Genomic DNA, 57,671 nt, shown 5'->3' with positions numbered 1-57,671 from the left:
TTGATCTGCTTCTGGATCTCCTTTTGCAGCTCGGGCGACACCATCACATCCTGGCCATAGGCAGGCAATACCTGACGGGCGGGGGAGGTGAGATACCCCTCCTGCGAAGCGGCATTGAGCTGCTCGGCGCGGAACAGGGAGTACTTGTTGCTGGAGACACCGGTATAGACATCCGCATCACGCAAGATGGTCGGCCGGATAAAGACCATCAGGTTGCGCTTGGAGGTGGTGTTGGAGGTGGAGCGGAACAGATAGCCCAGCACCGGAATATCGCCAAGCAGCGGCACCTTGGAGACCTGCTCCTTGGTCTGTTCGTCCATCAAACCGCCCAGCACCACAGTTTCGCCGCTTTTGACCAGCACCGCGTTCTTGACGGTACGGGTATCGAAAGTGGGGCCAAGGTTGGCAGTACCGGTCGCCTGGGTCTGGGCGACGCTGGAGACCTCCTGCTCGATATTGAGCAGCACCGAATCCCCTTCGTTGATCTGCGGGGTCACCACCAGCTTGGTGCCCACCGTCTTGCGCTCGATGGTGTTGAACACCTGATCGCTGGTGGTGGAGCTTTGCGAACCGCTCTGGACCGGGACCTCCTGACCGACGTTGAAGGAGGCCTCCTTGTTATCCATGGTGACGATACTCGGGGTGGAGAGAATATCGTTCTTGGTATTGGAGGCCAGCGCCGTGGCCAGCATGGCCCAGTCGCCGTGATAGAAACCGGCGGCCATGCCGTTGAACTCTTTCAGCAGACCGGCAGCGGTGTCGGTCTTGCCATTCTGGTAATCCTTGCCCGCCGCAATGGCGCTGCCGAGAGGCAGACCTGAGTTGGTGAACTGGGTGCCACCGCCGTTGGCATTGCCCCACTGGACGCCAAGGCTGAGGCCATCGCCATCCTGCATCTCAACGATGATCGCCTCCACCAGCACCTGGGCGCGGCGGATATCGAGCTTGGCCACCACCTGCTCCAGTTCGGACATCACGTCCGGCTGGGCGGTGATGACCAGCGCATTGGTGGTCTCGTCAGCGGAGATGGCCAGCTTGCCACCGCCGATGCTGGCGCCACCTGTGGTTGCGCCGCCGCCCTTCTTGTCGGCCTCGATGCTGGAGCTGACCCCCTTGAGCACCTCGACCATGTCTTTGGCCTTGCCATATTTGAGGTAAAAGACCCGGGTGTTGCCCTGGCTCTGCAGGTCGCGGTCGAGCTGGCGCACCATCTGGATGATGCGGGCGCGCGCTTTCGGCTCACCACTCACCACCACAGAGTTGGTGCGCTCGTCGGCCACCACCTTGGGGGAGAGCAGCAGGGAGGCGGTGCCGCCCTGTGGGTTGCCATCCTTGTTGAGATTGGTCACTAGCCGCACCATTTCACCTGCCGAGGCGAACTTGAGCTTGATGATGTCCACATCCTGATCGCCTGCGCGGTCGACCCGGTTCACCACCTCTACCAGACGATTGACCACGGCGGCGCGGCCGGTGATCAGCAGCACGTTGGAAGGCTCGTAGTGCACCACGTTGCCACCACCGGCGTTGTCGTTGAGCTGGCGCAGCAGTGGCGCCAGTTCACGGACCGAGACGTTGCGCACCGGCACTACCCGGGTCACCATCTCGTCGCCCATGCCCGGGTTGCTGCCATCCACCACCGGAATGGCCGAGGTCTTGGCATCCCGCGAGCGCAGCACCTTGAGCACTCCGTTGTCCATCGGCACCACGGCAAAGCCGTAGACGTCGAGCACGCTCAGGAAGAACTGGTAGTACTGCTCCTCATTGAGCAGGTCGTAGCTGCGCACGTTGATCTTGCCGCGCACCGAGGGCTCTATGATGATGGTTTTATTGAGGTTCTTGCCCACCGTATTGATGAACTCTTCAATGTCGGCGTTCTTGAAACTGGCAGAGTATTCGGTGGCCCAGGCTGAGCCCGCCATCATCAGTGCCGCTGCGATAGTGGCCAGACGCCAGCTTTTCCCTTTAGTGGTCATTATTGGTACGACTCCAAATCATTATTCTGACAAGCGCACATAGATGTCGAACTGTTCGCCCTGTCGCTCGACGGTCACTGTCATTTCCGTTGCGCCAGCCATCTGCTGCATCGCCTGCATGGCTTGCATGTTGTCCCGTAAATCCAGCCCGTTGATGCTGATGGCCAGGTCATTGGCCTGCAGCCCGCTCTGGTTGAAAAACTCAGGATTGCTGCCCGGGTTGAGGCGATAGCCGGTCATGCGGCCATCCACCTGAACCGGTGAAATATTGAGGTAATCGGTGATCTTGCCCGGATCGGCCATCAGCTCGCTGCGCAGGGAGCCAAGGGGGGCGGTGTTGGTCTGCGGCAGCGGCTTGCCATACTCCTCGCCATCCAGCATCAGGGTCTCGTCGCGGCCATCCCGCTCGATGATCACCCGATCCGGATAGACCTGCCGGATCCGCGCCTGGGTGCCGTCAATCATGTCACCGACCCCATAGGAGTTCTGGATGCCGGACATGGCGATGATGGCGATGGATTTGGCGGGATCCGAGCTCGCCAACACCCCGTTGAGCTGGGCATTGAGCTGGGTACGCGGCGCATTGGCGGCCACGGCGGCTTTGGCTTGCGCCTTGGGGATCGCCTTGCCAAACAGCGCCAGTCGGCTCACCTCGCCCAGTTCAAGGCGCGGGTTGCTCTGGCCGCTGACCGCCACGGCGGAGGGTTGCCACGGTTGGCTGGTTTGCGGGCTTGCCAGGGTGAGCAGACGCCAGGTGAGGGCGGCGCTCTGCTGGGCCAGCATGATCAGCAGCGCCAGAAAGGCCACCTGGGTGACTCTGGTCATGGGAAGCCGCCGGCACTGGGCCAGCAGCATGGTCAAGATGTCATCCCTGAATCGTAGCGTCATATTAATCAACAAATTCCAGGCTCTGGGGCGGCTGCGTATTGTGTACGGCGGAGTGCTGTGACACAACGGGTCCGGGCGCGCCAAACCGTAAAAATGGATATTTCATCACACCGTAAACCTTTGAATGCTCACAAAAGTGGCACTCAGGTGAGGTGCATCCTGCTTGCCAGCGAACATCAGGGTTCGGTGCGTACTCATCCTCGCCAATCCTGCAGCGCCTTGAGGGTCACGCTCTGTCCGGCGACCTGCAGCACTATGTATTGCTGGTCGATGGTGGCGAGCACGACTCCCGGGGCGATTTCGCTCCCCTCCCGGTATTCCCGGCCATTGAGCACCACTGCGCGCTTGGCGGGGTTGGAGGAGAACACATGAGAGCCGTAGCTCAATTGCGGGACCTGCTGGCGCACCGACTGGGGTGCCGAGCCCAGCGCCATCAACTGGGCCGGTTGCACGTTGTTCTGGCCGGTGGCGTGTTGCGTCTCCTGTAATGGGGTCTCATTGAGGGCTTTCATCAGCTGCTCGGCCAGACTCAGCGTGGGGGTATTCCCCTGACTGCCCCCCTCGTTTTTGGCCACTGCTCTGGGTTGGGCCACCGGCTCCGGCAGGGGCGGGGGCAGCGGACGGGTCACCATCGCTTTGGGTTCGACCCGCACGAAGGGTGGAGTGATCACCTCTTTCACCTCCACCTTCTCCTCGATGGGGCGCAGGTGGAGCAGATGCCAGCCATAGTTGGCGCTCGCCCCCAGCAGCAAGGCCAGGGGGGCCAGCAGCCAGCCGATGCGGCGTGGGCTGCGCTCCTCTTCCCGGGGCATGGGCAAGCCCATGGCCGGAATATGGGCGGAGAGTTGTGGTTGCTGCGCACGGCGCAGCGCCTTGAGCAGGGTAGACATCAGGAGGCCTCCTCCAGTCTGGGCATGGGTTCACCGGAGAGGGCGTTGAGACGCAGCAGGGTGTTGCTGCCGGCGATGCCATCAGGGGTGAGCCCCTGATCTCGCTGGAACTGCTGCAGCTTGTTCTTGAGCTCGCTATCGAAACGGCGCACCTTGCGCTCGGGTTGCTGTAGCGCACGGCTCAGGGCGTTGTCGAGCCACTGGATCTGGGTCTGACCCGCATTGCTGGCGATCAGGCTGACGCCCCCTTTCGGCATACGCCAGAGCAGGGTGTAGCTGCCGCCCCAGTTGTCGCTGAGCCACTGGCGATCCACCTGCCAGCTCTGGTCACCTATCATCAGGCTGGCCTTGTTCGGCCCCAGATTGACCAGGGTCGCGTAGTAGAGGCCGCCAGTCTGGTCAGTGAGCGTGATCATGGCGGGATACTGCAGGGCGCGCAGCTCGTCAAGGCTCGCCTCGCCCTCCTGACAGCGCAGACCGGCACGGGGGGCGTTATCGCAGGTTGCGTCGAACGGTTCCGGTTCATAACCCCAGACCCGATAGAGATTCTGCATGGCGCTGTCGGGGTCGATGGCCTGATTGATCGCCTCGGTCAGCTGCTCCTGCTGCTCGGCGGTCTCGTCGATGGTGACCGGCACCTCGACCTTGACTACCGGACGGGTGGGGAACACGCCGAAAAATTGCCAGCCCCACCAGCCTGCGGCCACCAACAGGGCGCCCGCCAGCGTCACCATCAGACCGGAGGCCCAGCTTCCTTCGTCCCGAACGCCATTGACCTCGAAGGCGGCCTGGCTGATATCGCTGTGGACAATCTTGTAGCTGCCACGGGCGAAAGCGGCGATCAGGGCGCGGTCGCAGATGAGGTTGATGAAACGGGGGATGCCGCCACTCAGGCGATGAAGCGTCTTGATGGCGCGCGGGGTGAAGATGGGTTGTACGCAGCCTGCGACTTGCAGCCGGAAGCGGACGTAGGCATCCACATCGCTATGAGAGAGCGGCAGCAGGTGATAGCGGGCGGTAATGCGCTGGGCCAGCTGACGCAGCAGGGGTTGGCGCAGCATCTGTTGCAGCTCGGGCTGACCGATCAGCACCACTTGCAGCAGTTTTCGTTCGTCGGTTTCGAGGTTGGTGAGCAGACGCAGCTGCTCCAGTACGCCGGGCAGCAGGTGCTGCGCCTCATCCACCAGTACCACGCTGCGCTTGCCTGCCGCCAGGTTGGCCAGCAGGTGATCGCGAATAAGGTCGAACAGCCGCTTGATCCCGGCATCTTCGGGATAGGGGAGTTGAAACTCGTCACAGATGGCGGCCAGCAGATCCCGTTCGGTCAGAGAGGGGTTGAGGATATAGGCGATCTCGGTCTCGGCGGGGAGCTGTTGCAGCAAGCAGCGGGAGACGGTGGTTTTGCCGGTGCCCACTTCGCCGGTCAGCAGCACAAAGCCGCCGCCATCCTGCAATCCATAGTTGAGATGAGCAAGGGCTTCGCCGTGGCGCTCGCTCATATAGAGGTACTTGGGATTGGGCGAGATGGAAAACGGGTGTTCCGAGAGGCCGAAGAACTGTGTGTACATGAGGGTATTCTTTTGTAGCCGGCGACAGATGAAAAATGTCTCCGGATGATAGCAAACCTCGCTTTCATTGGAAGCCATCATTGGCGCCGAAGGGCAAATTGCGGCCTTTTCCTGCCATCTTGTGATCCCGGTTGCGTCATCGGCACGAATCCGGATCACAAAATGACAAAAAATAGCTGTAAATAAAGGGAAATATCAATATGGGCACGGCGTGGCAAATACCGCCAGCATGGCGCTGAGTCGGCGATCACCAGACTTGTTTGTGTACAATTTATGACACCGGTTGCCCTGTCAGCCATCAGGGCAAGCTGGTCGGCATGTACTTGCTCAGTGGTGATCCTGAAACTGCGCGGCAATCTCCCTGAACTGTGCCTCGCAGGCGAGAAACGCCGCGACAATGCCGGGATCAAAATGGTTGCCGCTCCCCTTCACGATGATCTCCTTCGCTTCCTCATGGCTGAAAGCAGGTTTGTAGACCCGTTTCGAGATGAGGGCATCGTAGACATCCGCTACCGCCATCAAGCGCCCGGAGAGGGGAATAGCCTCACCCGCCAGCCCTGCCGGATAGCCGCTGCCATCCCACTTTTCGTGGTGGGTGAGGGAGATCTCCCGCGCCAGCCGCAGGAAGGAGTTGGAGCCCAGCTGCGCCTCGGCGCTCGCCAGCGCATCGGCACCGATCTGCGGGTGGCGCTTCATGATGGCGAACTCCTCATCGGTCAGCTTGCCCGGCTTGAGCAGGATGGCGTCGGGAATGCCCACCTTGCCGACATCGTGCAGCGGGGCTGATTTGAACAGCAGATCGATGGTGGCATCATCCAGTGGATAGCTATCCCAGTTGCTGAAGCTCAGATGCTCCGCCAGCGCCTTGACGTAGTGCTGGGTACGGATGATATGGGCGCCTGTCTCGTTGTCACGGGTCTCTGCCAGCGAGGCGAGCCCGAGAATGGCCACGTCACGGGTCAGGTTGAGCTCGTCGCTGCGGGATTTCAGCTCGCCGATCATCTGATTGGTGCTGGCGGCGATAAGGCCAAACTCGTCATCCCGGGTGATCGGCACCCGGGCATCGAAGTCACCGCATTGCACTCTGGCCATGGTGCTGGTCTGGTGGCGCAGGGAGAGGCCAAGGTTGCGGCCGTAGCCGTGAATGATGAGGGCGAGATAACAGAAGGTCACCGTCATCACGAAGGCGATCTCCCACAGGATGTAGTGCTGGGCATCGACCCTCGGCAGGCTGCGCTCCACCGTCACCAGCCACTCCAGATCCTTGTTGAACAGCAAGAAGAAGACGCCTCCCAGCATGGTGAGGGTCGCCAGGGTAAAGAGGGTGAACTTGCGTGGCAGCGGCATGGCCAGCGGGTGGCTCAGTGCCAGGCTCTGCTCGGCTTGCCGTGCTCTGGCACGATGCAAGTCTCGCTCCAGAGTGAGATCGGCCGCCACCAGAAAGCCGAGGGTGGTCATCCCCAGCAGCACCTTGAGGTGACTCTCCAGCGGAAAGTCGTGAGTCAGTGCGTTGTAGCCAGAGAGCAGCAGTGCTCCCAGCAGGTAGAAACCCACCTCCAGTCCAAACCCGTCCAGTCCGTTGCGCGCCAAGGGCCGCCTTGAGAGCAGCCAATTGCGTACGGCGAACATGATGGCGAACGTCACCAGGGTCGGCCCCAGCAACTGGGGCAGGGTGAGACTCTCGAGAAACGGGCAAACCTGCCAGCCATAGAGACAAAATAGTGACAGGGTTACCCCGTAGTGCAGGGCGCAGCGCCCCGTGATCCTCTGCATATTCCCACCCATGTTGCTGGTTATTGTTATGTCGGCGGGAGGCCCGCCATTACAGGCGCCGCAGCAGCAGGCTACCGATGGAGTAGCCAGCGCCAAAGGAGCACAGTACGCCGCGAGCCCCCGCAGGAAGGTCGCGATTGTACAGATGAAACGCGATGATGGAACCCGCCGAGCTGGTATTACCATAGCTATCAAGAATGACCGGCGCCTCCTGCTGGCTGGCATCGTGGCCCAGCAGCTTGCGACCGATGAACTGGTTCATGGTGAGGTTGGCCTGATGGAGCCAGAGCCGGTTCAGGCTCTCGGCGGGCCAGCCCTGCTCATCGAGCTGGCCGGCAATCTGGTCGCACACCAGCGGCAACACCTCCTTGAACACCTTGCGCCCCTGCTGGCGGAACAACTTGTCGTCGCCGTAGCGGGTGCGCGGGCTCAGCCGGTTCAGAAAGCCGAAGTTGTTGCGGATGTTGTTGGAGTATTGGGTCACCAGCTTGCTGGCCACCAGTTGCCACGGATTGGCCACCTTGCAATCGGCCTCCCGCTCCAGCAGCACTGCGGTGCAGGCATCGCCGAAGATAAAGTGACTGTCTCTGTCCCGGAAATTGAGGTGTCCCGAGCAGATCTCCGGATTGACTACCAGCGCCAGTTTGGCGGTGCCTGCCGCCAGCATGTCGGCGGCTGTCTTGATACCGAAGGTGGCAGACGAGCAGGCCACGTTCATATCAAAGGCCATGCCGCTCGCTCCCAGATAGTGCTGCAGCTCGATGGCCAGCGCCGGGTAGGGGCGCGGCATGTTGGAGGCGGCGACGATGACCAGATCGATCTCTCCCGGCTCGCGACCGGCGGCGATCAGCGCCTGCTCGGCGGCGGCTACTGCCATCTCCACCATGATGGAGGGCATCTCATCGGGCCGCTCCGCCAGCAGCGGTTGCATGATGTCGGGGTTGAGCACTCCCTCGCGGCTCACCAGATAACGGTTCTTGATGCCCGAGGCCTTCTCGATGAACTCGCAGCTGGAGTGCTGCTTGGCGGGAAGCTGGCCGGCATCGATGGCGGAGGCGTTCTCCTCGTTGTAGAGATCCACATACTGGTTGAAGGCGGCCACCAGCTCTTCATTGCTGACGGCAAAGGGGGGGGTATAGAGGCCTGAGCCACTGATCACGATAGAGGTCATCTTTGCTCCTCGCCGGGTGCGTTCCCGGCTTGTCGGTTTATAGGGGTGAGAGGGTTACAGCTGGTCGATCGCCGCAGCGAGACCCGCCAGGGTCAGCGGATGCATCCGTCCGCCAACCACGTCATTCATCAGTTTGATGGAGGGGTGCCAGAGCCACTCCCGCCGTGGGGTGGGATTGATCCACACCAGTTTGGGAAAGTGCTGTTGCAAGCGGGTAAGCCACACCTGACCCGACTCCTCGTTCCACTGCTCGACACTGCCGCCCGGCCAGGTGATCTCGTAGGGGCCCATGGTGGCATCCCCCACCAGGATAACCTTGTAGTCGCTGCCATAGGTGCGCAGCAGCCGCAAGGTATCGAACCGCTCCTCAAAGCGGCGCTTGTTATCCTTCCAGACGAAGTCGTAGAGGCAGTTGTGAAAATAGAAGTACTCCAGATGCTTGAACTCGTGGCGCAGGGCGGAGAAGAGGCGCTGCACCTCGGCCACGTGGGCATCCATGGAGCCTCCGACATCGAAAAAGACCAGCAACTTCACACCGTTGTGGCGCTCGGGCCGTAGCTTCACATCGAGCCAGCCCTGGCGGGCAGAGCTTTTTATGGTGTCGTCGAGATCCAGCTCGTCGGGATTGCCTTTGCGCACCCAGCGTCTGAGCTTGCGCAGCGCGAGCTGAATGGCACGCTGGCCTAGCGGTGAGTCGTCGCTGAAGTTGCGATAATGACGGGCCTCCCACACCTTGGCCGCCTTTCCGTGCTGCCCCTCTCCCCCCATGCGGACGCCCTCGGGGTGAAAACCGCCGTGACCAAACGGGCTGCTGCCACCGGTTCCCACCCACTTGTTGCCACCGGCGTGGCGCTCTTTCTGCTCGTTCAGCCGCTGATTAAGGGTTTCCAGCAGCTTGTCGAGTCCGCCGAGGGATTTGAGTAAAGCTTTCTCCTCTGGGCTCAACAGTCGCTCGAACTCCTTGCGCAGCCACTCCTCGGGCAGGCTCTCCGGCAGCAGGGGAATGGCTTCCAGCCCCTCGTAGTATTCGGCGAAGGCGCGATCGAAGCGATCGTAGTGGGCCTCGTCTTTTACCAGCAGGCAGCGGGAGAGCTGGTAGAACTCGTCCATATCGGCAGCGACCAGCCGGGCTGCCAGCGCGGCGTGCAAGTCCAGCAGCTCGCGCAGGCTGCAGGGGAGCTTGTGGCGGCGCAGGTGGGTAAAAAAGTCGATCAGCATGGGTCAGCTGCCGCGTCGGGCCAGAAAGGCGAGCTTCTCGAAGAGATGTAGATCCTGCTCGGTCTTGAGCAGGGCGCCATATAGCGCGGGCACCAGCTTGCCGGGCTCGCGGGCGCGCATCGCCTCGGGGGCGATATCGTCGGCCAAGAGCAAGCGGATCCAGTCCAGCAGCTCCGAGGTGGAGGGCTTCTTGCGCAGCCCCTCTACCTCGCGCAACTCGAAGAAGAGATCCATTGCCTCGGCAAGCAGGCTCTCCTTGAGGTCGGGGTAGTGGAGCTTGACGATGGCCTGCATCTCGGCCTTGTCGGGGAAGCGGATGTAGTGGAAGAAACAGCGGCGCAGGAAGGCATCCGGCAGCTCTTTTTCGTTGTTGGAGGTGATGATGACCACCGGCCGTTGGCGCGCCTTGACTCGCTCGCCGGTCTCGTAGACGTCGAACTCCATCCGATCCAGCTCCAGCAGCAGATCGTTGGGGAATTCGATGTCGGCTTTGTCTATCTCGTCGATCAGCAGCACAGGTCGCTGCTCGGCGCTAAAAGCCTGCCACAGTTTGCCCTGGCGAATGTAGTGGCTGATATCGGCCACTCTGGGGTCGCCGAGCTGGGAGTCGCGCAGCCGGGCCACCGCATCATATTCGTAGAGTCCCTGCTGGGCTTTGGTGGTGGACTTGATATGCCAGGCAATGAGATCGGTGCCGAGATGGTCGGCGACCGCTTCTGCCAGCACCGTCTTGCCGGTGCCCGGCTCCCCTTTGATCAGCAGCGGTTTTTCGAGGGTGATGGCGGCATTGACCGCCATCTTCAATGCATCGGAGGCGAGATACTGGCTGCTTCCTGAAAATCCCATAACGTCGGTTCCTTTGACGATTGGCGCCCGGAGTCAGGGGCCAGAGAGAATAAGCTCTATATGTTGTAATACCATATGGTTATAACGAATAGTCACTTCTCATTCAGAAACCACAGGGTAATCTTGTTTCATCGTCGTAACAAACACAGGGATAGCGCCATGAGCAAAATTTTTGAGGACAACAGCCAGACTATCGGTCACACCCCGCTGGTTCGTCTCAACCGTGTTACCAAAGGTCGCGTGCTGGCCAAGATCGAGAGCCGCAACCCCAGCTTCAGCGTCAAGTGCCGGATCGGTGCCAACCTGATCTGGGATGCCGAGAAGCGCGGCATCCTGACCAAGGGTAAGGAGATCATCGAGCCCACCAGCGGCAACACGGGTATTGCTCTGGCCTTTGTCGCGGCAGCTCGCGGCTATCCCATCACCCTGACCATGCCGGCCACCATGAGCCTGGAGCGCCGCAAGCTGCTCAAGGCGCTCGGTGCCAATCTGGTGCTGACCGAAGGGCCGCTCGGCATGAAGGGTGCCATTGCCAAGGCCAACGAGATCCTCGAGTCCGAGCCGGGCAAGTATGTGTTGCTGCAACAGTTTGAAAACCCGGCCAACCCGGAGATCCACGAAAAGACCACCGGACCCGAGATTTGGGATGCCACTGACGGCGAGGTGGATGTGTTCGTGGCCGGGGTCGGTACCGGCGGTACCATTACCGGTGTCTCCCGCTATCTGAAGCAGACTAAAGGCAAGGCGGTGGTCTCTGTTGCGGTCGAACCGGCCGAGTCGCCGGTCATCAGCCAGAAGCTGGCCGGGGAAGAGATCAAACCGGGCCCCCACAAGATCCAGGGGATCGGCGCCGGCTTTATCCCGGGTAACCTGGACCTCTCCCTTATCGATCGGGTGGAGAAGGTGACCAGTGACGAAGCCATCGAGATGGCCCGTCGCCTGATGGAGGAGGAGGGGATCCTGGCCGGTATCAGCTCCGGTGCTGCGGTGGTGGCTGCCAGCCGTCTGGCCGAGCTGCCGGAATTTGCGGGCAAAACCATTGTGGTCATCCTGCCGAGTGCGGCGGAGCGTTACCTCTCCAGCGCCCTGTTTGCCGGGGTGTTCAGCGAGCAGGAGCTGCAGCAGTAACTGATCGGAATCTTTCAAAACAGCGGCGCTCCCAGGAGCGCCGCTTCTTTATGGGCTAGACTCAACCCCTGTTAGTGTCACTTGATCCTTATTTTTTGGGGTAAAATAACAAGTTCCGGAGTGAGAAAAAAAGCAGACATTCCGCTCTAAATCTCATATCCTGTGCGGCGTCACGCGGTGTTTGCTGGCTGGGTATCACAAAGTAACAAAGTGTTATTTTTCGTTATAAAATAATTTCAGGCCAGTCCTGATGCGGCTTGTAGCCCAATAACTGAAAATTGCCAACCAGCGCGCCGATTACTGCACAGAAACTTGACCTGGATTAAACCATTGCGGGTCTGCTTTCGTTACTTTACAACATATCCATACTGACACGGTGGGTCAGGTTGCTTCAAAAACGACCAATCCACCAAAAAATATCAATAATATGGGGTGAAACCATGTACGAGAAGTCTGTTGTTATTACTGCTGAAAACGGCCTGCACACCCGTCCGGCAGCTCAGTTCGTGAAAGAAGCCAAAGAATTCCAAAGCGAGATCACTGTGGTCTCCGGTGGCAAGTCCGCCAGCGCCAAGAGCCTGTTCAAGCTGCAGACCCTGGGCCTGACCAAGGGTACCAACGTAACTATCCAGGCTGATGGCCCGGATGCTCAGCAAGCTGTTGAGAAGCTGGTTGCCCTGATGGACGAGCTGGAGTAATCCAGCTTTAGATTCCTCCCCCACAGTCGTTTTAATAGGAAGGATTATGATATCTGGCATTCTTGCGTCCCCCGGTATCGCATTCGGTAAGGCGCTTCTTCTGAAAGAAGATGAAATCGTTATCAATCAGGGCAAAATCTCTGCTGACCAGATTGATGCCGAGATCAACCGTTTCCTCGAAGCTCGTACCAAGTCAGCTACCCAGCTGGAAGCCATCAAAGAGATGGCCGGTCGCACCTTCGGTGAGGAAAAAGAGGCCATCTTCGAAGGCCACATCATGCTGCTCGAAGATGAGGAGCTGGAAGGGGATATCAAATCCTTCATCAAAGAGAACAAGGCTTCCGCTGACAAAGCCATCTATGAGGTGATCGAACAGTACGCCAAGATGATGGCCGAGCTGGATGACCCTTATCTGCGCGAACGCGCTACCGACTTCCGTGACATCGGTACCCGTCTGGTCAAGAACGTACTGGGCATCGCCGTTGTCAACCTGAGCACCATCGACGAAGAGGTGATCCTGGTCGCCAAAGACCTGACCCCGTCTGAAACCGCTCAGATCAACCTGAAATATGTGCTGGGTTTCGTTACCGACATCGGTGGCCGTACCTCTCACACCTCCATCATGGCCCGCTCCCTGGAGCTGCCGGCCGTGGTAGGCACCAACGACATCACCGAGCGCGTCAAGAACGGTGACATGCTGGTGCTGGATGCGATCAACAACCAGATCATCATCAATCCGACCGCTGAACAGCTGACCGAAGCCAAGAAGTTCCAGGCTCAGTTCCAGGCCGAGAAAGATGAGCTGGCCAAGCTGAAAGATCTGCCCGCCATCACGCTGGATGGTCACCAGGTCGAAGTGTGCGCCAACATCGGTACCGTCAAGGATACCGAAGGTGCCATCCGCAATGGCGCCGAAGGCGTGGGTCTGTACCGTACCGAGTTCCTGTTCATGGACCGTGACGCGCTGCCGACTGAAGACGAGCAGTTCAAAGCCTACAAAGAAGTGGCCGAAGCGATGCCGGATCAGCCGATCATCGTGCGTACCATGGATATTGGCGGCGACAAAGAGCTGCCCTACATGAATTTCCCGAAAGAGATGAACCCCTTCCTGGGCTGGCGTGCCGTGCGTATTTTCTTCGACCGCGAAGACATCATGCACGCTCAGCTGCGGGCCATTCTGCGCGCCTCTGCCTTCGGCAAACTGCGCATCATGTTCCCGATGATCATCTCTGTCGAAGAGTTCCGTAGCCTGAAAGCGACCGTAGAGACGCTGAAAGCCGAACTGCGTGCCGAAGGCAAAGCCTTTGATGAATCCATCGAAGTGGGTATCATGATCGAGACCCCGGCCGCTGCCGTGATGGCTCATCATCTGGCCAAGGAAGTGGATTTCTTCAGTATCGGTACCAACGACCTGACCCAGTACACCCTGGCTGTCGATCGTGGTAACGAGATGATCTCCGCCATGTACAACCCGCTGTCACCCTCCGTCCTGACCCTGATCAAGATGGTTATCGATGCGTCCCACGCCGAAGGCAAGTGGACCGGTATGTGTGGTGAACTGGCTGGTGACGAGCGCGCTACCCTGCTGCTGCTGGGTATGGGTCTGGATGAGTTCTCCATGAGCGCCATCTCTGTACCGCGTATCAAGAAGCTTATCCGCAACACCAACTTCGAAGATGTGAAGGCAATGGCTGATCAAGCACTGAGCTTTGCCACCGCTGCTGAAATCGAAGCGTGCGTAGATAACTTTATTAAGCAGAAAGCAGTCTGCTAAGATCGGCTGCAAACAGCGACAAATCATCTCTAGGAGCTTTATATGGGTCTGTTTGATAAACTGAAGAAACTGGTTTCCGACGATAGCTCTGACACCGGCGGCATCGAAATCTTTGCTCCGCTGTCTGGCGAAATCGTGCCGATCGAAGATGTGCCTGACGTTGTCTTCGCCGAGAAGATCGTTGGTGACGGTATCGCCATCAAGCCGGCTGGCAACAAGATGGTTGCGCCGTGCGATGGTACCATTGGCAAGATTTTCGAGACCAACCACGCGTTCTCTCTGGAATCCGACTCCGGTATCGAGCTGTTCGTTCACTTCGGTATCGACACCGTTGAACTGAAAGGCGAAGGCTTCAAGCGTATCGCTCAGGAAGGTCAACAGGTCAAGCGCGGCGACACCATCATCGAGTTCGATCTGGCCGTTCTGGAAGCGAAAGCCAAGTCTACCCTGACTCCGGTTGTCATCTCCAACATGGACGAGATCAAAGAGCTGATCAAAATGACTGGTGCCGTGACTGTGGGCGAGACCCCGGTTATCCGTATCAAGAAGTAATGCCAGGCTGGCTCACGCCAGTTGCGCAGTAAAAAACCGAAGCCTTGTGCTTCGGTTTTTTTATGGCTGCGAGTCGGCTTTCCTTTCTGGTGATCACTCTATTCCGTCGAGATGACAACCCGGTTACGGCCCTGATCCTTGGCCTGATAAAGGGCCCGGTCGGCCATCATCAGCAGATAGTCGATGCTCTCCTGCCCCTTCATGCAGGCACATCCCAGACTGATGGTGAGGGAGAGCTGTTTCCCCTGCCATGGCAATCGGGTGGTACTGACATGCTGGCGCAGCTGTTCGGCGCGCCGTGCCGCCTGTTCAATATCGCAACCAGGCAGGATCAGCAGAAACTCCTCTCCGCCCCAACGGGCCAGACTCTCCCCCGGCAACAGCTGGCTCGCCATGGCGTGGGCGACGGCGCAGAGCGCGGCATCGCCCGCAGGATGGCCGTAGCGGTCATTGACCTGTTTGAAATGGTCGATATCTCCCAACACCACCGAGAGGGGCTCACCTTGCAACCAAAGGGCCTGCAGCTGTTGCTGGGCGCCGCGCCGGTTGGTCAGTTCGGTGAGCGGATCGGTGCAGGAGAGGCGGCTCACCTCTTCCACCATACACTGCAGGTCGTGGATATCGCGAAAGGTGACGATATGGCCATCCGGGATGGCATCGGCTCCCAGCTGGGCAGTGACGATAAACCAGCGCGACTGACCGCTCTTGCAGCGGATCAGCGCAGGCATTTCGGCGACCTCCAGCCCTTGCGACAAGCTCTGTTCCACCTGGGAGTGCCAGGAGCCGATAATGGTGCGGCGATACCCTTCATCCGGGTAGGCGACCTGAAACCAGGAGGCCATGTCCGGCAGATCGTCAAGGTTGTAGCCTAGCTGCTCAATGAAGGCTTTATTCAGGAAGCGGTGGCGCCGCTGCGGGATCATGTCGGGTGAGCAGCCATCGTGACGGGCAATGGATTCTGACACCAGAATAGGCAGCGGGATCACATCGAAGGAGCGAAACAGGATCTGTTGCAGCTCTCGGTCATTCATAGGAAAAGCAGCTCCACGATGCATCTTTTACATGCTTTACCATAGGTCAGACCAGTGTGGTGGTAAACCGATTTATAGCGGTTACGCCGCCGGTTTTTCAGCCAATGGCAAAGGCGAGAAAATGGCGGGGTTGTTTGCCGTGGCCGTATCGGGTGAAAGCTGGGCAGGCTGAGGAGAAGTAGCGGGGCAAAAGGGTCAAAAAAACCCACATGGTCAGGCACATGTGGGTCGGGAAAAACCAGACAGGGTAAAACAGACACTCCCTGTGTCGGTCATCTTCAGCTCAGGTGGAGGTAGTTCATCTGCTGGAGCTTTTCGGGCCAGGGCCCCTGCTGGTGGTCACCAAATCTTCACGCGCTCGGAAGGTGGCAGATAGAGCTTGTCTCCCGGCTTGATGGCAAAGGCGCGATAGAAGGCCGGCATATTGACGACGACGCCGTTGACCCGGTACTCCAGCGGCGAGTGGGGATCTGTCTTGAGCAGAACGGCCGCGAGCTCGGGCCGGTACTTCCCTTTCCACACCTGCGCCCAGCCGATAAAGAAGCGCTGCTCGGCGGTAAAGCGATCGAGCACCGCTGGTTGGTGGTTGCCCAGGGCGAGCCGGTACGCCTTGTGGGCGATGGTCAGGCCGCCGAGATCGCCGATGTTCTCGCCAAGGGTCAGCTGGCCATTGACATGCTCCCCCTTGATGGGCTCGAAACGGTCGTACTGTTTCGCCAGTTTTTGCGCTCTGGCGGTGAACTCCTTGAGATCGGCCGGAGCCCACCAGTTGTGCAAGGCACCGTTGCCATCGAATTTGGCCCCCTGATCATCGAAACCATGGCTCAGCTCGTGACCGATGACCGCGCCGATGGCGCCATAGTTGACTGCATCATCCGCCTTCAGATCGAAGTAGGGCGGTTGCAGTATGGCTGCCGGGAAGACGATCTCGTTGTTGTTCGGGTTGTAGTAGGCGTTCACCGTCTGCGGATTGTCGAACCACTCCTCCCGATCCACCGGTTGATGGAGGCGGGCAAGGTGCTCGTTGTAACGCACCGTGGCCGCGCGCTGGGCATTGCCGACCAGATCATCGGGACGGATCTCGATTGCGCTGTAATCCTGCCACTGGTCGGGATAGCCGATCTTGACCCGTACCTTCTCCAGTTTCGCCAGCGCCTGCTGTTTGGTCGGGGCAGACATCCAGTCGAGCCCACCGATCTCCTGGCGATAGGCGGCGATCAGATTGTGCACCATGGTCGCCATCTGTGCCTTGGCTTCGGCCGGGAAGTAGCGCTCCACGTAGAGTTTACCCACCGCCTGACCCAGATAGTCGTCCAGCACCTCCATGGCCTGCTTCCAGGGCTCCCGCTGCCGGGGGATGCCGCTCAGGGTCGTACCGTAGAAAGCGAAGTGCAGGGCATTGCTCTGGCTGTCGAGATAGGGCGCATAAGTGCGTAGCAGATGGAACAGGCAGTAGGATTGCCACTGCGCGATGCTGGTCTCCTGCATCACGGCGGTCAGCTTCTCCAGATAGTCCGGTTCACTGACGATGATCTCCCTTTCCCCGGCGATACCGGCCTCTGCCAGGTAGCGTTGCCAATCCAGGGTGGGCAGCAACTGATTGAGGCGGGCGATGGGCAGTTTGTTGTAGGTGAGGTTGTCATCCCGCAGCTTGACTCTGTCCCACTGCAGGCTGGCGAGGCGGGTTTCCAGCGCCAGAATGCGATGGGCCTGCTCGCTCGCCCCCTCGACGCCGGCATGGTTGAGCAGGGCGGTAATGAACTGCTCGTAGCTGGCCCGCAGAGCCTTGCTGGCGGCATCTGCTTTCAGGTAGTACTCCCGATCCGGCAGACCGAGACCGGATTGCTGCAGATAGATCCCGTAGCTGTCAGGCTGCTTCTTGTCGGCCATGATCCCGATACCAAAGGGAGCGCCGCCCCCCAGCTTGTTAACACGGGCAAAGTAGGTGGCCAGCGATGCGCCATCATGGATGGCCATGATCTCGTCACGTAGTGGCTGAATGGGGGTCAGCCCTTTGGCATCCCGCCCGGCCTGATCCAGATAGCTGGCGTAGAGGTCGGCTATCTGCTGGCGAGGAGTTCCGGCTTGTTGCGGGCGCTTGAGCAGCTCCTCCAGCAACACCTTGCGATCCTCCAGCGACTTGTCCGCCAACAGATTGCCGATGGTCTGCCCCGGCATGTCATCCGGTATTTGGGTCTGGGCCAGCCAGTTGCCGTTGACGTGGCGAAACAGATCGTCCGCCGCGCGCACGCTGTTATCCATGCTGGCCAGATCCACCCCGGAGTGGCCGCTGGTGGCACTGGCGCATGGAGCGAGGCCAAGCAGGGCCAGCACAATGAGGCTGGCGATCATGCTGCGTTGCTGTTTCATCTTGTGTGTCCTGTATGGGGTGCCAGTAGTGAATTGGCTGTAACCGCTGGCCAATCAGCTGCGAACGACCGAGAGGAAGCGGCCGTCGTGATTGAAGGTGCAGGTAAAGTCGACCGCATCATCGTCGGTCTCGTACTGGCCATAGACCTTGTATCTGTGGCCACTCTCTTCTGCCGACTCGGTGGTGATATCGCGCGGGGAGACATGGAATTTGCTGGCCGCTTCCCCCGAGCAGTAGCGGGGCATCTTGCTGGTGGCCATATGCTGGTCATCGCTATCGTCATGTTGGCCATCATGCTCGTGTTTGTTATCGCTGTGCTTTTTCCCGGCGTAATAGCCAGCGGCGCCGATGGCACCCAGCGCAGCTGCACCTATCAGGACTTTCTTGGTGTCCATATTCTGGCAGCCGCTCAATGCCAGACAGGCGGCCAACCCCATTACCATCAAGGAGTGTTTCATCTCTCGGATCCTTTCAATTATCAAATGAGCAAGTCGGTGTCAGCCGGACGGTGGTCACAGGGCCCGGCGCGGGAATGGCGCTACTTTGCAATGGTCAGGATGAAGAGAACACTCAAATAAAATTAAAAAAAGTTATAAAAGTCCGGGAGCCGGAGCGAGCGGAGTATGGGGTAAGCGGTGAGGGGAGAAGAGCATAGGTTTGATCCACGCAGTCAGTTGCTTTGTGACTTAAGTTATTGTTTTTATGCTTTTATTTCTCTTTATATTTTATCAAGTGCGATGGCCGCACTGTTGCGTGGCTTTCACTGATGCTGGCAATGGATCACTGTCTCTATCGCCATAAACTGGGCATAAAAAAGCCGCTCACCAGGGTGAGCGGCTGTTGCCATCAGATTCATGCAGTTCGCTATCAGGCTGGCTGCTTGCCATCTTCTGCGGGCGGCGGCAGAGCGGCGGAGTTGGACTCCACCTTCTGCTCTTCGCCCTGCATGTTCTTGATGTAGACATCCATCTGGTTGAAGGCGATTTCGATGCCGTTCTCGCGGAACAGCTGGTCGATCTTGCGGTTCAACTCGTCCACCGCCGGGTTGCGGTCTCCCAGTTCGCTCACGAAGAAGCGCAGCTCGTGATCCAGAGTACTGGCGCCAAAGGTGAGGAAGTAGACGATGGGGGCCGGGTCTTTCAGCACGCGGCTGTTTTCGTCGGCCGCCTGTTTGAGCAGGGTGCGGGTCAGTTCCAGATCCGAGCCATACGCCACGCCCACCCGTACGATCACCCGGGTGACGGTGTCACTCAGTGACCAGTTGATGAGCCGTTCTGTCATCAGCTGCTGGTTGGGGATGATCACCTCTTTGCGGTCGAAGTCGGTCAGGGTGGTGGCGCGAATGCGGATCCGCGAGACGGTACCGGAGAAGGAGCCGATGGTGACGGTGTCACCGATCCGCACCGGACGCTCGAACAGGATGATGATGCCGGAGACGAAGTTGGAAAGAATTTCCTTCATGCCGAAACCGATACCGACTGACAGACCACCCGCTACCCACTGCAGCTTGTCCCACTGCACGCCCATCATGGAGAGAGCGGTGAGGGAGCCAAAGCCGATAAGCACGTAGTTGAGCATGGTGGTGATGGCGTAGGCGGTCCCCTGAGCCAGGTTGAGCTTGGAGAGCACCAGCACCTCCAGCAAGCCCGGCAGGTTGCGCGCCAGTGACCATGCCCCGCCGAGCAGCAGGAAGCCGATCAGCACGTCACTCAGGCTGATGGGGAAGAGCACGGCGTTGGTGCCGGTGCCTTCACTGCGGTGCCACAGCACCATGCTGTCGAGGTAGGAGAAGACCGCGACCAGATCGGACCAGAGCCAGTAGAAGGCGACGCCGAAGATCAGCATCAGCACGGTACGGGTCAGACGCAGGGACTGTTGGCTGACATCCTCCAGATCCATGGGCTGCTCTTCGATAGACTCGCCACCTTCCGCATCTTCCGAAGATTTGTGCTCACGCTTGGCCACCGCACGGCGGTAGGCCAGACGACGGGCAGCCAGCTCCAGACCACGCAGGGCGGTGCGGTAGACCAGGCTCCAGATGATGATGAGGTAGAAGGATTCGATCAGGCGACCGGTCAGCTTCAGCGCGGTGTAGTAGTAACCGAGCACCGCCAGCACGATCAGCGCCACCGGCGCCAGCGCCAGGGCGATGGCGATCAGCGACTTCTGCATGCTCGCCTCGCCCTTGATGCGGGCGCGGGAGATGGGGAACACCAGATAGGCGGCCAGCCCCAGCAGGGTCAGGGTCATGGCCTGGCCGATCACGTCGTTGCCCAGGGTGGAGGGTTCAACCACCGCCTTGGTTGCGAGCATGATGAGCGGCAGCAGTGGCAACCAGATGTAGCGCATGCTGTTGCGCTTGGCCTGCAGCTCCGCTTTCGGGATCCGGAAGTGGGTTTCGGCGATGCCGCCCGGGCGCATCACCGTCAGATAGACGCTGAACACCAGATAACCGAGGGCGAGGTTCAGGGTGATCTGGAACATCAGCTTGGGACTGAGCAGACCGCAGTAGGTCAGCAGCAGACCGCCAGCCAGAATGAACATGCTGCCCGGCAGGCGTTGCAGCACGGTATAGAGCAGGGCGCGCGGGGTGTGCCACTGGCTGTCCTGACGGAAACGGCCAAGGTCCTTGGTGATCTTCTTCTCGCGCTCAACCAGCGCCGGACGTTTCCAGACCAGCAGGCCGCCGATCAGCAGCAGCGGGAAGGCGAGCAGGGAGATCCCCAAGAGCTCTTCGCGCCAGCGTTTCCAGTCCGGTTTCAATACCCAGTCGGAGGCCTGTTTGTAGGCCTGGGCGGGCCAGCTGATAAACCACTTGCTGTCGATGGGCTTGTTGCTGCTTACCCAGAAGATGTGTTGCTGCAGGGTAAATTCGATAGAGGCATAGACCCGCGCCAGTTGCTGCTGGGTCAGCTGCAGGCTGATGGCGTTGGTGAGCTGGCTGTCGAGTTGGCGGTTGAGCTGATCGAGCAGATTGATGCGGGTGTCGAGCAGCTTGGCAAGGCTCTGCTTGTCCTCCTCGCTGACCGGATCCTTGCTGCCGGCGATCAGATTGTCCAGATAGAGGTTCTTCTGGAACAGTTGGTCACGCTGCTGGCTCAGTTCAAACTGGGCCAGATGCAGATCGGCAATTTGCTCCTCCAGGTTTTTGACAGCGATGGTGGGCGCCGCTTCCAGCTGCTGGTAGAGCTGATAGAGGATGCGTGACAGCAGCAGATTGCCCTTGAGCATCTGCACCTGTTCATTGAGGTTGCGCTCGGTCTGGATGCCGCGCTCCAGCCAGCTCTTGGCTTGCAGGTTTTTCTGGACCAGCGAGTTGAGGCTGGTGGTGGCACCGATCAGCTGCTGGCTGAGCTGGTGGTTGAGCTCCTGCTCTTTTTGCACCAGCGGGCTGTCTTCGGTCGCCACCAGTTCACCGGTCTGCTCGGCGGTTTTTTCGGTGTCGCCGAGGCGCTTGGCGCTGCTCTGATCCTGCAACAGCTGCAGTTTCTGCTCTTCGCTGGCGAGACGGGCACTCTGGTAGTCGCGCTGCTTGATCGCCAGATCCTGCATGCTGGTACGGTTATCCAGCTCCTTTTGCAGGTGGGCCAGTTGCAGGTCGAGCAGGGCCAGTTCGGCACCGAGCTTCATCTTCTCGGCGCTGGAGACGCTTTCACCGGCGTTGAGGCGGGTACGGATCTCCTGACTGCGCTGGTAGGCGCGGCTCATGCTGGCCTGGGCGCGCTCCGGCAGGGTCTGCAAGCTGGTGAGCTGGCTTCCGATGGCGCCGAGGGCCTCCTGGGCCGCCTGCATGTTGGCCAGCACTTCTGGCTGACGGCTGTCGAGCTCTGCCAGACTCATGCTGGCGTATTCGCTCTTGATCTGCTCGGCACTCTTGCCCTTGGTCAGAGCATCGAGCTTGGCGCTGATCTCTCTGAGCTCGGTGGGCAGGTTGCGGATCCGCTGGGCTTGGGTCTTGGCCTTTGCCTCTTCCTTGTCGATGCTGTCGAGCAGTCCGAGGGTTTCGGTCAGCAACTTCTGATCCGCTTGCTGACTGACGGTCAGGGTCTCTGATTTACCCAGACCATCCAGCGCTCGCTGAACTGCGTTGCGAGAGGGGACATCTTGCGCCATGGCTTGCGGGACGCAGAGGCTGGCGAGGAGACAGAGCAGCGGCAACAGGGTGGCCGAGACTCTTTTAAAACGTATTGAGGGCATATAACTTCCGGGTTATTACGCGATATTCGGGAGATTTCCCGCATAGATTAAATTCGCGTGGATTCTAACACCGGGCTTGTCAGGTAAGCAGGGGGGAGGGACAAAAAAAACGGCGCCCGCAGGCGCCGTTTTCAACTCGTTCAGCTCTGATTAAAGAACGTGAACAGAAGCGGTGTTGGTGGTGCCGCTCGGTACCAGAGCACCGGAGACCATCACAACCACGTCACCTTTCAGACCCATGCCGATTTCCAGCGCGGCTTCTTTACCGATGCGATAGAAATCGTCGGTAGAGGCGATGCTGTCAACCACGTGAGCAACCACACCCTTGGTCAGAACCAGCTGGGCAGCAGTTTTCTTGTTGGTGGTGATAGCCAGGATCCAGGCTTTCGGGAAGTACTTGCGAATGGCCTTGGCAGATTTGCCGCCTTCGGTAGCAACCACGATCAGCGGGGCGTCCAGCTTCTCGGAGGTCTCTACGGCGCCTTTACATACGGCTTCGGTGATGCGCAGCTTGTTGCTGTCGTTGGCAGCAGACAGGTTGGACGGCATCACGGCATCGGTACGCTCGCAGATGGTGGCCATGATGGTCACGGCTTCCAGCGGGTACTTACCCTTGGCGGATTCACCGGACAGCATGACTGCGTCGGTACCGTCCAGGATGGCGTTGGCCACGTCACCAGCTTCGGCGCGGGTCGGACGCGGGTTCTTGATCATGGAGTCCAGCATCTGGGTGGCAGTGATAACCACTTTGCGGGCTTTGTTGCACTTGGCGATGATCATCTTCTGGGCGAAGATAACCTCTTCAACCGGGATCTCTACACCCATGTCGCCACGAGCAACCATGATGCCGTCGGAAACAGCCAGGATCTCGTCGAAGTTGTCCAGACCTTCCTGGTTTTCGATCTTGGAGATGATCTGGATGTTCTCGCCACCGTGGGCTTTCAGGTGCTCACGGATTTCCAGAACGTCTTCTTTCTTGCGGATGAAAGAAGCAGCAACGAAATCAACGCCTTGCTCGCAACCAAAGATCAGGTCGCGCTTGTCTTTCTCGGCCAGGGCCGGCAGCTTGATGGAGACGCCCGGCAGGTTAACGCCTTTGTTCTCGCCCAGGTCACCGTTGTTCAGCACTTTACAGATAACTTCGCGCTCGGTGATTTCGATAACGTCCAGACCGATCAGGCCGTCATCAACCAGGATGCGGTTGCCGACGCGCAGATCGTTGGCGAAACCAGCATAGGTCACGGCCACTTTGTCTTTGTTGCCAACCACGGTCTGGTCGGTGGTGAAGGTGAAAGTCTGGCCAGCGACCAGCGCGACGTCGTTGCCGCCTTCCAGCTTCATGGTACGGATTTCCGGACCCTTGGTGTCCAGCAGGATAGCTGCGTGCTTGCCGGTCTCGGCCATTACAGCGCGCAGGTTGCTGATGCGGCTGCCGTGCTCGGCGTAGTCACCGTGGGAGAAGTTCAGGCGCATGACGTTCATGCCGGCGTCCAGCATTTTGGCCAGCATTTCTTTGGATTCGGTCTTCGGACCGATGGTGCAGACAATTTTGGTCTTTTTCATGTCAATCTTCATGGTTAAGGAATTTCCGCCGAGCAATATACACCAGTTTTTGGAATCTTTTTATGATCCAGAAACAACGTTTTGACCAGATAACGTTTTCTTTTCAGGGATAACGTTTTCCTGTGAGTCACATTTTAGAGCATACGGCCACAGGTTCGGGCTGAAGGGATACAAATGTTGCCATCTGTGGTTGTTTGGCCGGGTTGAGGTTCAGATGTTGTAAAATGACCACCCGTCCGCTGTCACCGTCTTGTCACCGGCTTGCGCAAAAATGTTAGTTCATTGGCGCACGGGTGAAGGAGGCAGGGATGAAAAACAGCCATGAAACCGGATGGGCTCTGCTCTTGCTGGGCGCCGCCCTGCTGCTGGTTCAGACACTGCCAGCCCGCTACTGGCCTGATAATACGCGACTGCTGGCGATTTTCTCCCTCCCAGTGAAAGGGGAGGCGGCCGCCGAGGGATTGGCGTGGCGAGAGTGGCAGGATCATACAGCCGCGACCCGGGTGGCGCTTCGCGCAGTCCGACTGCAGCCGGAAGCGTCGCAGCCTTGATATCTATTGCTGCTTACCGGTCGTGAAAGCGTGAAATTATCAACCATTGGTTGATAGTTCTTATCTATCTTGCTGGATTGTCCACCTTTTATGGCAGGGGGATAATCGATTCCAACAGCGATATCCCCTCCGGTATCGCCCCCTGATACTTTGTTGGAGTCCGCTTTATGTCCCTCGCCCCCGTCTGGTTTATCTCTCACGGCGCACCGGATCTGGTGCTGCGTGAGCAACCCGCCACCCGCTTTCTGCGAACCCTGCGTCTGGGTGAGCTAAAGGGATTGGTGGTCATCTCCGCCCACTGGTTCAGCCGCGAGTTGCAGATCAACGTCGAGCCCAAACCGGAGCTGATGTACGACTTTTACGGCTTTCCCGAGCCCCTCTACCGGATGCGCTGGCCTGCCAGCAGCCCCGAGTGGCTGCAACAAGGGGTGAGCGACCAGATGGCACTGGCCGGACTGACCGCCACCCCGGTGCGGCGCGAGCTGGATCACGGGGTCTGGTCGCCGCTCTCCCTGATCGACCCAAACAGCGAGATCCCGCTGGTGCAGATCTCCATTCCCGCGAGCTTCACCCCGGCCCAGTTGTGGCAGTTGGGAGAGGTGTTGGGGGCGTTGCGCAGTCAGGGGATTGGCATCCTCGCCTCCGGCGCAATCACCCACAACCTGCGGGCGCTGGCACCGGAAGGCTCGCCAGTGCCGGAGTGGGCCAGCCAGTTTGTCGACTGGCTGGAGCAGAAGATGGCCGACGAGGATCGGCTGGCGCTGCTCGACTATCGCCAGCAGGCTCCAGGCGCGGTGGAGTCCCATCCCCACGACGATCATCTGCGCCCACTCTTTGTGGCGTTGGGGGCCGCTGATGGTGTGGCGCCCACCCGGCTGCACGAGAGCTGGGATGGTGGCAGCCTCTATATGGGGGCCTACCGCTTCGGCTGATAGCCTCTCAACAAGACCCCGCCAATTGGCGGGGTCTTGTTATTTACGGCGTGGGGGTGCCGATGGTACTGGTGATTGAGCCGAAGGCTCTCAGGGAACCACTACCCGGCTCTCGCCGCCGCCGAGGGCTTCGACCCTGATCTGCACGCCAATCCGCTCCACCAGCGTCTGGACGTGGGAGATGACCCCGATCTGGCGACCGGCGGCTTGGAGGGAGTCGAGGCTGGCGAGCGCCAGATCCAGACTGTCCGGATCGAGGGTGCCAAACCCCTCGTCGATAAAGAGCGACTCGACCTGGGTCTGCCGTGACGAGAGGCTGGAGAGGGCCAGCGCCAGCGCCAGCGACACCAGAAAACTCTCGCCACCGGAGAGGGAGTCCACCGAGCGCACCTCATCCCCCATGTCGAGATCCACCACTTGCAGCGCCAGATCGGTACCGGGTACTCGCTCCAGCCGGTAGCGCGGTGATAGCTCGGCGAGCTGGGCGTTGGCCTCCAGCAGCAGACGCTCGAGGGTAAGGCTCTGGGCGAAGGTGCGGAACTTGGCGCCGTTGGCCTGCCCGATCAGATCGCACAGCTGCTGCCAGTGGTCGGCCACCGCCTGCTGGGCGGCCAGCTCCTGTTGCAGGCTGCCTGCCTTGAGAGCGGCGGCTTCGGCCTGTGCCAGCTTGCTCTTGCACTCGAACAGCTGCTCTTCAAGGGCGCGACAACGGGCATCGAGCGCCGCCAGCTGCTCGCTCAGCTCTGCATCCGGCAGGGCGGCCAGCTCGGGATGGTGCTCCCGATAGCGATCCCGCTTGCTCTCCTCCAGCTCCAGCGCCCGTTGCCGCTCGGCAAGGCGAGTACGAGCCTCACCAAGGGCATCTTCCAACCCTTGCAGGGCCGTGCGGCGAGCCTTGAGTTCATCGGGGCTGATGGCCAGCAGGCGGCGCAGGTCGTATTCGGCAATGCCGAGGGTACTGGCGTGGGCAGCCCAGCGCCCCAGCACCTCCCGCTTGCGGCGACTGCTGGTCTGCTTTTCCTGCTCCACATGGGTGAGACGGGTCTTGAGCTCGGTCTGCCGCTCCCGCAGAGCGCGGGCACTGCTTTGCATCAGCTCCAGTTCGCTGGCGAGTTGTTGCAGACGCTGTTGCCAGCGGCTCTCGACCAGCGGGATCTCCTCGCCATTCAGACAACCGCTGCGGCTGGTGAGCAGCCCCTGCCGCTGCTGCTCGTGCTCCTTGTAGTCCCGCTCGAGTTTGTGCAGTAGCTCGCGCTGGGTCTGCAGGCGGGCCTCCTGCGCACTTAGTGCCGGGGTGAGGCTGGCGATCTCGCTGGCCAGCCGCTCCCACTCGCTCTGGCCGTGCAGCCAGGCTTCGCAGGCTCGCTGCCACTCGTGCCACTGCTGGCTGCCGAGCCACTGGCGCCACGGTTGGCCGCCCATCTGCTCATCGAGGCGGTGGGCGCCCTGTTCGAGGCGCTGGCGCAGGGTCGCCTCCTGCTCGCGCATCCCCTTCACTTCCCCTTCCAGTGCGATGCGCTGGCGGTCGGCCTCCTGCCACTGCAGGTCAAACTGCTGGTGCTGGGCAGCCAGTTGGCTCAGTTGTTGACGCACCCCTTGCAGCTGTTGTTGGCCAAGCTGGGCCTGACGCAGCTGCTGCTGGCTCTGGGCCAACCCCTGCTCCAGCGTCTGTCCACGGCCAAGCAATGTGCTCATCAGCTCGTTCCACTCAATGGGGCTTTGGCGCAGCGGCAGCGAATGGCCGAGCAGGGTATCGCCCCCCAGCTGTTGCCAGCGCTGGGTCAGCTGCTCGGCGCGGTTTTCCAGCTCTGGCAGGTGCTGCTGGCGTACCGCCAGCTGGCGGGCCAGCTCCTGACGCTCGCTCTCGCACTGAATGTACTGATGGTTGAGCCGCTCCCACTCCAGCTCCAGACTGCGGGCCCGTTCCGCCAGTTGACCAAGAATGCCGGCCACCTGTGGCTGGCTCTGGCTGTAGGGGTGCTCCCCGGAACCGCACAGCGGGCAAGGTTCGCCATCGCTCAGGATATGGCGATACTGCTCGAAGCTGGCGATGGCGCGGGACTGCTCCAGCGCATGGCGCGCCTCGTCCCGCTGCAGGGCGAGCCGCTCGCGGGCGGGGGCCAGCTCTTCGCCGAGGGTGGCCAGCTTGCCCAGCGCCTGCTCCAGCTGGGCAATCTCCTGCTGCAAGCGGTCATGCTGTTCGCCGTGGTTGCGGCCATAATCGGCCAGCTCCAGCAACTGGCGCAGCTGACCCAGCTGTTCGGTCTGCTGCTGCCACTGCTCCTGCGCCTTGGCGAGGCGGCTCTCCCACTGCTGCTCCTGCAGCTCGTTCTGTTGCTGTTGCAGCCGAGCTTGTTCATGTTGCCAGTAGTCGCGCTCCTGCTGACCTTGCTCCAGCTGGCGCTGCAACTGTTGCAGGGCGCGCAGCTTGTGATCGCGCAGGGTGAGCAGCTGTTGCAGCTTGTCGGCATCCTCGGCCCAATCCTGCATGGCGCTGAGCAGGGGCTGCCACTGGCGGGCCACCGGTGCCAGCTCCTTGTGCTCTTCGAGCCAGAGCCCCCACTGCTGGTGCTGCTGCTTGAGCAGCTCCACCTGTCGGCTCTGCTCGCGCCAGCCCTGCTCCAGCGTGAGTTGCACTTCTCGCTCCTGTGCCCCCTCCTGCTGGATCTTCTGCAACTGCTGTACTTTCTCCCTGATGCGGGTATCGAGCTCTTGTGCCCGCTTGAGTTCGGGTTGCAGGGCGCCCCATTCCCGCTCGGCGGCGATCTTCTCCGCCAGCAACTGCTGTTCGGTCAGCGCGCTCTGCTGGGTCTGCTCTTCGAGTTTGGCCAGTTCCGGCCCAAGCTCGGCGATCAGCTTCTCCTGCTGCTGCACCTCGAGAGTGAGGCGGGCCAGTTCATCGTGATCGGCGCGGGCCACTTGCGCCTGCTCGGCGCGGGTAAACTCCTCGCGCTCGGGGGCGGCGGCGCCGTGGGCTTGCAGGGCGGCATCGAGCGCCGCCTGTCCCTCGGCGCAGCCCTGCAGCTGGGCTGCAATGCGGCTGTTGAGGTCGCGCAAGTCCTGCATCAGCAGCTGCTGTTGCTGCTCGTGCTTGAGGGTGGTGGAGAGGCTTATCTGTTGGCTTACCCACTGTTCGCGGGTCGCTTCGTCCATCAGCGCCACATCGCCGAGGCGCTGGGCGATGGTGGCCAGCTTCTGCTGCTCTTCCCGCGCCCGTTCATAGGTCTGGATGGAGATGGCGGAGTAGAGCTCGGTGCCGGTCATCCGTTCGAGCAGGGCGGAGCGCTCGTTGGCGTCCGATTTGAGGAAGGCGGCAAATTCCCCCTGCGGCAGGATCACCGCGCGGCGGAACTGCTCCCAGGAGAGACCCACCAGCTCGTCGATGCGATCCTGCAGCTCCCGCTTGCTGCCGGAGAAGACCTGCCCCGACTCCACATCGGTCAGGGTGCGCTCTTGCGCCTGAAAACGTCCCTCCGAGCGGTTTCGCGCCCGGCGCACCGCCCAGCGGGCCAGCCAGATGCGGCCATCGCAGCCGCGAAACTGCACCTCGGCAAAGCCGCTGGCATGACCGCGACTGAGGATGCCGCGCACGTCGTTGGCCTTGAGCTTCTCTTCATCATCCATGCGGCCCACTTCGGCCACGTTCTTGCGATTGGCGATAAAGCGCGGCATCTCGTCGTATAAGGCCAGACAAATGGCGTCGAGCAATGTGCTCTTGCCGGCGCCGGTGTTGCCGGTGATGGCAAACAGACCCGCGGCGCCGAGCGCCCCCCTGGTAAAGTCGATGGTGAAGGGGCCGGTCAGACTGGCCAGGTTCTCACCTGACAGAGACAAGATTTTCATTGGTTTGACTCCTTCACCTGCTCCAGGATCTCTTCAAACGAGGCGACCAACCCAGCCTCGGGCTCTCCTTCAAACTGGCGCTGATAGCAGAGGCGAAACACCTCGGTGGGGGAGAGCTCATCCAGCCTGCGCCGCTCGCGGCCATCGGCCAGCCCTTCGCCGGAGCCTTGATATTGGGTGCTGATGCGGGCCAGACGCACCGGTTTGTCTGCGATGGCGGCGAGAATCCGCTCGCGGATGCGCGCCTCGGGCTTGGGCAGCAGCAGCCGCACTTCGAGGAAGGGTTGTGCCTCTTGTGGGCAGGCAGCCAGCTCGAGCGAAGCGATGGCTTTGAGTGCGTCGTCTAGGGTGCTCTGGGGCAGGCGGATCATCTCCACTGCGCGGGGGACCGGGATCCGCTCCAATCCGGTCAATTTCCCCTCTGCAAAGGTCACTTCCAGCACCTGATGGTTGTAGTTGGCTTCGGCAAGCGAGAGCGGCAGCGGCGAGCCGCTGTAGTGCACCCCCTCGGCCGGGCTCTGGGCAAGATGGAGGTGGCCGAGCGCCGTGTAGTCGGCACTGACAAAGAGATCGGCAGGCAGGGCGTGCTGGTTGCCGCCAAGTACCCGCCGCTCCGACAGCTCCGAGAGCTGGCCCGCCGCCAGATAGGCGTGGCCCATGGCGATGAGCGGCAGCGCCTCCCCGCAGCGAGCGCGCCCTTCGGCCAGCACCTCGGCGTAGACCTGTCGAACCCCTTCGATCAGCCTGTCTTGCCCCTCAGCCAGCTGTTCCACCCGCAGATCGCTGCTGCGCAGGAACGGCACGGCGGCACACCAGGCGGCAATGTTGCCCTCCCGGTCTTGCAGCGGTACCAGCAGTCGGTCGGTCTCGAGCTTGCCCTCACTGTCGCGGCTGATGCTGCCCACCAGATGCAGATCAAAGGCGCGCAGCAGCTCGTGGGGGGCATCGAGCTTGGAGGGGGAGTCGTGGTTGCCGCCGATCAGCACCATGTTGAGGCGGGGCATTTCGGCGCGCAGTCTGGCCAGAAAGCGGTAGAGCTGTTGCCAGGCGCTGGCGGGGGGATTTGCGGTATCAAACAGATCACCCGCTACCAGCAGAGCGTCGATCTCGCGCGCCTTGAGGGTGTCGCTCAGCCAGTTGAGAAAGGCATCATGTTCAAAACGGCGGTCATGACCATGGAGTTGATGGCCAAGGTGCCAGTCGGCGGTATGGAGGATTTTCATTGGAAAGCAGCCCGGTTGCAGGGACGGTGCCTGTGGCACCCGATGGTGACAAGATGAGGATGCCCCGTGCTTTTTTCAAGTAAAACAGGGGGCTGGCATCGATTCAGGCAGGTTCGCAGCACATCCGGTATTGGGGGTGGCCGGTAAGGGGATCGGACTCCTCGGCCTCGATGACGAAGCCGTGGCGGCGATAGAAACGCACCGCCTGATCATTCTCGACGAAGACCCGGGCGTGGAGCGACGCCCCCTGACGCTTGGCCTCCTGCAGCAGGGCGTGGCCGACGCCGCGGCCCTGACGGTCGGGGCGTACGAACAGGGCGGCGAGATAGTTGTCCACCATCGCCATGAAACCGAGCAGATCGCCGCGTTCCTCGAACACCCAGATGGCGGCGCGATCGAGATAGCGGGTACGCAGATCCTCCTGGGCCTGCCACCAGCAGGAGGCATCGACGAAATCGTGGGCCTGCAGAGAGGCCAGCAACCAGATTTCGACGATCTCTTCCATGTCTTCCGGGCGACTGGGCCGCAACATACCTTCATCCTTATTAACAATTTACTTTCGCAGTCTAGGAGAACTTGATGAACAAACAGGTGACATAAATGAGACCCTGTGAGGTCGATCGCCCTTTATTTAGCGAGAATGATTGGCTGATCACAAAGCGCCTCTCTAGTACAATGCCCGCCGGACAATCTAGAGACCGAGGACGCCATGTGGTTTAAAAACCTGCAGATTTATCGCTTTACCCGCCCCTTTGACCTGACCGTGGATCAGCTGGAAACCCAGCTGGAAGCCTGTGCCTTCACCCCTTGCGGCAGTCAGGACATCTCCCGTTTCGGGTGGGTCAAGCCCCTTGGCAAATTCGGCTCAACCCTGACCCACTCTGCCTCCGGCCACATCCTCATTTGCGCCCGCAAAGAGGAGAAGATGCTGCCAGGTACCGTGGTCAAGGAGATGCTGGCCGAGAAGGTCGAGGCGATCGAGTTCGAACAGGGACGCGCCCTCAAGAAGAAAGAGAAGGAGGCGTTGAAAGAGGAGATCCTCCACACCCTGCTGCCCCGTGCCTTCAGTCGTACCAGCCAGACCTTCGCCTGGATCAATCCGGCCGATAATTTGATGGTGGTGGATGCAGGTTCTGCCAAGAAGGCGGACGATCTGCTGGCACTGCTGCGCAAATCTATCGGTTCCCTGCCGGTGGTGCCGGTGGCCCTCAAGAACCCGCCCGAGATCACCATGACCGAGTGGTTGAACGAGGGCAACCTGCCTGCCTCCTTCACGCTGGAAGATGAAGCCGAGCTGCGCAGTGCCATGGAGCACGGCGGCATCATCCGCTGCAAGCAGCAGGATCTGATGACGGATGAAATCAAGAACCATCTGGCCAACGACAAGCTGGTGACCAAGCTGGCCCTCAACTGGGGCGAGACCGTCAGCTTCGTGCTGGGGGATGATCTCTCCATCAAGCGCCTGAAATTCAGCGAAGAGCTGCGCGAGCAGAACGACGACGTCACCAGCGAAGATCCGGCCGCCCGTCTGGATGCAGATTTCGCGCTGGTGACCGCTGAGCTGTCCCAGTTTATCCCGGCGCTGTTTGCCGCCCTGGGTGGCGAAGAGCAGTCCATCTAACCGGACTTGCGCCTGTTTGGCCTCTGCCATCCCATCGTAAAAGCCGCCTTCGGGCGGTTTTTTATATCTATTGCGGATAGCCATTATTGATAGATGAGTAAGATATTGATCTTGTTCAATAACTTGAGCTGTCAGCGCCAATCGTGACATAGTCCCTCTTTATGGTCATAAAACAGGCAAGGAGAGTGTCATGTTGCGCAAACCTCTGGGGCTGGCTGTCGCCCTTGCCCTGCTGGCCGGTTGTGCCAGTGACAACGGCTTTCACTACACCCCGCCAGCCCAGACCCTGATCGCGCCGGAAGCCGCCAGTGGCTGGACCGACAAACAGGGCTGGCAGGGCCATGACTTCATGGTGGCGGCCGCCAACCCGCTGGCGGTGGATGCGGGCTACCAGATCATCAAGGCCGGTGGCAGTGCCGTCGATGCCGCCATTGCGGTGCAGCTGGTGCTGACGCTGGTGGAGCCGCAATCCTCCGGGATCGGTGGCGGGACGCTGCTGCTGGTGTGGGATGGCCACAAGGTGAGTGCAGTGGATGGCCGCGAGACGGCGCCGGCTGCCGCCACCGACCAGCTGTTTATGCAAGAGGGCAAGCCGCTGGCGTTTTATGACGGGGTGGTCGGGGGCCGCTCGGTCGGCGTTCCCGGCACCTTGCGCGCCCTGGCGCTGGCCCATCAGCGTTATGGCAAGCTGCCCTGGGCTGCGCTGTTCGAGCCCGCCATCACGCTGGCAGAACAAGGATTTGTGATAAGTCCACGGCTGGCCACATTGCTGGCCAAGGATCCCTATCTGGCACGGGATCCGCAGGCGCGAGCCTACTTCTATCAGGCGGATGGCAGCCCCAAAACGGCGGGCACCCGGCTGACCAACCCGGCGTTGGCCAAGGTGCTGCGCACTCTGGCCACAGAGGGGGCGGATGCCTTCTATCGGGGGCCGCTGGCGGATGCCATGGTGGCCAAGGTACGCCAACATCCCACCAATCCCGGGGTACTGGCGGCCACCGATCTGGCCAGCTATCAGGCCAAACTGCGGGATGGCCTCTGCTTTGACTATCGCCAGAGCAAGATCTGCGGCTTTCCCACTCCCTCGTCCGGCACCCTGGCGCTCGGCCAGATTTTCGGCATGCTGGAGAGCCGCGATATGGCGGCCCTCAAGCCGATCACCACGAAGGAGGGGGGACTGGCTGCTTCCAGCGAGGCCATCCACCTCTACAGTGAAGCGGCGCGTCTGGCCTTCGCCGATCGCAACCAGTACGTCGCAGACAGCGATTTTGTCAGCGTGCCGGTGCAGGGGTTGCTGGACAAGGGCTATCTGGCCGAACGCGGCAAGCTTGTCGGTCAGCTCTCCATGGGGATTGCCAAGCCCGGTACGCCGCCACTGGCGCTGGCGCGCGGCAAGGATGCGACTCCGGAACTCCCCTCTACCAGCCATGTCTCGATCGTCGACAAGGCGGGGATGGCCATCTCCATGACCAGCTCCATCGAGGATGGTTTCGGATCGCGTCAGATGGTCAACGGCTACCTGCTCAACAACCAGCTCACCGATTTCTCCTTCACCTCGGTGGATGCCGCAGGTCTGTCGGTGGCAAACCGGGTGGAGCCGGGCAAGCGGCCCCGCTCCTCCATGTCACCCCTGCTGGTGTTTGACAAGCCAAGCGGCGAGCTGACCATGACGCTGGGCTCGCCGGGGGGCTCCGCCATCATCAACTACGTGGGCAAGACCCTGCTCGGCACCCAAGATTGGGGCCTGAACCTGCAACAGGTCATCAACCTGCCCAACTTTGGCAGCCGCAACGGTCCCACCGAGCTGGAAGCGGGACGCACCCCCATGTCGGTGGTCGAGGGGCTGAAGGCGAGGGGACATGAGGTGGTACTGAACGAGCAGACCTCCGGCCTGCAGGGGGTTGAGCGCAATGGCGGTGGCTGGTTTGGCGCAGCGGATCCGCGCCGGGAAGGGATCGCCAAGGGGGAGTGAGGTTCCCATAGCAACAAGGCCAGCATGATGCTGGCCTTGTTGCTGATGGTGCGCTTATTGGATGCCCAACAGCTCCACGTCAAAGATCAGGACTGATCCCGGCGGGATTTTGCCAGCGGCACGGTCGCCGTAGGCGAGGTTGGCGGGGATGTAGAAACGGGTCTTCTCACCTTCCACCATCAGCTGTACCCCTTCGGTCCAGCCAGCGATCACCTGATTGAGGCCAAACTCGATGGGCTCGCCACGGGCGACCGAGCTGTCAAAGACTGTGCCGTCCAGCAGCTTGCCCTCGTAGTGCACCTTCACCTTGCTGGTGGCGGTGGGGTGAACGGTGCCGGTGCCCGGGGTCAGCACTTCGTACTGCAGGCCGGAGGCGGTGGTGGTCACCAGCGGCTTCTCCTTGTTGCTGGCGAGGAACTCGGCGCCAATCCGCACGTTGTCAGCCGCCAGCTTCTTGTTGTTGCTGCTGGAGTAGAAGTAGTAGGCCACACCGGCGATGAGCAGCGCGATCAGTATGAATTTCATCGGTTTTTCCTGTTCCATGAAATGTAAAAAGTGCAATGAGGGCGCCATCTTATCGCGCACCGCCCCTGATGGCGAGCCACAGGGCGGGAGGATGTGAGCGGGCAGGCAAAGCTCGGAGACGCAGACGCAAAAAGGGGCGAGTCGGTGACTCGCCCCTCGTCATGGCGGCGGCGCTTACTTGGCGGCCACCATCATCAGGGCGGGCAGGGCGAAGAAGAGACCCGTCACATAACCCAGAGCCAGCAGCTTGTTCTCGCTGCCTACCCGGGCCAGCCCCTCGGCGGCGCGCACCGGCAGGTCGCGCAGGAAGGGGATGCCATAGATGATGACCACGGCAAAGAGGTTGAACAGCACGTGGACCAGTGCGATGGTCAGGGCCAGCTGGGCACCGGCTCCGCTGATGGCGGTGGCTGCCAGCAGGGCGGTGATGGTGGTCCCGATATTGGCCCCCAGGGTGAAGGGGTAGAGCTGACGGGTGCTGAACACGCCGCCGCCGGCCAGCGGGATCATCAGGCTGGTGGTGGTGGAGGAGGACTGCACCATGATGGTCACCAGCGCACCTGATGTGATGCCGGTCAGCGGGCCACGGCCCAGCGCCTTGTGCAGCACCTCTTTGGCACGGCCAACCAGTACCTGTTGCAGCACTTTGCCGAGATAAGTGACGCAGGCGAGGATCAGCAGGATACCGATGACGATAGTGGCGATGGCGGCACCCTTGCCCGGCAGGAAGGCGACGGCGCTGTCAATCAGCTGCTGGGCCGGTGCGGTCAGCGGCTTCATGAAGTCCATGCCCTTCATCGACATGTTGGCGGAGCCTACCAGCAGGTTGGCCAGCCACTCGGCGCTGTGTTGCAGCAGGCCGAACATCAGCTCCAGCGGCAGGAAGATGAACACCGCCAGCAGGTTGAAGAAGTCGTGCACGGTGGCGGCGGCGAAGGCGCGGCGGAACTCGGCGCGATCCCGCACATGGCCCATGGAGACGATGGTGTTGGTGATGGTGGTGCCGAGGTTGGCACCCATCACCATGGGGATGGCCATGCTGATGGGCAGGCCGCCAGCCACCAGACCGACGATCACCGAGGTGACGGTGCTGGAGGATTGCACCAGCGCGGTAGCGAGAATACCCAGCAGCAGGGCGACAAAGGGGTTGTTGGCAAAGGCGAAGATCTGGGCTGCGCCCTCGGCGCCGCCGGAGAAATCTTTGAAGCCGTGGGAGATGGCGCCCACGGCAACCAGGATCAGGTAGACCAGTACGATGACACTCATCCAGTTGAACAGGGCGCGGGTCGCGGGCGGCTGTGACAAGGAGTGATGGTGTTGCATAAAGCCTCTTGAGACGGTCGTTCCGTCTTGGGTTGTTGATGACCCGCGCATTTAATCAATGGTTAATGACAGAAATATGACAACGTGACATTTCGATGATGTTTTTATGACGACGAACTGCGGCGACAGGCGCTGACCGAGCCGGTTGGCTCTGGGGTGGCAAAAGGGGGGACGAAGGCACTGCCGCCTTGCCAGCCGGAATGTGATCGCTACACTGCGCCCCTTTATTGGCAAGCAGGAGTAAACAAGATGATGCGTGCATGGATCCTCTCTCTGTCGCTGGGGCTGCTCTCGGCAGGGGCACAGGCCAGCCTGTTGAAAACCGACTGCAACCTCGACAAGGCCCTCAAAAACGAAGCGGTAAATGCCACTCTGGGGGTCAAGGGCAACTGTGATACCAGCAAGCTGGTGAAGCAGGAGAAAGAGAAGGTGAAAGCCGAGGTGCAAAAAGGCCGCACCGACCTGCTGGGCGAGAAGCGTGCCGAGCTCAAGGAGAGCGGCAACGGTATGCAGCAGAAGATGGACAAGGCAAACCAGCAGCTGCACAAGGCGGAGCAGGATGCCAAGACCATCGCTCGCGATCCGCTCAAGGCTGCGGCGACCGCCGTACTGGATAAGCAGTAAGCAGATCGGGCCCAAGCCCGTGTGACCGGCCACAGACCGGCAGCAAAAAGGGGAGCCATGGCTCCCCTTTTGTTATGCGCTATCCGCAGACGATCAGGCGTCGGCCGCCTCTTCGTACTGGCGGAACGGGATACGGAACACCGCCAGACGCAGGAACAGATAGGTCACGCCGAGGCCAGCCCAGATCAGGCCAAGCTCGAGGGAGCTCTGCTCCAGGTTGATCCACAGAGCACCGATGGTGGCGGCACCGAGCAGCGGCATCAGCAGATAGACGATGTGGTCCTTGAGGGTCTTGTTGCGCTTCTCGCGCACCCAGAACTGACCGATCACCGACAGGTTGACGAAGCTGAATGCCACCAGCGCACCGAAGTTGACCAGCGCCAGCGCGGTATCCAGATCAAACGACACGGCGGAGAGGGCCAGACCTCCCACCATCAGCACGTTGATGGCCGGAGTACGATATTTCGGGTGGATATAGCCAAACACCCGCTCCGGGATCATCCGGTCACGCCCCATCACGTAGAGGATGCGCGAGACACCGGCGTGAGCCGCCATGCCGGAGGCCAGTACCGCGACCGTGGTGCAGACCAGAACCACGGATTGGAAGAAGGTGCCGCCAACGTAGAGAGCGATCTCCGGCAGTACCGCATCCGGATGCTGGAAGCGGGCGAGGCTCGGGAAGTAGAGCTGCAGGCAGTAAGAGACCACCACGAAGATGATGCCGCCGATAAGGGCAGTCAGCACGATCGCCTTGGGGATCACCTTGCCGGCATTCGGAGTCTCTTCGGAGAGGGAGCTCAGACCGTCAAAGCCCAGGAACGAGAAGCAGAGAATGGTCGCACCGGTAAAGAGCGGTACCAGCTGTGCGGACTCGAAGTGGAACGGACGGCTGCTCATCAGGGTGCCAGCCCCTTCACCGTGGTAGATGCCCCACGCCATCAGGCCGATAAAGAGGGTGATGATGGCCAGCTGGATCACCACGATCAGACCGTTGAAGTTGGCCACCAGATTGATGCCGCGCAGGTTCAGGAAGGTCATCACGGTCACCAGACCGAAGATGAACACCCAGGGCTCGACGCCCGGGAACATGGCGGTCAGGTAGATCTTGGCCAGCAGGATGTTGATCATCGGCATGAACATGTAGTCGAGCAGGGATGACCAGCCGACCATGAAACCGACGTAGGGGTTGAACACCTTCTGGGCATAGGTATAGGCAGAACCCGCAGAGGGGAACTTGCGTACCAGATGTCCGTAGCTGAAAGCGGTGAGCAGGATGCCACCCAGAGCCAGCAGATAGGCGGTGGCGACCCGGCCATCGGTGATGTCACCGACGATGGCGAAGGTGTCGAAGACAGCCATGGGGGTCAGATAGGCCAGACCCATCACAATCACTTGTGTCAGGGTAAGGGTCTTGAGCAGCTTGGCGTTTTGCGATGCCATTACGCTTTCTCCTCAATCAGTGCCGCAGCACGTGCTTGCAACGAGCGCAGGGATACGATGGATTCGCAAGCCTGTACATCAAGGGCGCCGGGGAGGCGCATACCGGGCTGTACCGGCAGGAAAGCATTAAAACGCCCCATTGTTATCCTCTCAACGTCGGGAGATTGTTTGGCAATCTCGAATATCACTTCCGGAAACGTTCCGGCCTCTTGTGGTGGGTTTGTACTGCACTTCAAAAATACAAAAACCGATGTCGCAGTGAACATCGGTCCTTTATTGGCGGCGTATTGTGCATTCGGTCAGCCCCCTTGACAAGCAAAAAAGGGCGGATTAACGCATTTTTTTGCATACGCACGAGGCAGGTAAGTGGTCACTCGCCCCCTGCAGCCGTCCCCGAGCCGCTCCCCCTTTTTCGGGGGGGAAGAGAACCCTGTCGTGGCGTATGAAAAATCGGCAAATCGGGGCTGCAGGGTGCATAGCGCCTCAACATTGATCCTGATCATATTTGGCGGCGTTCCCCCGGGCTCGAGTCCTGCGAGCTTATCGGCTGGCGGGGCATGGGAGGGGGTGAAGTGGAAAAAGATCTATTGCATATCCATTCACATTAATGACTGAGGATAGGGGGCGACGCGGCTCGGGCCATGGCACGGCGAGCGGTCCGGCTGGGTAGTTATTTGAAATCAGTCACACTTCCTGCAGAAACCGCATTTCTGGCAACCCGTGCTGCTGGCCACCAGAGCACTGCAAAAACAACAAGGAGCCCGCAGGCTCCTTGTTCGCTATCGGGGGGAGAGGCGCCAGCGGTTACTGGGCGATCTCCACCTTGTCGGCGGTATGCAGCGGGATGCGGAACACGGTAAGGCGCAGGAACAGGTAGATGGCCCCCAGCGCCGCCCAGATCAGCCCTAGCTCGAAGGAGGAGGGCTCGAGGTTGAGCCACAGTACCCCGATGCAGGCGGCGCCACAGAGCGGCAGCAGCAGGTACATCAGGTGGTCCTTGAGACACTTGTTGCGGCCCAGCTTCACATAGAAGTGGGCAATCACCGCCAGATTGACGAAGGTGAAGGCCACCAGGGCGCCAAAGTTGATCAGCGCCAGCGCCATCTCCAGATCCAGCGACACCGCAGAGAGGGCCAGCAGGCCGACCAGCAGCACGTTGAACGCCGGGGTCTGCCACTTCGGATGGATGTAACCGAAGAAGCGGGCAGGCAGGGCGCGATCACGACCCATCACGTAGAGCAGGCGCGATACACCGGCGTGGGAGGCGAGCCCCGAGGCCAGCACCGCTACTGTGGTGCAGACCAGCACCACCGCTTGGAACAGCTTGCCGCCGACATAGAGGGCGATCTCCGGCAGTACCGCATCCGGATGCTGGAAGCGGGAGATGTCCGGGAAGTAGAGCTGCAGGAAGTAGGAGGTAGTGACGAACAGCACACCGCCGATCAGCGCCGTCAGCACGATGGCGCGGGGGATCACCCGATCGGCGTCCGGGGTCTCTTCCGACAGGGTACTGATGGCGTCAAAACCGAGGAACGACAGACAGAGGATGGAGGCCCCCATCAGCAGCGGCGACACCTGGATCTGCTCGGAGAAGAAGGGACGGCTGCTGGCCACGGTCCCCAACCCTTCACCATTGTGAACGCCCCAGGCGATCAGGCCGATGAAGATGGCGATGATGCTGAACTGCATCACCACGATCAGACTGTTGAAGTTGGCCACCAGCTTGATGCCGCGTAGGTTGAGGGCGGTCATCACCGCCGCCAGACCGAAGATATAGGTCCAGGGCTCTACGTTCGGGAAGAGGGCTTCCAGATAGATCTTGGCCAGCAGCATGTTGATCATCGGCATGAACATGTAGTCGAGCAGGGAGGTCCAGCCCACCATAAAGCCGACATAGGGGTGAAACACCTTCTGGGCATAGGTATAGGCGGAGCCGGCTGACGGGAACTTGCGTACCAGATGGCCGTAGCTCAGGGCAGTGAACAGCATGCCGATGAGGGCAAACAGGTAGGCGGTCGGCACATGGCCTTCGGTGATCTCGGTAACGATGCCGAAGGTGTCGAACACCGCCATGGGGGTGAGGTACGCCAGTCCCATAACCACGACCTGCCACAGTTTGAGGGTCTTTTTCAGACCAACCTGCTGGGCCGCCATTATGCATGTTCCTCATGCAGTGCCAGAGTGGCACGGTCCATCAACGAAACCGGGAGAGAGGCCCGGGAATCAAGGGCGCCAGGGCGGCGCACACCGGCCATGGCCGGTTGGAAAGCATTGAGATGCCCCATGTTGTTCCTCACTAGACTTGGTGTCGGGAGACTGCTGCCAATCTCGCTATCTTTTCCGGGGGTGATCCGGCCTCGTTTATGGGTGTGTTCACTGTCTAAAAAAGAACCGATGCCATTGTTTTACATCGGTTCTTTCAGTGGCGGCGCATTGTGCATTTGCAGGGCCCCCTTGACAAGAAAAAAAGGGGGCAAAATTGCATTTATTTGCACAGGTAAGTGGTCACTTTCCTGCTGGTCAGGCCAGCACGGCCTCCAGTGATTTTTCAAGGAGTTGCAGCCCCTCGTCAATCACTGCCGCAGGGGCTGTCAGGGGGGCGAGAAAACGGATGACATTTGCGCGCACCCCGCATGAGAGCAGGACCAGACCGCGTTTGCCCGCCTCGGCCACCAGTCGCTTGGTGAGGTCGGGATCGGGCTGGCTGGCATCACGGCGTTTCACCAGCTCCATGGCCACCATGGCGCCGGGGCCGCGAATTTGACCTATGCAGTCAAAACGCTCGGCTATGCGTTCCAGCCCCGCCTTGATCTGCTCCCCCTGATCCAGCGCTTTCTGGTTGAGTTTCTCCTCGTCGATCACCTGCAAGACCGCCAGCGCGGCGGCGCAGGCGATGGGGGAACCGGCATAGGTGCCACCCAGACCACCCGGTTTGGCCGAGTTCATGATCTCCGCCTTGCCCACCACGGCGGAGAGGGGGAAGCCGCCAGCCAGACTCTTGGCCAGGGTCATGATGTCCGGCTCGATGCCGGCATATTCGGTGGCGAAGGTTTTGCCGGTGCGGCAAAAACCGCTCTGGATCTCGTCGCAGATCAGCAGAATGCCGTGCTGGTCGCAGACGCTGCGCAGCTTCTGCATAAAGCTTGGGGAGGCGGGATAGAAGCCCCCTTCCCCCTGCACCGGTTCGATGATGATGGCGGCTACCCGGCTCGGCTCGATATCTGCACTGAAGCAGAGCTCGAGGGCGTGCAGGGCATCCTCTTCACTCACCCCGAGATAGTCGGCGGGGAAGGGGATGTGGTAGACCTCGCCCGGGAAGGGGCCAAAGCCGGTCTTGTAGGGGACCACCTTGCCGGTGAGCGCCATGCCCATCATGGTGCGGCCGTGAAAGCCCCCTTTGAAGGCGATGGTGCCGCTGCGACCGGTGTGGGCACGGGCAATCTTGATGGCGTTCTCGACCGCCTCGGCACCGGTGGAGAGAAACAGGGTGCGCTTCGGCGTCGGGCCTGGCACCAGGGCGTTGAGCTTTTCGGCAAGCTCGATATAGCCGGGGTAGGGGGTGACCTGAAAGCAGGTGTGGCTGAATTTTTCCAGCTGTTCGCGCACCGCCGCCACTACTTTGGGGTGGTTGTGGCCGGTATTGAGCACGGCGATGCCGGAGGCAAAGTCGATGTAGCGGTTGCCCTCCACATCCCACAGCTCGGCATTTTGCGCACGGTCGATAAAGACCGGCAGCAGGGTGCCAACGCCGTTGACCACGGACGCTTCGCGGCGCGCTTGCCACGCCTTGTTTGATTCTGACTGACTCATCTTTCCTCCCTGAGGGGCCGCAGCCCCCGATATTCCCTGAAAATGTGGCAGGCGTTTTGGCGCCCCTCACCGCCGATCAGCCCATCGGGCCAGATCGGCGGCGCCTTGTCTCTCTGTTGCTGCCCTAGCGAATGGCGCCAAAGCAGAGGTATTTGGTCTCCAGATACTCCTGCAGCCCCTCGGCGGCCCCTTCCCGGCCCAGACCCGACTCCTTGATGCCGCCAAAGGGGGCCAGCTCGGTTGAGATGATCCCCTCGTTGATGCCGACCATGCCGTATTCAAGCTGCTCGGCGACGCGCCACACCCGGGCGATATCGCGGCCATAGAAGTAGGCGGCCAGGCCATAAGGGGTGTCGTTGGCAATGGCGATGGCCTCGGCTTCCGTCTCGAAGCGCACCAGCGGCGCGACCGGGCCGAAGATCTCCTCCTGCAGGATGGGGTTGGTTTTATCCACCTTGCCCAAAATGGTGGGGCGGTAGAAGAGGGGGCCGGCGGGGTGAGCTTCGCCCCCCAGCAGTACTTCGGCACCGGCGGCGACCGATTGCTGCACCAGCTCGGCCACCTTGCTGGCGGCGGCGGGGTTGATGAGCGGGCCGATCTGGGTGCCCTCCGCCATGCCATCACCCACCTTGAAGGCGCTGACGGCAGCGGTCAGCTTCTCGGCGAAGGCATCGTAGACGCTGGCCTGCACCAGAATCCGGTTGGCGCAGACGCAGGTCTGCCCGGCGTTGCGGTATTTGGAGGCGAGCGCCCCTGCCACGGCGGCGTCGAGGTCGGCATCGTCAAAGACGATAAAGGGGGCGTTGCCACCCAGCTCCAGCGACAGCTTCTTCATGGTGTCGGCGCACTGGCGCATCAGCAGCTTGCCGATGCGGGTAGAGCCGGTGAAGGAGAGCTTGCGCACCACCGGGTTGCTGCACAGCTCGTTGCCCACCGCGCTCGCCTGATGACTGGTGACGATATTGATGACACCAGCGGGGATGCCCGCCTGCTCGGCAAGCAGCGCCAGTGCCAGCGCGCAGAGCGGCGTTTCTGCGGCGGGCTTGATGACGATAGTGCAACCCGCTGCCAGCGCCGGGCCCGCCTTGCGGGTGATCATGGCAATGGGGAAGTTCCACGGAGTGATGGCGGCGACCACGCCCACCGGCTGCTTGATGGTGGCCAATCGGCGATCGCCGCTAAAACCCGGGATGGTGCGGCCATAGGCGCGCTTGCCCTCCTCGGCGAACCACTGGATAAAGCTGGCGCCATAGGCCACTTCCCCTTTGGCTTCCGCCAGCGGCTTGCCCTGCTCGCAGGTCATGATGCGGGCCAGCTCGTCGCTGTGGGCTGTGATGGCGGCAAACCAGGCGTAGAGCTTGTTGCTGCGCTCCTTGGCGGTCAGCGCTGCCCAGGCGGGTTGCGCCGCGTGGGCGGCCGCGATGGCGCGGCGGGTATCCTCGGCATCCATGTCGGGCACCTGGGTAATGACGGCACCGCTGGCGGGGTTGGTGACCTCGAAGGTGCAGCCGCTGGCGGCCTCGCACCACTGTCCATCTATATAGGCGCGGGATGTGATCAAGCTGGAGTGGGATGTTGTTCCTGACATGAGAAGCCTCGAGTGTGGGTCAGAGCAGCTGGTTGCCGGAGTGAGCCGACCCTTCCTGCGCCGCTGCCGTATAAAATAATAAGCACAGGAAGACCATAATTTGAGCTGAAATGTTTTTCAAGTGTTAAATATATTTGAATTGCTGGGGGGCGCTATGCTAGAAAATGGGCTGTATAGCGCGCTTTCTCCGGTTCGCTTGCAGGCTGTAAGTGGGCAAACGACCGGGAGATGGTAAATCAGGTGTGCAAAATAATGAACGGCTGTGCTGTGTAACATAGTGAACGGCAAGGGAAAGCTGGTCGGCTATTTTAACCAGCAGGGTAAACAGGCAGCGCCTGATCCGATGCGATCACGCGCAAGCAGGAGAGGCTGATGATGCAAGGATGCAGACATGGCGCAGCAGGGGGCCTTTCATGAGCGGGCCACAGAGCAGTGAGAGCGAGGCTCGTCTGCAGCTGGTGCCGCAGAGTGGTGCCCGTACCATGGGCGAGCGGTTGGCGGCAGTGCGCCACCAGCTGGGGCTCTCCCAGCGGCGGGCTGCGGAGCTGAGCGGCCTGACCCACGGCGCCATCTGCATGATAGAGCAGGACAAGGTGAGCCCCTCGGTGGCGTCGTTGCAAAAGCTGCTCACCGTCTATGGCCTGCCGCTGTCGCGCTTTTTCGCCGAGGAGGAGAGCCGCCCCTGCAGTGTGGTGATCAAGGCTGAACAGCTTATCGAGCTGGGCAGTCAGGGGGTCTCGATGAAGCTGGTGCACAACGGCAACAACCGCCGCCAGCTCGGCTTTATGCTGGAGACCTATCCCCCCGGCACCGACACCGGCGGGCAGGTCAAGCATCAGGGAGAGGAGGTCGGCACAGTGCTGGAGGGGTCGGTGACCCTGACGGTGGCAGGCCAGAGCTATCAACTCGAAGCGGGCGACAGCTATGTGATCGACACCGGCGAGCCCCACAGCTTCAGCAATCCGTCGGGGCAGACCTGTCGCATCGTCAGCGCCCACACCCCGGCGAGCTTTTAATCCTGACAGTAGTTTGGCAACAGAACCGGTAAGGAAACAGGGATCATGACCGAACATGTAAACAGTTACTACGCAGCCAGCGCCAATAAACATGCGCCCTACCCGACATTGACCGAACAGCTGGAGTGCGATGTCTGCGTCATCGGGGCGGGTTATACTGGCCTCTCCAGCGCCCTGCATCTGGTCGAGAAGGGCTACAAGGTGGTGGTGCTGGAGGCCGCACGAGTCGGCTTTGGCGCCAGCGGCCGCAACGGCGGCCAGATCGTCAACTCCTACAGCCGCGACATTGACACCATAGAAGCGAACTGCCCGCCGGATCAGGCCAGGCTGCTCGGTTCCATGCTGTTTGAGGGGGGCCAAATCATCCGCGAGCGGATCAAGCGCTATAACATCCAGTGCGATCTGCAGGAGGGCGGCGTCTTTGCCGCCGAGACCGAGAAGCAGCTGCACGAGCTCAAGGCGCAGAAGGCGCGCTGGGAGAAGTGGGGCAATGAGCAGCTGGAGCTGCTCGATGCCAAGGGGGTACGCGAGGTGGTGGCGAGCGATCGCTATGTCGGCGCCCTGCTCGACAAGAGCGGTGGCCATATTCACCCTCTCAATCTGGCGCTGGGGGAGGCGGAAGCGATCCGCATCCAGGGGGGGCATATCTTCGAGCAGTCCGCCGTCACCAGCATTACTCCGGGTCAGCCGGCGCTGGTCAAGACCGCCAAAGGGGCGGTGAAGGCGCGCTTTATCGTGGTGGCTGGCAATGCCTACCTCGGCAATCTGGTGCCGGAACTGGCCAGCAAGAGCATGCCTTGCGGCACCCAGGTGATCGCCACCGAAGTGCTGGGAGAGGAGCGGGCCCGTTCACTCTTGCCGCAGAACTACTGTCTGGAGGATTGCAACTACCTGCTCGACTACTACCGCACCTCCGGCGATCACCGGTTGATCTATGGCGGCGGGGTGGTCTATGGCGCGCGGGATCCGGCGGATATCGAGCGGCTGATCATCCCCAAGATGCTCAAGACTTTCCCGCAGCTGGCCGACGTCAAGGTGGAGTACACCTGGACCGGCAACTTCCTGCTCACCCTGTCGCGCCTGCCGCAGTTTGGCCGCATCGGCCCCAACATCTACTACATGCAGGGCTACAGCGGCCACGGCGTCACCTGTACCCATCTGGCGGGCAAGCTGCTCTCCGAAGTGCTGAGCGGTCAGGCGGAGCGCTTCGATGCGTTTGCCAAACTGCCGCACTACCCCTTCCCTGGTGGCCGGTTGTTCCGCATCCCCTTCACCGCCGCGGGCGCCGCCTGGTACACCCTGCGCGACCGCTTGGGGGTATAAGAGTTGCTCTGCGAGAAATGTGTGCTGGTGGTCGCCGCTTAGATAACGCTGACGCCAGCACCAATACCGGAAACAACAAGGCCACCGCGAGGGTGGCCTTGTTGTTTATCATGCAGTAGCGCGCTGATTAGCTGTAGAAGGCTTCAACGGTACCCTTGAGTTTGATCAGGATGGGCTGACCACGGCGATCCAGCGCCTTGGGGGAGGGGATCTTCACCCAACCTTCGCTGATGCAGTACTCCTCGACATCGGTGCGCTCTTTGCCGTTCAGGCGAATACCGATCGGGTGCTCGAAGCAGGCGGCCACATAGTGAGGGCTGCGGGGATTGCAGGAGAGGTGATCCGGCAGAGCCGGTTTGGTGCTGGTATCGCTCATCGATATAACCCGAAATGAATAAAAAGTGGGTCATTGTAGAGAATGCCGTCATGGCATTCAAGGCGGCCACAAAACAGGCAAAGCGTGCTCGCCATCGCTATGGGCGACCCGCTTAACCCCGTTGCCAATGCATCACCAACTCGGGGTGGCCGCTATGCTCGCACAACTGCTGCTCACCCTCTTTGAAACCGTTGCGGGAATAGAAGCGCCGCGCCTGCTCATTTTCGGCGTAGACCGTCAACTCGAGTCGGTCATATTGGGCTTTGAGGTATTCGAGCAGTTGGCGACCCAGCCCGTGTGATTGGTGATCTGGGGAGATAAACAGGGCGGCAACAGACCTCTGATACCAGGAGATAAAGCCCAGCAACTGTTTTCCCTCCTCATAGACCCAGCTCTTGCTGGCGGGCAGGTAGATATCGCGCATCGCTGCCCGTTGCTCACGCCAAAAGGCGGCGGGAATAAAGTCGTGGGCTTGTGCCGATACAACAACCATGTATGCATCGCAGCAAGCCGCACAAATAAATTTCGCCTTTGAACGCGGAGAACTCACCACATTCAAAACTAAAAACCACTGTCCCCCGATGAGCCAATGCTCAGGTTGCTATCCATTCGTGCATTCTTGGCATATTTTTTAATCGCCACCGAGAACAAAGCTCGGCATTCATCACGTTTTTGCTTATTACTGAATACAATCTTCTGCGAGCCAAAATTGCCACTGATATTAATAGAAAAACATTTTTTCTTGCGCTTAGAGCCAACCTGGAATATTTCGTTATCGATGCGATAGATATCTGATATAGAAACAGTCTTTCGTTGCCAGGAATTACGAAACTTCCTGCAAAACAAGTAATCAAACACTGAATTTTCCATATCTTGCGCACAAAAGCTAACGCGAGCTGACTTTCCAAACTCGAAAATGACGGCTGGCTGGTGTACTCGCCAAACCCGGATAAAAGAAATGATGAATACAACTAAAATTAAAAACGAAGGAATAGCCAGCAACTCAATACCCAATATAGGGAAATGCATTTTTATCTGTTTTCCCACAACATAAAAAACAATCGCGGCTAAAAGTGACACCTCAAGAGCGATACTCCACGCCATATCCAATGCATAACTCACATCGTAGATAGCCTGCACATCCGCATGAGTATCATCCATCCATTCGGATTGCATTGATGTTTCTAAATCACGTTCAGGATTTGCTGGCTGAGTAACTTTTGAAGTATCTCCACCGCATTGGGCTGATAACTTAGCGCATGCGGCCTGTAATGTTTGCTCCCCGATCTGTTCAATGAGACTGGTTGTGATTTTAATCGAGCGTTGGAATAACTCATCACTCATAAACAACATCCTCAGCCATCAAAACAGAAAGCTGTTTTAGTGATGGCTTTTCTACCTTCGATAAGCGATTTGCTTGTTGCTGCATGCTTCGCTCAAATAACTGCCGAACCACTCTGGCATTACCAAAATTAGTCTCTGCATCACTGATCAGCTGTTTCATACAGGCAAATACTTTCAACAGCACAGCTTGGTCAATAATCAATTTATTGTCTTGGCACATTTTATAAAAAACCTTGGTCAGATCACGAGCCGAATAATCTTTGAACAGTAACTCGCGAGAAAAGCGCGAGCGCAAGCCAGGATTACTCTCAATAAAGGTATGCATTTCTTCTGGATAGCCCGCAACGATCACTACGATGTCGTCTCTATGATCTTCCATTAGCTTTAATAGGGTATCAACCGCCTCTTGGCCATAGTTATCATCACCATCATCTGAGCGAACCAAGGTATAAGCTTCATCGATAAACAATACCCCACCCAGCGCTTGTTCAAAGATAGCATGAACTTGTGAGGCTGTCTGGCCAAGAAAATGGGCAACCAGACCAGCCCGATCGACTTCAACCACATGCCCTGAACGCAATAAGCCGATCTCTTTATAAATAGCACCAATCAGTCGAGCGACCGTCGTTTTACCCGTTCCAGGGTTACCGACAAATGACAAATGCAATGAGAACGGAGGGGTCGGTAAACCCGCGGCTTTTCTATGCATCAAATAGCGAGCCAGATTGGTTAGATTACGCACTTCCTCTTTTACTTCGGCCAAGCCGATTAAACCATCAAGCTGTCCTTGAGGATTTTTAATTTTATTAGCTAATACCCGTTTTACTGGGATGTCATCCTCGCTCTGTGCATCCTCATGCAACGCATTATTCGAGGGCTCATCAGAAGAGCTCGATAAATCATTTTCATCTATGAACTCAGCCGGGCATCCCATTCCTAGTGCAACACGAATAGGCCTCAGTAATGACTCAATTCGTCGGATATCCGCCAACGAGCGATCACCATCCCAAGCACAGGCAGTATTGAGCAAAATATCCAGATACGGATACATTTGCTGACCAGCCCCGGCCTCTATGCGTTCCGCCAGCAGAATAAAAGCTGGCGGAATCGTTGGCTCAAAACCTGCAGAATTGGCACCAGATCCAGACAAGCGATCGATCAACTCAATGGTCAGGTTCAGACCCGTCAATTGGTTGATAAATTTCTTATCCGCCAGTTTGATTCGGCTTGGGCCTGTCATCACATAATCCAGAGCTGGCAACAGCCAGGCCACCAACATGGTCAATAGTGATGGAGTAACAGGGGGCTCGTTATCAAAAGGGCGAACCATGATGTCTCTGCAACACATAGACACCAGGTTAGTCATAGCCTGTTTGGCTTGAATGAGTAGTTGATCATTCATCTTGGTAATTTACCCATTTTTCCAATTTTTCTATCAAAGCTGTTCTTCTACCAACAGAATCTCCAATCAAAGAACCACATAGTTCCTTGATATCACTCTCTGATAGCTCAAGAGTTTTAAAAAGCAGATCCAAATTACAAACGAATGGCTCGTCCACAAGTGAAAACAGAATGTCCGCACTAGACTTCCATGATTTTGGTTTAAAATATGGAATATTTGTTTCACAAAGGACCTTTAGTTTGAACAGGTTATCTCTTGACTTGAACATACGTTCAAGGTGATGCTGAACTCTATAGTAGCGTTCAAATTCTTCATCATTGTCTTCTTTAATTAGAGGCACATCCAAACCTCTAAGCCAAGAATCAATATTGTTAATTATATATTCGCGTACGCCTTTATGTTCAACTCCAAGGTGTTGGGCCATCCCCTTAATAATCCAGGTATCAAGATTTTTAAGAAGATTTTCAGGTGTGGCATTATTAGAATCAGAATCGCCCCATGACTGTTTTAAGTGTTCTTTCAATAGATCGATTAATACAGACTGAGGCAAAATATTGCTTAATGAATCCATCAGGGATTGAGCTAACTCTTCCTCACCTTTTTTATAAGAAAAATCAAGATACGCTTTTAACAAGAGATTATGCTTTGTTTCTAACCAAGACATCAGCTTGTTCATATTGGTTTCAAAGTTTTCATGATTAAAAGCAATTGCATTGAGACTCTTGATAGCTCCCAACCCATTAGGTATAACTTCAGGGAAGCGATCAACGCCATTCACAAAAACGGGGATGATATTCTTTTTATACTGCAAGGCAAATTTTACTTCCGTTTGCACCCATTCAGAATCTAATGTCCCTGGTGCCAAGATCAATAAGAAGTTTTTTGAGTTTTTTATGTTGGACTGAATGCTTTTTTCATAATCACCATGAGATAATGTTTCAGCGTCCATAAACGCACTAATTTCTCTAGATTTTAGTACCTCATAAAGCAATCTAGCGACAGTGGCTCCACCTTCTCGACGATAGCTTATGAATACATCTAAAACATTGTTTTTTATAGCCATGACAAATTCCTTATGCAATATTTACTTCGAATTCATTAGTTCTATTCATTTGCAGCCAAGCCGCATTTTCATATAGCGCTTCCCAGCCTAAGGTTTTTAATAACTCTTGGGCCAAGGATTCATCACCTTGAGCAATCGCCCGCGCAATTTGTTGCTCTGCATAATTGAATATTGCTGCTGCACGCTCATAGCGCGATACATTTTCTTCGAATCCCATTTGGCTCATAAAGGCTTTGGCTAAGGCTGAGACTACAAAAGACATACCGGAGATCAAGACCATGATATTCAGCCACAGACCATCCAATTCCAACAAATCAGCCGCCAAAGTGACAATAGTCATCCCAATGGCACAACCGAACGTCATCAATACCGCTTTATTCCATTTGTTTATTTTCGCCAGATCTCTGTTCTTCGCTTTATCGAAGTATTTAGCCTGATCTGCAACCCATGCCTGCTTTACCCATGATACATCGGGTTTTGCCGACAACTCGGTCACCATCATCAAATTTCGAATCGACTGAGATATCCAATCCACATCTCCCAGTCGATTGGTACGGTAATAATCAGAGGCTACATATTTCAGGCCCAATGCGCACCAGAAAAATTGCACACGCAAACCTTCAGCCAATACACGCCACTCAATAAATTGCTCTTCACGTGGCATCTTTCCCTTAAAAAAGAAACGGAATGCACACCAAGCCACTACGGCCAGCGTAATATGGCCAGCGAGCCAGAACCAACGCATATCGGGTCCAGAGTAGACCTGCTGACAAAAAATTGAAATCAGGGCTACCAGAGTGATCCATCGAATTGATGATTCACGCTGTTTTTGCCGCTTGATTGCCAACGCATCTGCCGCAGCATATATATCCAGAAGGTGGGTGCAGTTTTGCTGCAACTGTTCAGGTACAGAGCCGGATAATAGCCACTCTTTGCTTTGGGCAAGTTGTTGACCCGTGATCTCTTGGGCTGCATGACGATTGAAATCATCTATCTCCTGCATCACGGGATAGGGGTCCACCGGTTGACTACGCGCGCCCGCCCAGGTAGCTACCAACTCCGGCTTCACAATCGGGTTTCCGAGTTGTGCGTGCTTTAGTCGTCGTGTCCAGAGATGCTCTACCGGGGTCTTTTCCGGCGCGGTCAATAACACGTCCTCGTTGACCTTGATGCCCTGCTCACTCATCTGCACCACATCGGCCGTGCCGCCCGGCAATATAGCCATGGAGCCATCCGCGGTTGGCTGCTCACAAACACCATCCCACAGGGCAACAATCAGTTGGCAATGGCGCACCAGAAACCGGGCCAGATAGACATAGCCATCATCACGCACGGAAGGTGGTTGTAGATTGGCCTGAAGCACGGTCGCAAGCGCTAACAACCGATGAAACTCAGCTTTGGACTCCTCAGAGACGAAATCCTCTAGGTATGACGCCTCTGGCATCGGCAGCACGGCAACCAGTTCCAGCCCAGCTTCTAATGCTGCATAGGCGGCGACCCGGTCAGCCCCTTCGGCCAAGCCACTGAGCAACTTGATGGTACTATTGGGATGCAACGCTTTGAGTCTGGTAAATCGCTCACAGAGCCTCAGCTTGAGTTGAGGGAGATCCTCAGCAGGTATGTCCCTGTGCCCAGAAACACCGATATGAATGGGAATAACAGGTTTCACTCTGACTCCTGAGAATAAAGCTTTTATCTGGGGAAGATTTCCAGCATGACGTTGACCTCAACGTCATGATTGATCCAGGGGTTAATATATCGATAGCCGTAGCGGTTCGACTGAGGCCGACGACTCAAAACTGCGTTCCAGCAGCTGGCCACCGGTAATTCATAAGCCGGATCGAGCAGATAGATAAACTGGCCACACTGCCCTATCGCTAGGGTCCAGTGGTTCAAGCCATCGTTCTTGCGGGAGGTCACATCGACAATGACAGGGTGCTGATCGGCCAGGGCTTGGCTCAATTGAGACAAAACTGCCGACGGAGAATCGGCATAGGTACGAGTAGCCAGATTGGGATAGACGGCGAACATCGCCTCGAGCTGCTCGATGGTGGTGCCCTGAGTCACCATGGGGTCATGTAAGCGTTCGATTTCACGAAATAACCGACCAATCCGGGTACGGTAGTCGAGCCGATTCATGGCAGGTAGCGAGCTCGAATCCAGCACATTCAGTGCCAGTAGAGCCATCACCACGCAGTAGGGGCCACATGCGCCATCCAGATCACCTTGGCGCAGATGAACGGCACCACCATTGGCATTGGTTAGGCAGCCATCAGCATCCAATCCCAATCCATCGATTAATTCGATATTCATCAAAGCAATCCTTGCGCACTGCACTAATATAATCTGCGGATTGAACGAGGCGAGGCTACCAAATCGGGAATGTCTCTAATTTGCCAACGCCGTTAACCCATTACAGAACTCAGCCACACTCAGATCATTAGGGGGAGCGGGCGTTGCAGCAACAACTGAGCGATAGCTGCCCCTAACGGAGCATGATGCTGCCTCCGATGATGTCGCTCAGGTTTATTTTTGCCATCATGCCTGCTACTACCTTGTTAGTAAAAAATTAGCCTTATCATCATACGCAACCCCTTATTGCATCCGTAGTTTAGGGTGTTTACTCAGTCGAGTCATATCGATATTCGTCACCCTTCTGACAGCGAATGCTCATGGTGTGGCTCCGGAAGCAGTTTTGTGCCGCGCCACCATGATACCGATTGAAGCCGGTGGTGGAAGGGCTGCGGGGTGATAATCAGTGCCGGATCAATAAATTAAAACAACTTGGGTGGCAGAAACCACAAGGCCCCCGAGGTCGGGGGCCTTGTGGTAGGGCATCACTTGTAAGGCTGAGCAGGGCAATGCCAATCAGGGAAGGTCCAGGGTAAAGCGGGCGCCGCCGAGGGGAGATTCATCGACCCGGATCTGGCCGCCGTAGCTGTGGACGATTTCGGTCACCACCGCCAGACCTATGCCCTGACCGGGTGAACTGTCTGCCCGCACGCCGCGCTGGAAGATCTGCTCCGATTTGGCCGGGTCGATACCCGGGCCATCATCTTCCACTTCGATACGCAGCCGCTCGAGATGGCGGCGCACCGTCACCTTCACTTCGCTGATGGCAAACTTGCAGGCGTTGTCGAGCAGGTTGCCCATCAGCTCCATCAGGTCGCCCTGTTCGCCGTGGAAGAGGGCGTCATCATCGAACTTGAAGTGGGTTTGCAGCTTCTTGTGGCGATAGACCTTGGTCAGGCTGGCCAGCAGTTTTTCAATCAGCGGTACCGGCTCGGTACCCTTGCTGGCAAGGCGCTGGCGGCCGGTCACGGCTCGTCTGAGCTGATACTGGATCATCTGATCCATGGTGAGGATTTGCTCGTTGATGTTGTCGTGGATCTCCCGCCCCAGCTTCACTTCGCGGGTGGTGATCTGGATCAGCGCCAGCCGGGTTTTCAGGCTGTGGGCGAGATCGTTGAGGGCGTGCTGGTAGCGCTGGGTCTGCTGGCGTTCGTTTTCCAGCAGCTGGTTGATGGAGTCGGTCAACGGGGCCAGCTCCCGCTCAAAATCGCTCGAGAGGTCATCGCGCTTGCCGGCCCGGATATCGTCGATCTGACGGGCGATGGTGCGCAGTGAGCTGAGGCTCCAGAAGGTGGTGAGCAGCAGCAGCCCGGCCAGCAGCATATAGGCGAGCAGCGCCTGTTTGGCGGTCTGGTAGAGGTAGGTGCGGGACTCTTCGTGGTAGCGTTTGGCCGAGTCGATCATCACCACGTAGTAGGCGGTGGTGCCGCTGCCGGGATTGCGGATAAACCGCAGGCTGTAGACGAAGTAGCTCTCGCCGTTCTTGATGGTGTGCTTCTTGAAGAAGTAGTCGAGATCCATCCCCCCCAGATACTTCATCAGATCGCCGCAGATGGTCTGTTTGGCCTTGATCACCTCCGGCATATGGAGGCTCGACCAGACCAGATCGCCATCGGCGCGGCAGATCAGGGTATCGAGGTTGCGATCCCCCGCACCACGGGATATCCGCCCCAGCTCGACGTTCGACCCCTTGTCATCCGGCTCGGTGGAGGAAAACAACTTGGCCAGGTTCTCCTGCATCCGGGCGCTGGCCTTCTGGGTCTGCTCCTCGACGTGGCCGAGGTAGAGGGCGTAGACGGCAAACCCCATGATCAGCGCGATGACCAGCAGCGAGCTGAGCAGCAGTTTGATGTGCAGTGAGCTGCGGATCATCTTGATGGGGCGCGGTAGATGAAACTGCATCAGTTACAGGAGAGGTTGAAGATGTAACCCTGACGCCGGATGGTGGAGATGGGTTGAATCGTCCCTTCCGGATCCAGCTTCTTGCGCAGGCGGCTCACCATTACCTCGATGGTGTTGGGGTCCCCTTCGCCGTCGCCGTAGAGCTGGTCGAGCAGTTGCTGCTTGGAGACCACCTGACGGGCGTTGCGCATCAGGTACTCCAGAATGAGGTATTCAAAGCTGGTGAGCACCGCCACTTCTCCGGCGATGGTCAGCTCCTTGCGGGAGAGATCCAGCTCGTAATCACCGGCCTTCACCTTGGGCGAGATAAAACCGGCGCTGCGGCGCACCAGCGCATTGAGTCGGGCCAGCAGCTCATCTTTCTGGAACGGTTTGACCAGATAGTCATCAGCACCTGCTTCCAGTCCTTCGACCTTGTCCTGCCAGTTGCCACGGGCGGTCAGCACAATGATGGGGAAGGGGATCTGCCGTTCGCGCAGTTGCCGGATCAGTTGCAGGCCGTCCATATCGGGCAGACCGAGGTCGATGATGGCCACATCAATGGGATAGTCGGCGGCGTAGTGCAGTGCAATCCCGGCCTGGTCGGTGCTGTAGACCTGATTGTCGGCTTCGGTCAGCAGAGAGGAGAGGTGGTGATTGAGCAGCTTGTCGTCTTCGACCAACAGAATTTTCATGATGTGAGCGGTCATAGGGATCCAGGCTGTCAATTAGAAAGTGTATGTCGCTTCGAGTCAATTCGAATCCTAATGCATCCCGGCTGTATCGGGACTGAATCAGCGGGACTTCAGAGTTCGCACCAACTGGTCGTTTAACCATGGTCCGGGTTGTCGATGGCATGCTGGTCGGCAGCCATGCTGCGAAAGGTTTGATGTGATGGGAGAGATGGCCGGGAGGCTGCTGGCGCGACTGCAACAGCGTGAGCGCAGCGACCTCCTCTATATTGTCTGGCTCTGCTGGGGGGCAGCCTTGCTGCTCTACGTGCTGGGGTCGCCCTGTTTTCTGTGGCCAGTGGCGCCGATGCCGCTGGTTCTGCTTGTGTGGTTTGTGGAGAGAGTACGGATGTTTGGAAGAAACAAAGGTGGTGCGGCTACTGGGTCGGCCGGGGCCACTGTGATTGCAGCCGGTGCCCGCTTCAAGGGCGAGTTGCAGGTGGAGGGGGATCTGGAGGTGCGCGGTCAGATCAATGGCACCATCCAGCTCATCGGTGGTGTGCTGCGCATCATGCAGGGCGGCAGTGTTGAGGGAGAGGTGAGTGCGCCCCACGTGATCATCAATGGTCTGCTGGAAGGCACCTGTACCTCCGCCGAGGTGGAGATCCTGGAGAGCGGCAAGATGCAGGGGATCTTCAAGGGGGGCAGTCTCTCCATCTGCAAAGGCGGCAACTTTGTTGGCCAGTCCCAGCCCACCGTGGCCGGCAAGGCCGATCCCGTGTTGCAAGCCTTGTCTGAAAACAGTTCGTCCGGGAGCAAGCAGCCGGAGAGCAAGAACAATGTGAAAAAGCTGCCGCACGAGCCGAAAGGCAAGCCGACCGAGGAGCTGGCCAAGCAGGCGTGATGCCGTTTGCCAGTAGTGCAGATAACGGTTGTTAAGGAAAACAGAGAGGGGGCCACGATGGCCCCCTCTGCATTTCCCCGTTACCCGTTAGCTGCGGCGCGGCGGCAGCATATTGGTGAGGGTGTTGTCTTTGAGAATATGGTGGTGATAGAGGGCCGCCACCGTGTGCAGGCCGATCAGGGCGTAACCGATATTACCCAGCGTCTCGTGCACCTCCTTGATCAGCCCCTTGAGATCCGGACTGGGGGAGAGCAGGGCAGGCAGCTCAAGCCCGAAGAAGGGGATGGGCTTGCCCGCGGCGCTCAGCAGCAGCCAGCCAAACAGCGGGGTGAGAATCAGAAAACCGTAGAGGGCGAGGTGGGCCAGTTTTGCCAGCTTGTGCATGATCGGGGAGAGCTCGGGCACGATACGCGGCGTCGGGCTCATCCAGCGCAGGGCCAGTCTGACAAAGACCAGGGCGAAGATAAGCAGCCCCAGCATAAAGTGCCACTCCTTCATCAAATCACGGCCAGGGTCCCCTTTAGGGAAAATATCGCGAAATTCGATCAGGGCGTAGACGGCGATCATGGCCCACAGGGTCAGCCAGTGCAGCCCGATATTCAGGGTGCCATAACGTTGTTCACTGTTCATCAGCATAGGTTTGTTCCTTCGAAGTGCTGTCACATCCGTTTGGCATCCCCGCACTCAAACGTGTCGGGGCGAGGCCAGATCCTTTGGCGGCAATAGCAGAGCTACAATGCTTGCCATACATTGATAGCCTGCCGCTGGCATCAGTCAGAGAGGAGATGCCCTCTGCTGTCTGCATGGTATCACTGGCAACCGGGTGGATAGTCTGATCAATGCCACACAATTTACAGGCTTATTAAGCCCCTTGTGACGTGAAGAAGGCGTGAAATAGCATCAGTGATGTCGGCCCGCCAAGGTTCAGGCGGGCTCGATAGCCAGCACCACGCAATCTGGCTCGCTGATGCGAAAACGGACATTGCAGTCAAACAGCCGCACCCCGTACTCCTTCTCATCGGGCTTGCCCTTCTTGTAGGCGGGGCGCGGATCTTGCGCCAGCACTTCGCTTACCAGCTGGCGCAGCTCGGGGTGAGCCTTGAGCCAAGGTTGCAACTGCTGCTCTGCCTCGGCACTGAAGCTCACCGCCAGCGGCGGGGTGGGCGCGTCGGGGGCAAAACCACCACGGGCATCCGGCAGGCTGTCGGCATAGGGAATATAGGGTTTGATATCGACGATGGGGGTGCCATCGAGCAGATCCACCGCTCCCAGCTCCAGCCACAGCTTGCCACGCTCGCGACCGACCCCGTGCAGCTCGACCACCGAGAGCCCTAGCGGATTGGGGCGGAAGGTGGAGCGAGTGGCAAAGACGCCGACCCGCTCGTTGCCGCCAAGGCGCGGCGGGCGCACCGTCGGGTGCCAGCCCTGCGCCATGGTCTGATGAAAGACGAAGCTGAGCCACAGATGGGAGAACTGCTCGATGCCGCGCAGCACATCCGGCTGATCGTAAGGGGGGAGCAGCTCGAGGCGGGCGCGGGCCGATTTGACCAGTCCGGGCTGGCGGGGGATGGCGAACTTCTCCTTGTAGGGAGAGCGGATGATCCCGAGGGTGTCGATTTCGAACTTCATGGCGGATCCTGACTGAAAACCCCGGCAATTTAGCACAGGCGGCCCCAAAACGCAGGCTTGGCCTCACTACGCCCTTTTCTGCGGCGCAGCCGTGATCCCTGTCCCATCCCGGTCAGTCGGGGGCTGTGCCCGCACGCCGAGTTGCGTAGGGTGGAGGCATTGGCGTGTCAGGATGAAATATGCGCACTCGCGCCGGAGGGGGAGGGAGAGGGATGAAACTGCTGATTATCGGTGGCACCGGCTTTTTGGGGCGCCACCTTACCGCGCTGGCACTGGATTGGGGCCATGAAGTGACTCTGTTCAACCGTGGCCTGCACCAGCATCCGGACTGGCGCGATCTGGTGCAGCTCACCGGCGACAGGGACAAGAGCCTGAGCGCCCTGCAAGGGGCCGGGTTGCAGTGGGATCTCGTCATCGATACCTGCTGCTATCGCCCCGAGCAGGCGGCAAGCCTCTCGGCCGCCTTGCTCGGGCGCTGCGCGCGGCTGATCTTTATCTCCACCATCAGCGTCTATCGCGATTTCTCACTGCCCGGAATGGATGAGTCGGCGCCGCTGCATGCTAGCCCCGAAGGGGAAATGCCCACTGACTATGGCCCGCTCAAGGTGTTGTGCGAG

General features: G+C 59.1%; 47 protein-coding genes (2 of these 47 running past the window's edge). 13 read left to right on the top strand and 34 right to left on the bottom strand.

Features of this window, described 5'->3' with window-relative positions; translation table 11 throughout:
- From exeD to AB5Y83_RS01195, 8 genes are all read right to left on the bottom strand, one after another.
- On the bottom strand, window positions 1–1,973 hold the 5' portion of the coding sequence (gene exeD / locus AB5Y83_RS01230) for a GspD family T2SS secretin variant ExeD (RefSeq protein ID WP_021229084.1). 67 nt of this gene lie to the left of the window's left edge; 1,973 of the gene's 2,040 nt are visible here — the first part of the coding sequence; it begins with the start codon at window positions 1,971–1,973; the stop codon falls past the left edge of the window.
- A gap of 21 nt (window positions 1,974–1,994) precedes the next feature.
- Window positions 1,995–2,828 carry a GspC family type II secretion system variant ExeC gene (exeC, locus tag AB5Y83_RS01225; protein ID WP_110303038.1) on the bottom strand — a complete coding sequence of 278 codons (834 nt, stop codon included), beginning with the start codon at window positions 2,826–2,828 and terminating at the stop codon, window positions 1,995–1,997.
- A 227-nt stretch (window positions 2,829–3,055) separates the two neighbouring features.
- Window positions 3,056–3,751, bottom strand: coding sequence for a GspB family T2SS assembly factor variant ExeB (gene exeB / locus AB5Y83_RS01220; RefSeq protein WP_110302723.1), 696 nt, complete (start codon window positions 3,749–3,751; stop codon window positions 3,056–3,058).
- A complete protein-coding gene (locus tag AB5Y83_RS01215) occupies window positions 3,751–5,319 on the bottom strand; it encodes an ExeA family protein (RefSeq protein ID WP_110302724.1) in 1,569 nt (522 codons plus the stop codon). The genes exeB and AB5Y83_RS01215 overlap by 1 nt, the downstream gene beginning before the upstream one ends.
- 327 nt (window positions 5,320–5,646) lie before the next feature.
- On the bottom strand, window positions 5,647–7,092 hold the full coding sequence (locus AB5Y83_RS01210; RefSeq protein WP_368174555.1) for an HD domain-containing phosphohydrolase: 1,446 nt from the start codon (window positions 7,090–7,092) through the stop codon (window positions 5,647–5,649).
- Between the two features lie 49 nt (window positions 7,093–7,141).
- On the bottom strand, window positions 7,142–8,263 hold the full coding sequence (locus AB5Y83_RS01205; RefSeq protein WP_368174554.1) for a beta-ketoacyl-ACP synthase III: 1,122 nt from the start codon (window positions 8,261–8,263) through the stop codon (window positions 7,142–7,144).
- 54 nt (window positions 8,264–8,317) lie between these two features.
- Entirely contained in the window at window positions 8,318–9,481 is a 1,164-nt protein-coding gene (locus AB5Y83_RS01200) for a VWA domain-containing protein (protein ID WP_368174553.1), read from the bottom strand.
- Between the two features lie 3 nt (window positions 9,482–9,484).
- Window positions 9,485–10,327, bottom strand: coding sequence for a MoxR family ATPase (locus AB5Y83_RS01195; RefSeq protein WP_201914074.1), 843 nt, complete (start codon window positions 10,325–10,327; stop codon window positions 9,485–9,487).
- A 159-nt stretch (window positions 10,328–10,486) separates the two neighbouring features.
- Between AB5Y83_RS01195 and cysK the strand changes: the two genes are divergently transcribed.
- From cysK to crr, 4 genes are all read left to right on the top strand, one after another.
- A complete protein-coding gene (gene cysK / locus AB5Y83_RS01190) occupies window positions 10,487–11,455 on the top strand; it encodes a cysteine synthase A (RefSeq protein WP_005338267.1) in 969 nt (322 codons plus the stop codon).
- A 440-nt stretch (window positions 11,456–11,895) separates the two neighbouring features.
- Window positions 11,896–12,153, top strand: coding sequence for an HPr family phosphocarrier protein (locus AB5Y83_RS01185; protein ID WP_005338266.1), 258 nt, complete (start codon window positions 11,896–11,898; stop codon window positions 12,151–12,153).
- A 46-nt stretch (window positions 12,154–12,199) separates the two neighbouring features.
- Entirely contained in the window at window positions 12,200–13,927 is a 1,728-nt protein-coding gene (gene ptsI, locus AB5Y83_RS01180; RefSeq protein ID WP_021229076.1) for a phosphoenolpyruvate-protein phosphotransferase PtsI, read from the top strand.
- A 42-nt stretch (window positions 13,928–13,969) separates the two neighbouring features.
- The gene (gene crr / locus AB5Y83_RS01175) at window positions 13,970–14,479 is read left to right on the top strand and encodes a PTS glucose transporter subunit IIA (protein ID WP_005338264.1); all 510 of its coding nucleotides are present in this window, start codon (window positions 13,970–13,972) and stop codon (window positions 14,477–14,479) included.
- A 98-nt stretch (window positions 14,480–14,577) separates the two neighbouring features.
- Here crr and AB5Y83_RS01170 read toward each other — a convergent pair whose 3' ends face one another.
- The 5 genes from AB5Y83_RS01170 to pykF all read right to left on the bottom strand — a co-directional run bounded on the left by AB5Y83_RS01170 (window position 14,578) and on the right by pykF (window position 23,641).
- Window positions 14,578–15,510 carry a diguanylate cyclase gene (locus AB5Y83_RS01170; protein ID WP_368174552.1) on the bottom strand — a complete coding sequence of 311 codons (933 nt, stop codon included), beginning with the start codon at window positions 15,508–15,510 and terminating at the stop codon, window positions 14,578–14,580.
- A 339-nt stretch (window positions 15,511–15,849) separates the two neighbouring features.
- Window positions 15,850–17,880, bottom strand: a complete 2,031-nt coding sequence (locus AB5Y83_RS01165; RefSeq protein ID WP_368174551.1) for a M13 family metallopeptidase — start codon at window positions 17,878–17,880, stop codon at window positions 15,850–15,852.
- A gap of 54 nt (window positions 17,881–17,934) precedes the next feature.
- The gene (locus AB5Y83_RS01160) at window positions 17,935–18,339 is read right to left on the bottom strand and encodes a hypothetical protein (RefSeq protein WP_042052664.1); all 405 of its coding nucleotides are present in this window, start codon (window positions 18,337–18,339) and stop codon (window positions 17,935–17,937) included.
- 409 nt (window positions 18,340–18,748) lie between these two features.
- Complete coding sequence (gene mscK, locus AB5Y83_RS01155) at window positions 18,749–22,078, bottom strand: mechanosensitive channel MscK (protein ID WP_368174550.1); 3,330 nt, start codon at window positions 22,076–22,078, stop codon at window positions 18,749–18,751.
- 150 nt (window positions 22,079–22,228) lie between these two features.
- Window positions 22,229–23,641 carry a pyruvate kinase PykF gene (gene pykF / locus AB5Y83_RS01150; protein ID WP_031227651.1) on the bottom strand — a complete coding sequence of 471 codons (1,413 nt, stop codon included), beginning with the start codon at window positions 23,639–23,641 and terminating at the stop codon, window positions 22,229–22,231.
- Window positions 23,642–23,949: 308 nt separating this feature from the next.
- Here pykF and AB5Y83_RS01145 point away from each other — a divergent pair, with 308 nt between their 5' ends.
- Both AB5Y83_RS01145 and AB5Y83_RS01140 read left to right on the top strand, forming a co-directional pair.
- Entirely contained in the window at window positions 23,950–24,192 is a 243-nt protein-coding gene (locus AB5Y83_RS01145) for a hypothetical protein (protein ID WP_368174549.1), read from the top strand.
- 167 nt (window positions 24,193–24,359) lie between these two features.
- A complete protein-coding gene (locus AB5Y83_RS01140; RefSeq protein WP_368174548.1) occupies window positions 24,360–25,124 on the top strand; it encodes a class III extradiol ring-cleavage dioxygenase in 765 nt (254 codons plus the stop codon).
- A gap of 90 nt (window positions 25,125–25,214) precedes the next feature.
- Here the strand turns inward: AB5Y83_RS01140 and AB5Y83_RS01135 are convergent, their stop codons facing one another.
- The 3 genes from AB5Y83_RS01135 to AB5Y83_RS01125 form a co-directional block, all read right to left on the bottom strand.
- Window positions 25,215–28,967: an AAA family ATPase gene (locus AB5Y83_RS01135; protein ID WP_368174547.1), complete on the bottom strand. Its 3,753-nt coding sequence runs from the start codon at window positions 28,965–28,967 to the stop codon at window positions 25,215–25,217.
- Window positions 28,964–30,190, bottom strand: coding sequence for an exonuclease SbcCD subunit D C-terminal domain-containing protein (locus tag AB5Y83_RS01130; protein ID WP_368174546.1), 1,227 nt, complete (start codon window positions 30,188–30,190; stop codon window positions 28,964–28,966). Before AB5Y83_RS01130 ends, AB5Y83_RS01135 begins: the two co-directional genes overlap by 4 nt.
- 103 nt (window positions 30,191–30,293) lie before the next feature.
- Window positions 30,294–30,722, bottom strand: coding sequence for a GNAT family N-acetyltransferase (locus AB5Y83_RS01125; protein WP_040065867.1), 429 nt, complete (start codon window positions 30,720–30,722; stop codon window positions 30,294–30,296).
- Window positions 30,723–30,899: 177 nt separating this feature from the next.
- Between AB5Y83_RS01125 and rdgC the strand changes: the two genes are divergently transcribed.
- Window positions 30,900–31,811, top strand: a complete 912-nt coding sequence (rdgC, locus tag AB5Y83_RS01120) for a recombination-associated protein RdgC (RefSeq protein WP_005347467.1) — start codon at window positions 30,900–30,902, stop codon at window positions 31,809–31,811.
- A gap of 190 nt (window positions 31,812–32,001) precedes the next feature.
- Entirely contained in the window at window positions 32,002–33,783 is a 1,782-nt protein-coding gene (gene ggt / locus AB5Y83_RS01115) for a gamma-glutamyltransferase (protein WP_368174545.1), read from the top strand.
- A gap of 54 nt (window positions 33,784–33,837) precedes the next feature.
- Here ggt and AB5Y83_RS01110 read toward each other — a convergent pair whose 3' ends face one another.
- Together AB5Y83_RS01110 and AB5Y83_RS01105 are read right to left on the bottom strand one after the other, a co-directional pair.
- Window positions 33,838–34,308, bottom strand: coding sequence for an FKBP-type peptidyl-prolyl cis-trans isomerase (locus tag AB5Y83_RS01110; RefSeq protein ID WP_005347462.1), 471 nt, complete (start codon window positions 34,306–34,308; stop codon window positions 33,838–33,840).
- Window positions 34,309–34,482: 174 nt separating this feature from the next.
- The gene (locus AB5Y83_RS01105; protein ID WP_005359054.1) at window positions 34,483–35,631 is read right to left on the bottom strand and encodes a sodium:phosphate symporter; all 1,149 of its coding nucleotides are present in this window, start codon (window positions 35,629–35,631) and stop codon (window positions 34,483–34,485) included.
- Window positions 35,632–35,880: 249 nt separating this feature from the next.
- Here AB5Y83_RS01105 and AB5Y83_RS01100 point away from each other — a divergent pair, with 249 nt between their 5' ends.
- Window positions 35,881–36,255, top strand: a complete 375-nt coding sequence (locus AB5Y83_RS01100) for a hypothetical protein (RefSeq protein ID WP_302245337.1) — start codon at window positions 35,881–35,883, stop codon at window positions 36,253–36,255.
- Window positions 36,256–36,348: 93 nt separating this feature from the next.
- Here AB5Y83_RS01100 and AB5Y83_RS01095 read toward each other — a convergent pair whose 3' ends face one another.
- The 5 genes from AB5Y83_RS01095 to AB5Y83_RS01075 all read right to left on the bottom strand — a co-directional run bounded on the left by AB5Y83_RS01095 (window position 36,349) and on the right by AB5Y83_RS01075 (window position 43,093).
- The gene (locus AB5Y83_RS01095) at window positions 36,349–37,695 is read right to left on the bottom strand and encodes an APC family permease (protein WP_216953175.1); all 1,347 of its coding nucleotides are present in this window, start codon (window positions 37,693–37,695) and stop codon (window positions 36,349–36,351) included.
- Window positions 37,695–37,835 carry a hypothetical protein gene (locus AB5Y83_RS01090; protein ID WP_005338239.1) on the bottom strand — a complete coding sequence of 47 codons (141 nt, stop codon included), beginning with the start codon at window positions 37,833–37,835 and terminating at the stop codon, window positions 37,695–37,697. Before AB5Y83_RS01090 ends, AB5Y83_RS01095 begins: the two co-directional genes overlap by 1 nt.
- Before the next feature lie 664 nt (window positions 37,836–38,499).
- Window positions 38,500–39,849, bottom strand: a complete 1,350-nt coding sequence (locus AB5Y83_RS01085) for an APC family permease (protein WP_005359067.1) — start codon at window positions 39,847–39,849, stop codon at window positions 38,500–38,502.
- Between the two features lie 366 nt (window positions 39,850–40,215).
- Complete coding sequence (gabT, locus tag AB5Y83_RS01080) at window positions 40,216–41,505, bottom strand: 4-aminobutyrate--2-oxoglutarate transaminase (RefSeq protein ID WP_265784204.1); 1,290 nt, start codon at window positions 41,503–41,505, stop codon at window positions 40,216–40,218.
- Between the two features lie 124 nt (window positions 41,506–41,629).
- Window positions 41,630–43,093 (bottom strand): NAD-dependent succinate-semialdehyde dehydrogenase, encoded by a 1,464-nt coding sequence (locus tag AB5Y83_RS01075; RefSeq protein ID WP_368174544.1) that lies wholly within the window; start codon window positions 43,091–43,093, stop codon window positions 41,630–41,632.
- Window positions 43,094–43,506: 413 nt separating this feature from the next.
- Here AB5Y83_RS01075 and puuR point away from each other — a divergent pair, with 413 nt between their 5' ends.
- Both puuR and AB5Y83_RS01065 read left to right on the top strand, forming a co-directional pair.
- Window positions 43,507–44,109, top strand: a complete 603-nt coding sequence (puuR, locus tag AB5Y83_RS01070) for an HTH-type transcriptional regulator PuuR (RefSeq protein WP_041208438.1) — start codon at window positions 43,507–43,509, stop codon at window positions 44,107–44,109.
- 45 nt (window positions 44,110–44,154) lie between these two features.
- A complete protein-coding gene (locus tag AB5Y83_RS01065; RefSeq protein WP_368174543.1) occupies window positions 44,155–45,432 on the top strand; it encodes an NAD(P)/FAD-dependent oxidoreductase in 1,278 nt (425 codons plus the stop codon).
- Window positions 45,433–45,559: 127 nt separating this feature from the next.
- Here the strand turns inward: AB5Y83_RS01065 and AB5Y83_RS01060 are convergent, their stop codons facing one another.
- From AB5Y83_RS01060 to AB5Y83_RS01020, 9 genes are all read right to left on the bottom strand, one after another.
- Window positions 45,560–45,808: a DUF3297 family protein gene (locus AB5Y83_RS01060; protein ID WP_005338226.1), complete on the bottom strand. Its 249-nt coding sequence runs from the start codon at window positions 45,806–45,808 to the stop codon at window positions 45,560–45,562.
- A gap of 112 nt (window positions 45,809–45,920) precedes the next feature.
- Entirely contained in the window at window positions 45,921–46,301 is a 381-nt protein-coding gene (locus AB5Y83_RS01055; RefSeq protein ID WP_368174542.1) for a GNAT family N-acetyltransferase, read from the bottom strand.
- Window positions 46,302–46,369: 68 nt separating this feature from the next.
- Window positions 46,370–47,152, bottom strand: a complete 783-nt coding sequence (locus AB5Y83_RS01050) for a hypothetical protein (protein ID WP_368174541.1) — start codon at window positions 47,150–47,152, stop codon at window positions 46,370–46,372.
- Complete coding sequence (locus AB5Y83_RS01045) at window positions 47,145–48,554, bottom strand: AAA family ATPase (RefSeq protein WP_368174540.1); 1,410 nt, start codon at window positions 48,552–48,554, stop codon at window positions 47,145–47,147. The genes AB5Y83_RS01050 and AB5Y83_RS01045 overlap by 8 nt, the downstream gene beginning before the upstream one ends.
- Window positions 48,547–49,617, bottom strand: a complete 1,071-nt coding sequence (locus AB5Y83_RS01040; protein WP_279489066.1) for a toll/interleukin-1 receptor domain-containing protein — start codon at window positions 49,615–49,617, stop codon at window positions 48,547–48,549. The genes AB5Y83_RS01045 and AB5Y83_RS01040 overlap by 8 nt, the downstream gene beginning before the upstream one ends.
- A gap of 10 nt (window positions 49,618–49,627) precedes the next feature.
- Window positions 49,628–51,286 carry a hypothetical protein gene (locus AB5Y83_RS01035; RefSeq protein WP_368174539.1) on the bottom strand — a complete coding sequence of 553 codons (1,659 nt, stop codon included), beginning with the start codon at window positions 51,284–51,286 and terminating at the stop codon, window positions 49,628–49,630.
- A 23-nt stretch (window positions 51,287–51,309) separates the two neighbouring features.
- Entirely contained in the window at window positions 51,310–51,930 is a 621-nt protein-coding gene (locus AB5Y83_RS01030; protein ID WP_279489068.1) for a hypothetical protein, read from the bottom strand.
- 555 nt (window positions 51,931–52,485) lie between these two features.
- Window positions 52,486–53,871: an ATP-binding protein gene (locus AB5Y83_RS01025; protein ID WP_005338217.1), complete on the bottom strand. Its 1,386-nt coding sequence runs from the start codon at window positions 53,869–53,871 to the stop codon at window positions 52,486–52,488.
- The gene (locus tag AB5Y83_RS01020) at window positions 53,871–54,545 is read right to left on the bottom strand and encodes a response regulator transcription factor (protein ID WP_040066247.1); all 675 of its coding nucleotides are present in this window, start codon (window positions 54,543–54,545) and stop codon (window positions 53,871–53,873) included. Before AB5Y83_RS01020 ends, AB5Y83_RS01025 begins: the two co-directional genes overlap by 1 nt.
- 199 nt (window positions 54,546–54,744) lie before the next feature.
- Between AB5Y83_RS01020 and AB5Y83_RS01015 the strand changes: the two genes are divergently transcribed.
- Window positions 54,745–55,425 (top strand): polymer-forming cytoskeletal protein, encoded by a 681-nt coding sequence (locus tag AB5Y83_RS01015; RefSeq protein WP_368174538.1) that lies wholly within the window; start codon window positions 54,745–54,747, stop codon window positions 55,423–55,425.
- Between the two features lie 87 nt (window positions 55,426–55,512).
- Here AB5Y83_RS01015 and AB5Y83_RS01010 read toward each other — a convergent pair whose 3' ends face one another.
- Window positions 55,513–56,061, bottom strand: coding sequence for a cytochrome b (locus tag AB5Y83_RS01010; protein WP_005350133.1), 549 nt, complete (start codon window positions 56,059–56,061; stop codon window positions 55,513–55,515).
- A gap of 288 nt (window positions 56,062–56,349) precedes the next feature.
- Complete coding sequence (gene tsaA / locus AB5Y83_RS01005) at window positions 56,350–57,054, bottom strand: tRNA (N6-threonylcarbamoyladenosine(37)-N6)-methyltransferase TrmO (protein ID WP_042081000.1); 705 nt, start codon at window positions 57,052–57,054, stop codon at window positions 56,350–56,352.
- A gap of 212 nt (window positions 57,055–57,266) precedes the next feature.
- On the opposite strand from tsaA, the gene AB5Y83_RS01000 reads away from it, so the two are divergent.
- A protein-coding gene (locus AB5Y83_RS01000) for an NAD-dependent epimerase/dehydratase family protein (protein ID WP_368174537.1) crosses the window boundary here: on the top strand, window positions 57,267–57,671 show its 5' portion. It continues 594 nt past the right edge of the window; the window shows 405 of its 999 coding nt (coding positions 1–405); its start codon is at window positions 57,267–57,269; its stop codon lies beyond the right edge, outside the window.

The organism is Aeromonas sp. R5-4 (genome assembly GCF_040908215.1).
Lineage (GTDB): Bacteria > Pseudomonadota > Gammaproteobacteria > Enterobacterales > Aeromonadaceae > Aeromonas > Aeromonas veronii.
This window is presented reverse-complemented; position numbering and strand designations above follow the sequence as displayed.

Coding starts and splice junctions, on each gene's coding strand:
- exeC (WP_110303038.1), bottom strand. CDS start 2,828: ATGCTGCTGGCCCAGTGCCGGCGGCTTCCCATGACCAGAGTCACCCAG.
- exeB (WP_110302723.1), bottom strand. CDS start 3,751: ATGTCTACCCTGCTCAAGGCGCTGCGCCGTGCGCAGCAACCACAACTC.
- AB5Y83_RS01215 (WP_110302724.1), bottom strand. CDS start 5,319: ATGTACACACAGTTCTTCGGCCTCTCGGAACACCCGTTTTCCATCTCG.
- AB5Y83_RS01210 (WP_368174555.1), bottom strand. CDS start 7,092: ATGCAGAGGATCACGGGGCGCTGCGCCCTGCACTACGGGGTAACCCTG.
- AB5Y83_RS01205 (WP_368174554.1), bottom strand. CDS start 8,263: ATGACCTCTATCGTGATCAGTGGCTCAGGCCTCTATACCCCCCCCTTT.
- AB5Y83_RS01200 (WP_368174553.1), bottom strand. CDS start 9,481: ATGCTGATCGACTTTTTTACCCACCTGCGCCGCCACAAGCTCCCCTGC.
- AB5Y83_RS01195 (WP_201914074.1), bottom strand. CDS start 10,327: ATGGGATTTTCAGGAAGCAGCCAGTATCTCGCCTCCGATGCATTGAAG.
- cysK (WP_005338267.1), top strand. CDS start 10,487: ATGAGCAAAATTTTTGAGGACAACAGCCAGACTATCGGTCACACCCCG.
- AB5Y83_RS01185 (WP_005338266.1), top strand. CDS start 11,896: ATGTACGAGAAGTCTGTTGTTATTACTGCTGAAAACGGCCTGCACACC.
- ptsI (WP_021229076.1), top strand. CDS start 12,200: ATGATATCTGGCATTCTTGCGTCCCCCGGTATCGCATTCGGTAAGGCG.
- crr (WP_005338264.1), top strand. CDS start 13,970: ATGGGTCTGTTTGATAAACTGAAGAAACTGGTTTCCGACGATAGCTCT.
- AB5Y83_RS01170 (WP_368174552.1), bottom strand. CDS start 15,510: ATGAATGACCGAGAGCTGCAACAGATCCTGTTTCGCTCCTTCGATGTG.
- AB5Y83_RS01165 (WP_368174551.1), bottom strand. CDS start 17,880: ATGAAACAGCAACGCAGCATGATCGCCAGCCTCATTGTGCTGGCCCTG.
- AB5Y83_RS01160 (WP_042052664.1), bottom strand. CDS start 18,339: ATGAAACACTCCTTGATGGTAATGGGGTTGGCCGCCTGTCTGGCATTG.
- mscK (WP_368174550.1), bottom strand. CDS start 22,078: ATGCCCTCAATACGTTTTAAAAGAGTCTCGGCCACCCTGTTGCCGCTG.
- pykF (WP_031227651.1), bottom strand. CDS start 23,641: ATGAAAAAGACCAAAATTGTCTGCACCATCGGTCCGAAGACCGAATCC.
- AB5Y83_RS01145 (WP_368174549.1), top strand. CDS start 23,950: ATGAAAAACAGCCATGAAACCGGATGGGCTCTGCTCTTGCTGGGCGCC.
- AB5Y83_RS01140 (WP_368174548.1), top strand. CDS start 24,360: ATGTCCCTCGCCCCCGTCTGGTTTATCTCTCACGGCGCACCGGATCTG.
- AB5Y83_RS01135 (WP_368174547.1), bottom strand. CDS start 28,967: ATGAAAATCTTGTCTCTGTCAGGTGAGAACCTGGCCAGTCTGACCGGC.
- AB5Y83_RS01130 (WP_368174546.1), bottom strand. CDS start 30,190: ATGAAAATCCTCCATACCGCCGACTGGCACCTTGGCCATCAACTCCAT.
- AB5Y83_RS01125 (WP_040065867.1), bottom strand. CDS start 30,722: ATGTTGCGGCCCAGTCGCCCGGAAGACATGGAAGAGATCGTCGAAATC.
- rdgC (WP_005347467.1), top strand. CDS start 30,900: ATGTGGTTTAAAAACCTGCAGATTTATCGCTTTACCCGCCCCTTTGAC.
- ggt (WP_368174545.1), top strand. CDS start 32,002: ATGTTGCGCAAACCTCTGGGGCTGGCTGTCGCCCTTGCCCTGCTGGCC.
- AB5Y83_RS01110 (WP_005347462.1), bottom strand. CDS start 34,308: ATGAAATTCATACTGATCGCGCTGCTCATCGCCGGTGTGGCCTACTAC.
- AB5Y83_RS01105 (WP_005359054.1), bottom strand. CDS start 35,631: ATGCAACACCATCACTCCTTGTCACAGCCGCCCGCGACCCGCGCCCTG.
- AB5Y83_RS01100 (WP_302245337.1), top strand. CDS start 35,881: ATGATGCGTGCATGGATCCTCTCTCTGTCGCTGGGGCTGCTCTCGGCA.
- AB5Y83_RS01095 (WP_216953175.1), bottom strand. CDS start 37,695: ATGGCATCGCAAAACGCCAAGCTGCTCAAGACCCTTACCCTGACACAA.
- AB5Y83_RS01090 (WP_005338239.1), bottom strand. CDS start 37,835: ATGGGGCGTTTTAATGCTTTCCTGCCGGTACAGCCCGGTATGCGCCTC.
- AB5Y83_RS01085 (WP_005359067.1), bottom strand. CDS start 39,849: ATGGCGGCCCAGCAGGTTGGTCTGAAAAAGACCCTCAAACTGTGGCAG.
- gabT (WP_265784204.1), bottom strand. CDS start 41,505: ATGAGTCAGTCAGAATCAAACAAGGCGTGGCAAGCGCGCCGCGAAGCG.
- AB5Y83_RS01075 (WP_368174544.1), bottom strand. CDS start 43,093: ATGTCAGGAACAACATCCCACTCCAGCTTGATCACATCCCGCGCCTAT.
- puuR (WP_041208438.1), top strand. CDS start 43,507: ATGAGCGGGCCACAGAGCAGTGAGAGCGAGGCTCGTCTGCAGCTGGTG.
- AB5Y83_RS01065 (WP_368174543.1), top strand. CDS start 44,155: ATGACCGAACATGTAAACAGTTACTACGCAGCCAGCGCCAATAAACAT.
- AB5Y83_RS01060 (WP_005338226.1), bottom strand. CDS start 45,808: ATGAGCGATACCAGCACCAAACCGGCTCTGCCGGATCACCTCTCCTGC.
- AB5Y83_RS01055 (WP_368174542.1), bottom strand. CDS start 46,301: ATGGTTGTTGTATCGGCACAAGCCCACGACTTTATTCCCGCCGCCTTT.
- AB5Y83_RS01050 (WP_368174541.1), bottom strand. CDS start 47,152: ATGAGTGATGAGTTATTCCAACGCTCGATTAAAATCACAACCAGTCTC.
- AB5Y83_RS01045 (WP_368174540.1), bottom strand. CDS start 48,554: ATGAATGATCAACTACTCATTCAAGCCAAACAGGCTATGACTAACCTG.
- AB5Y83_RS01040 (WP_279489066.1), bottom strand. CDS start 49,617: ATGGCTATAAAAAACAATGTTTTAGATGTATTCATAAGCTATCGTCGA.
- AB5Y83_RS01030 (WP_279489068.1), bottom strand. CDS start 51,930: ATGAATATCGAATTAATCGATGGATTGGGATTGGATGCTGATGGCTGC.
- AB5Y83_RS01025 (WP_005338217.1), bottom strand. CDS start 53,871: ATGCAGTTTCATCTACCGCGCCCCATCAAGATGATCCGCAGCTCACTG.
- AB5Y83_RS01020 (WP_040066247.1), bottom strand. CDS start 54,545: ATGAAAATTCTGTTGGTCGAAGACGACAAGCTGCTCAATCACCACCTC.
- AB5Y83_RS01015 (WP_368174538.1), top strand. CDS start 54,745: ATGGGAGAGATGGCCGGGAGGCTGCTGGCGCGACTGCAACAGCGTGAG.
- AB5Y83_RS01010 (WP_005350133.1), bottom strand. CDS start 56,061: ATGCTGATGAACAGTGAACAACGTTATGGCACCCTGAATATCGGGCTG.
- tsaA (WP_042081000.1), bottom strand. CDS start 57,054: ATGAAGTTCGAAATCGACACCCTCGGGATCATCCGCTCTCCCTACAAG.